General features: G+C 70.0%; 54 protein-coding genes (2 of these 54 running past the window's edge). 35 read left to right on the top strand and 19 right to left on the bottom strand.

Annotation, left to right across the window (positions count from 1 at the left end):
* The 8 genes from CFB49_RS31755 to CFB49_RS31790 all read left to right on the top strand — a co-directional run.
* Window positions 1-384 carry the 3' portion of a hypothetical protein gene (locus CFB49_RS31755; RefSeq protein WP_034196537.1) on the top strand. Its footprint begins 144 nt before the window's first position, so the window shows 384 of its 528 coding nt (coding positions 145-528); its start codon lies beyond the left edge, outside the window; it ends in the stop codon at window positions 382-384.
* A 224-nt stretch (window positions 385-608) separates the two neighbouring features.
* On the top strand, window positions 609-1,358 hold the full coding sequence (locus CFB49_RS31760; RefSeq protein WP_089438142.1) for an SDR family oxidoreductase: 750 nt from the start codon (window positions 609-611) through the stop codon (window positions 1,356-1,358).
* Window positions 1,349-1,960 (top strand): D-glycero-alpha-D-manno-heptose-1,7-bisphosphate 7-phosphatase, encoded by a 612-nt coding sequence (locus CFB49_RS31765; RefSeq protein WP_089493351.1) that lies wholly within the window; start codon window positions 1,349-1,351, stop codon window positions 1,958-1,960. The genes CFB49_RS31760 and CFB49_RS31765 overlap by 10 nt, the downstream gene beginning before the upstream one ends.
* Window positions 1,957-3,159 (top strand): glycosyltransferase family 9 protein, encoded by a 1,203-nt coding sequence (locus tag CFB49_RS31770; protein WP_089493722.1) that lies wholly within the window; start codon window positions 1,957-1,959, stop codon window positions 3,157-3,159. Before CFB49_RS31765 ends, CFB49_RS31770 begins: the two co-directional genes overlap by 4 nt.
* Window positions 3,160-3,162: 3 nt before the next feature.
* On the top strand, window positions 3,163-4,908 hold the full coding sequence (locus CFB49_RS31775; RefSeq protein ID WP_089437709.1) for a carbamoyltransferase family protein: 1,746 nt from the start codon (window positions 3,163-3,165) through the stop codon (window positions 4,906-4,908).
* Entirely contained in the window at window positions 4,905-5,906 is a 1,002-nt protein-coding gene (locus tag CFB49_RS31780) for a glycosyltransferase family 2 protein (RefSeq protein ID WP_089493352.1), read from the top strand. Before CFB49_RS31775 ends, CFB49_RS31780 begins: the two co-directional genes overlap by 4 nt.
* A complete protein-coding gene (locus CFB49_RS31785) occupies window positions 5,903-6,991 on the top strand; it encodes a glycosyltransferase family 9 protein (RefSeq protein WP_089493353.1) in 1,089 nt (362 codons plus the stop codon). Before CFB49_RS31780 ends, CFB49_RS31785 begins: the two co-directional genes overlap by 4 nt.
* Window positions 6,981-7,931 (top strand): glycosyltransferase, encoded by a 951-nt coding sequence (locus tag CFB49_RS31790; protein WP_089437711.1) that lies wholly within the window; start codon window positions 6,981-6,983, stop codon window positions 7,929-7,931. The genes CFB49_RS31785 and CFB49_RS31790 overlap by 11 nt, the downstream gene beginning before the upstream one ends.
* Before the next feature lie 32 nt (window positions 7,932-7,963).
* On the opposite strand, the gene CFB49_RS31795 is transcribed toward CFB49_RS31790, so the two are convergent.
* Window positions 7,964-9,013: a sigma-54 interaction domain-containing protein gene (locus CFB49_RS31795; RefSeq protein ID WP_089493354.1), complete on the bottom strand. Its 1,050-nt coding sequence runs from the start codon at window positions 9,011-9,013 to the stop codon at window positions 7,964-7,966.
* A 346-nt stretch (window positions 9,014-9,359) separates the two neighbouring features.
* Here CFB49_RS31795 and CFB49_RS31800 point away from each other — a divergent pair, with 346 nt between their 5' ends.
* Entirely contained in the window at window positions 9,360-10,727 is a 1,368-nt protein-coding gene (locus tag CFB49_RS31800; protein WP_069619106.1) for a sigma-54-dependent transcriptional regulator, read from the top strand.
* A gap of 17 nt (window positions 10,728-10,744) precedes the next feature.
* Here the strand turns inward: CFB49_RS31800 and CFB49_RS31805 are convergent, their stop codons facing one another.
* Together CFB49_RS31805 and CFB49_RS31810 are read right to left on the bottom strand one after the other, a co-directional pair.
* Window positions 10,745-11,668 carry a glycosyltransferase family 2 protein gene (locus CFB49_RS31805; RefSeq protein ID WP_089493355.1) on the bottom strand — a complete coding sequence of 308 codons (924 nt, stop codon included), beginning with the start codon at window positions 11,666-11,668 and terminating at the stop codon, window positions 10,745-10,747.
* Window positions 11,647-12,342, bottom strand: a complete 696-nt coding sequence (locus CFB49_RS31810) for a PIG-L deacetylase family protein (protein ID WP_089493723.1) — start codon at window positions 12,340-12,342, stop codon at window positions 11,647-11,649. The genes CFB49_RS31805 and CFB49_RS31810 overlap by 22 nt, the downstream gene beginning before the upstream one ends.
* 119 nt (window positions 12,343-12,461) lie before the next feature.
* Between CFB49_RS31810 and CFB49_RS31815 the strand changes: the two genes are divergently transcribed.
* Entirely contained in the window at window positions 12,462-14,768 is a 2,307-nt protein-coding gene (locus tag CFB49_RS31815) for a hybrid sensor histidine kinase/response regulator (protein WP_089493356.1), read from the top strand.
* A gap of 42 nt (window positions 14,769-14,810) precedes the next feature.
* Here CFB49_RS31815 and CFB49_RS31820 read toward each other — a convergent pair whose 3' ends face one another.
* Window positions 14,811-15,857, bottom strand: coding sequence for a UDP-glucuronic acid decarboxylase family protein (locus tag CFB49_RS31820; RefSeq protein WP_089493357.1), 1,047 nt, complete (start codon window positions 15,855-15,857; stop codon window positions 14,811-14,813).
* Window positions 15,857-17,176 (bottom strand): glycosyltransferase family 4 protein, encoded by a 1,320-nt coding sequence (locus CFB49_RS31825; protein ID WP_089493724.1) that lies wholly within the window; start codon window positions 17,174-17,176, stop codon window positions 15,857-15,859. Before CFB49_RS31825 ends, CFB49_RS31820 begins: the two co-directional genes overlap by 1 nt.
* Window positions 17,177-17,420: 244 nt before the next feature.
* Between CFB49_RS31825 and CFB49_RS31830 the strand changes: the two genes are divergently transcribed.
* From CFB49_RS31830 to CFB49_RS31860, 7 genes are all read left to right on the top strand, one after another.
* The gene (locus tag CFB49_RS31830) at window positions 17,421-17,822 is read left to right on the top strand and encodes a BON domain-containing protein (protein WP_069619209.1); all 402 of its coding nucleotides are present in this window, start codon (window positions 17,421-17,423) and stop codon (window positions 17,820-17,822) included.
* 30 nt (window positions 17,823-17,852) lie between these two features.
* Window positions 17,853-18,881, top strand: a complete 1,029-nt coding sequence (locus CFB49_RS31835) for an SDR family oxidoreductase (RefSeq protein WP_069619101.1) — start codon at window positions 17,853-17,855, stop codon at window positions 18,879-18,881.
* A 27-nt stretch (window positions 18,882-18,908) separates the two neighbouring features.
* Window positions 18,909-19,208, top strand: a complete 300-nt coding sequence (locus CFB49_RS31840; protein WP_069619100.1) for a DUF2795 domain-containing protein — start codon at window positions 18,909-18,911, stop codon at window positions 19,206-19,208.
* A gap of 61 nt (window positions 19,209-19,269) precedes the next feature.
* Window positions 19,270-19,836, top strand: a complete 567-nt coding sequence (locus CFB49_RS31845; protein WP_069619099.1) for a hypothetical protein — start codon at window positions 19,270-19,272, stop codon at window positions 19,834-19,836.
* Window positions 19,837-19,963: 127 nt separating this feature from the next.
* Window positions 19,964-20,821: an SDR family oxidoreductase gene (locus CFB49_RS31850; protein WP_089493358.1), complete on the top strand. Its 858-nt coding sequence runs from the start codon at window positions 19,964-19,966 to the stop codon at window positions 20,819-20,821.
* A 34-nt stretch (window positions 20,822-20,855) separates the two neighbouring features.
* Entirely contained in the window at window positions 20,856-21,470 is a 615-nt protein-coding gene (locus CFB49_RS31855) for a DUF4142 domain-containing protein (RefSeq protein ID WP_089493359.1), read from the top strand.
* Between the two features lie 59 nt (window positions 21,471-21,529).
* Window positions 21,530-22,141 (top strand): hypothetical protein, encoded by a 612-nt coding sequence (locus CFB49_RS31860; RefSeq protein ID WP_069619096.1) that lies wholly within the window; start codon window positions 21,530-21,532, stop codon window positions 22,139-22,141.
* 94 nt (window positions 22,142-22,235) lie between these two features.
* On the opposite strand, the gene CFB49_RS31865 is transcribed toward CFB49_RS31860, so the two are convergent.
* Window positions 22,236-23,540: an NRAMP family divalent metal transporter gene (locus CFB49_RS31865; RefSeq protein WP_089493360.1), complete on the bottom strand. Its 1,305-nt coding sequence runs from the start codon at window positions 23,538-23,540 to the stop codon at window positions 22,236-22,238.
* Window positions 23,537-24,205 carry a UdgX family uracil-DNA binding protein gene (locus tag CFB49_RS31870; RefSeq protein ID WP_089493725.1) on the bottom strand — a complete coding sequence of 223 codons (669 nt, stop codon included), beginning with the start codon at window positions 24,203-24,205 and terminating at the stop codon, window positions 23,537-23,539. Before CFB49_RS31870 ends, CFB49_RS31865 begins: the two co-directional genes overlap by 4 nt.
* Window positions 24,206-24,438: 233 nt before the next feature.
* Between CFB49_RS31870 and CFB49_RS31875 the strand changes: the two genes are divergently transcribed.
* Window positions 24,439-24,918 carry a response regulator gene (locus tag CFB49_RS31875; protein WP_089437720.1) on the top strand — a complete coding sequence of 160 codons (480 nt, stop codon included), beginning with the start codon at window positions 24,439-24,441 and terminating at the stop codon, window positions 24,916-24,918.
* Window positions 24,919-25,048: 130 nt separating this feature from the next.
* On the opposite strand, the gene CFB49_RS31880 is transcribed toward CFB49_RS31875, so the two are convergent.
* The 3 genes from CFB49_RS31880 to CFB49_RS31890 all read right to left on the bottom strand — a co-directional run bounded on the left by CFB49_RS31880 (window position 25,049) and on the right by CFB49_RS31890 (window position 26,397).
* Window positions 25,049-25,531: a PRC-barrel domain-containing protein gene (locus tag CFB49_RS31880; protein ID WP_050013988.1), complete on the bottom strand. Its 483-nt coding sequence runs from the start codon at window positions 25,529-25,531 to the stop codon at window positions 25,049-25,051.
* Between the two features lie 91 nt (window positions 25,532-25,622).
* Window positions 25,623-26,054, bottom strand: coding sequence for a CBS domain-containing protein (locus CFB49_RS31885; RefSeq protein ID WP_027786011.1), 432 nt, complete (start codon window positions 26,052-26,054; stop codon window positions 25,623-25,625).
* A gap of 88 nt (window positions 26,055-26,142) precedes the next feature.
* Complete coding sequence (locus CFB49_RS31890; protein ID WP_069619093.1) at window positions 26,143-26,397, bottom strand: hypothetical protein; 255 nt, start codon at window positions 26,395-26,397, stop codon at window positions 26,143-26,145.
* A gap of 183 nt (window positions 26,398-26,580) precedes the next feature.
* Here CFB49_RS31890 and CFB49_RS31895 point away from each other — a divergent pair, with 183 nt between their 5' ends.
* The 12 genes from CFB49_RS31895 (at window position 26,581) to ligD (ending at window position 37,266) form a co-directional block, all read left to right on the top strand.
* Window positions 26,581-26,883: a hypothetical protein gene (locus tag CFB49_RS31895; RefSeq protein WP_089493361.1), complete on the top strand. Its 303-nt coding sequence runs from the start codon at window positions 26,581-26,583 to the stop codon at window positions 26,881-26,883.
* A gap of 203 nt (window positions 26,884-27,086) precedes the next feature.
* Window positions 27,087-27,329 carry a hypothetical protein gene (locus CFB49_RS31900; RefSeq protein WP_069619206.1) on the top strand — a complete coding sequence of 81 codons (243 nt, stop codon included), beginning with the start codon at window positions 27,087-27,089 and terminating at the stop codon, window positions 27,327-27,329.
* The gene (locus CFB49_RS31905; protein WP_069619091.1) at window positions 27,326-27,637 is read left to right on the top strand and encodes a hypothetical protein; all 312 of its coding nucleotides are present in this window, start codon (window positions 27,326-27,328) and stop codon (window positions 27,635-27,637) included. The genes CFB49_RS31900 and CFB49_RS31905 overlap by 4 nt, the downstream gene beginning before the upstream one ends.
* A gap of 50 nt (window positions 27,638-27,687) precedes the next feature.
* Window positions 27,688-28,002 carry a hypothetical protein gene (locus tag CFB49_RS31910; protein WP_069619090.1) on the top strand — a complete coding sequence of 105 codons (315 nt, stop codon included), beginning with the start codon at window positions 27,688-27,690 and terminating at the stop codon, window positions 28,000-28,002.
* Window positions 28,003-28,068: 66 nt separating this feature from the next.
* On the top strand, window positions 28,069-28,578 hold the full coding sequence (locus CFB49_RS31915; protein ID WP_069619089.1) for a ferritin-like domain-containing protein: 510 nt from the start codon (window positions 28,069-28,071) through the stop codon (window positions 28,576-28,578).
* Between the two features lie 229 nt (window positions 28,579-28,807).
* Complete coding sequence (locus CFB49_RS31920) at window positions 28,808-30,241, top strand: RNA polymerase factor sigma-54 (protein WP_069619088.1); 1,434 nt, start codon at window positions 28,808-28,810, stop codon at window positions 30,239-30,241.
* A gap of 71 nt (window positions 30,242-30,312) precedes the next feature.
* Window positions 30,313-30,501 carry a DUF3008 family protein gene (locus CFB49_RS31925; RefSeq protein WP_006498333.1) on the top strand — a complete coding sequence of 63 codons (189 nt, stop codon included), beginning with the start codon at window positions 30,313-30,315 and terminating at the stop codon, window positions 30,499-30,501.
* Window positions 30,502-30,547: 46 nt separating this feature from the next.
* Window positions 30,548-30,709: a DUF1328 family protein gene (locus CFB49_RS31930; RefSeq protein ID WP_006498332.1), complete on the top strand. Its 162-nt coding sequence runs from the start codon at window positions 30,548-30,550 to the stop codon at window positions 30,707-30,709.
* The gene (locus CFB49_RS31935; RefSeq protein ID WP_089493362.1) at window positions 30,706-31,092 is read left to right on the top strand and encodes a DUF3022 domain-containing protein; all 387 of its coding nucleotides are present in this window, start codon (window positions 30,706-30,708) and stop codon (window positions 31,090-31,092) included. The genes CFB49_RS31930 and CFB49_RS31935 overlap by 4 nt, the downstream gene beginning before the upstream one ends.
* A 126-nt stretch (window positions 31,093-31,218) precedes the next feature.
* Window positions 31,219-33,324 (top strand): catalase HPII, encoded by a 2,106-nt coding sequence (katE, locus tag CFB49_RS31940; RefSeq protein ID WP_089493363.1) that lies wholly within the window; start codon window positions 31,219-31,221, stop codon window positions 33,322-33,324.
* Between the two features lie 102 nt (window positions 33,325-33,426).
* Complete coding sequence (ku, locus tag CFB49_RS31945; protein ID WP_069619085.1) at window positions 33,427-34,443, top strand: non-homologous end joining protein Ku; 1,017 nt, start codon at window positions 33,427-33,429, stop codon at window positions 34,441-34,443.
* Window positions 34,444-34,488: 45 nt separating this feature from the next.
* Window positions 34,489-37,266 carry a DNA ligase D gene (gene ligD / locus CFB49_RS31950; protein ID WP_089493364.1) on the top strand — a complete coding sequence of 926 codons (2,778 nt, stop codon included), beginning with the start codon at window positions 34,489-34,491 and terminating at the stop codon, window positions 37,264-37,266.
* A gap of 4 nt (window positions 37,267-37,270) precedes the next feature.
* On the opposite strand, the gene CFB49_RS31955 is transcribed toward ligD, so the two are convergent.
* Together CFB49_RS31955 and CFB49_RS31960 are read right to left on the bottom strand one after the other, a co-directional pair.
* Window positions 37,271-38,593 (bottom strand): cation:proton antiporter domain-containing protein, encoded by a 1,323-nt coding sequence (locus CFB49_RS31955; protein WP_089493365.1) that lies wholly within the window; start codon window positions 38,591-38,593, stop codon window positions 37,271-37,273.
* A 43-nt stretch (window positions 38,594-38,636) separates the two neighbouring features.
* Complete coding sequence (locus CFB49_RS31960) at window positions 38,637-38,993, bottom strand: DUF3175 domain-containing protein (protein WP_069619082.1); 357 nt, start codon at window positions 38,991-38,993, stop codon at window positions 38,637-38,639.
* 157 nt (window positions 38,994-39,150) lie between these two features.
* On the opposite strand from CFB49_RS31960, the gene CFB49_RS31965 reads away from it, so the two are divergent.
* The 5 genes from CFB49_RS31965 to CFB49_RS31985 all read left to right on the top strand — a co-directional run bounded on the left by CFB49_RS31965 (window position 39,151) and on the right by CFB49_RS31985 (window position 41,759).
* On the top strand, window positions 39,151-39,609 hold the full coding sequence (locus tag CFB49_RS31965) for a hypothetical protein (RefSeq protein ID WP_089493366.1): 459 nt from the start codon (window positions 39,151-39,153) through the stop codon (window positions 39,607-39,609).
* A gap of 84 nt (window positions 39,610-39,693) precedes the next feature.
* On the top strand, window positions 39,694-40,062 hold the full coding sequence (locus CFB49_RS31970; RefSeq protein WP_089493367.1) for a DUF3022 domain-containing protein: 369 nt from the start codon (window positions 39,694-39,696) through the stop codon (window positions 40,060-40,062).
* 271 nt (window positions 40,063-40,333) lie between these two features.
* On the top strand, window positions 40,334-40,882 hold the full coding sequence (locus tag CFB49_RS31975) for a type 1 glutamine amidotransferase domain-containing protein (protein WP_069617006.1): 549 nt from the start codon (window positions 40,334-40,336) through the stop codon (window positions 40,880-40,882).
* A gap of 4 nt (window positions 40,883-40,886) precedes the next feature.
* Window positions 40,887-41,216 carry a DUF1488 domain-containing protein gene (locus tag CFB49_RS31980; protein ID WP_069617005.1) on the top strand — a complete coding sequence of 110 codons (330 nt, stop codon included), beginning with the start codon at window positions 40,887-40,889 and terminating at the stop codon, window positions 41,214-41,216.
* Window positions 41,217-41,531: 315 nt separating this feature from the next.
* Entirely contained in the window at window positions 41,532-41,759 is a 228-nt protein-coding gene (locus tag CFB49_RS31985) for a hypothetical protein (protein ID WP_089493368.1), read from the top strand.
* 22 nt (window positions 41,760-41,781) lie between these two features.
* Here the strand turns inward: CFB49_RS31985 and CFB49_RS31990 are convergent, their stop codons facing one another.
* From CFB49_RS31990 to glgB, 7 genes are all read right to left on the bottom strand, one after another.
* A complete protein-coding gene (locus CFB49_RS31990; RefSeq protein WP_089493369.1) occupies window positions 41,782-43,032 on the bottom strand; it encodes a phosphatidylserine decarboxylase family protein in 1,251 nt (416 codons plus the stop codon).
* 390 nt (window positions 43,033-43,422) lie between these two features.
* A complete protein-coding gene (locus tag CFB49_RS32000; protein ID WP_089493370.1) occupies window positions 43,423-45,036 on the bottom strand; it encodes a Fic family protein in 1,614 nt (537 codons plus the stop codon).
* A gap of 235 nt (window positions 45,037-45,271) precedes the next feature.
* Window positions 45,272-48,064: a malto-oligosyltrehalose synthase gene (treY, locus tag CFB49_RS32005; protein WP_089493371.1), complete on the bottom strand. Its 2,793-nt coding sequence runs from the start codon at window positions 48,062-48,064 to the stop codon at window positions 45,272-45,274.
* A complete protein-coding gene (gene malQ / locus CFB49_RS32010) occupies window positions 48,061-50,280 on the bottom strand; it encodes a 4-alpha-glucanotransferase (protein ID WP_089493372.1) in 2,220 nt (739 codons plus the stop codon). Before malQ ends, treY begins: the two co-directional genes overlap by 4 nt.
* Window positions 50,277-52,148, bottom strand: a complete 1,872-nt coding sequence (treZ, locus tag CFB49_RS32015; protein ID WP_089493373.1) for a malto-oligosyltrehalose trehalohydrolase — start codon at window positions 52,146-52,148, stop codon at window positions 50,277-50,279. Before treZ ends, malQ begins: the two co-directional genes overlap by 4 nt.
* A 9-nt stretch (window positions 52,149-52,157) precedes the next feature.
* On the bottom strand, window positions 52,158-54,272 hold the full coding sequence (glgX, locus tag CFB49_RS32020; protein WP_069616997.1) for a glycogen debranching protein GlgX: 2,115 nt from the start codon (window positions 54,270-54,272) through the stop codon (window positions 52,158-52,160).
* 32 nt (window positions 54,273-54,304) lie between these two features.
* On the bottom strand, window positions 54,305-56,055 hold the 3' portion of the coding sequence (gene glgB / locus CFB49_RS32025; protein WP_089493374.1) for a 1,4-alpha-glucan branching protein GlgB. Its footprint extends 460 nt past the window's final position; only the last 1,751 of its 2,211 coding nucleotides appear in the window; its start codon lies off the right edge, out of view — the gene reads right to left on this strand; it ends in the stop codon at window positions 54,305-54,307.

Genomic DNA, 56,055 nt, shown 5'->3' on the forward strand with positions numbered 1-56,055 from the left:
GGCGACAGCGGTTGCCTGCACATCGTGATCATGGACCCGGCGCTCGGGCCGCACGACGCGGCGTTCGAGGACGCGATCCTGTATGAGTTTTCGCTGCCGGACCCGAAGGACTGGGACGCCGACTATCGCGCATACGCGCGGGCCAAGGCGCGGCTGTCGTGGGAAACGGGCCGCGACGGCCACGTCGTGCAGGCGCTGGAGCCGTACCGGCTGCGTGCGGGCGACACGAACCTGTGGGGCGGCGTCGCGCTCGGCGGCATCGTGGTCGGCGTGTCGGGCGCGCAGCCGTGGTTCGACGAGGCGTTCGCGGGCTGCATCGCGCACTGCCTGCGCGCGCTCGCGAAGCACCGCGCGCAGGCCACGCCCGACGGGCTCGCGATCTGAGGGGACCGCGTAGGTGGGACCGCCTAGGTGGGGCCGCCTGGGCGCGGCTGCCCGGGCCGGTTTTTACAGCAGGTTATAAAAAAGCCAGCAAGCGCGCGCCACGGTCCGATGCGGCGCGGGCGCGCGCAGGCCGGCACGGTTTTCGCTGTACTCCTGCACGGACGGTTGTCGCGACAAGTGTCGCCGTCAGCCGGATTGCTTTCCGACATCGACAGGAGGTGCAGGTGAACGCGACTCACGATCCAGCCAAACCGCCGCTCGCCGGCCGGACCGCACTCGTGACCGGGGGCGGCCGCGGTCTCGGCGAAGCCATTTGCGAAGAGCTTGCGCGGCACGGCGCGCATGTCGTCGTCGCCGATCTCGACGGCGACCGCGCGGCAGCCGTCGCGCAGCGACTCGAACGGCACGGCGGGCAGGCGATGGGACGGCCGCTCGACGTGCGCGACGAAGCATCGGTGCTGCAGGTCGTGCACGATGCGCGCGAGTCGCTCGGCGACCTCGACGTGATCGTCAACAACGCGGCGATCGACGTGACCGCGCCGATCGACGACGTGAGCGTCGACGCGTGGCAGCAGGTGCTGATGACGAACCTGTTCGGCCCGTACCTGATGTGTCACGCGGCCGTGCCGATGATGAAGGCGCGCGGCAACGGCCATATCGTGAACATCGCGTCGACCGCGTCCAAGCGTGCGTGGCCGAACGCGTCCGCGTATCACGCGACGAAGTGGGGGCTGCTCGGCCTGTCGCACGCGCTGCATGCGGAGCTGCGGCCGAGCGGCGTGCGCGTGTCGGCGATCGTCGCGGGCGGGATGCGCACGCCGTTCCTGCTCGACCGTTTTCCCGACATCGACGAGGACACGCTGCAGCCGCCGGAGCACGTCGCGGCCGCCGTGCGGTTCGTGCTGACGCAGCCGCCGGGCACCGTGGTGCCGGAGCTGATGGTGCTGCCGATGAAGGAGACGTCATGGCCCTGAAGCGCGAACGGCGGCTGCCCGGCGCGGTGCTGCTCGACAAGGACGGCACGCTGCTCGACGACGTGCCGTACAACGTCGATCCCGCGCGCATGCGCCTCGCGCCGGGCGCCGCGCGCGCGCTGCGCACGCTCGGCGCGACCGGCATGCCGCTGGCGGTCGTGTCGAACCAGCCGGGCGTCGCGCTCGGCCGCTTTACCGAACACGAGCTTGGCGCGGTCCGCCAGCGTCTCGCCGAACTGTTCGAAGCAAACGGCGCGACGCTGGCGGATTTTTTTTACTGCCCGCATCACCCGCAGGGCAGCGTGCCGCGCTACACCTGCGACTGCATCTGCCGCAAGCCGCGCCCCGGCATGCTGCGCCGCGCGCTGGCCGCGCTCGGCGCCGTGCCCGAATGGAGCTGGATGATCGGCGACATCCTCGACGACGTCGAGGCCGGCCGCACCGCGCGCTGCGGCACGATCCTGGTCGACTGCGGCAACGAGACCGAGTGGCGGCTCAACGCCGCGCGCACGCCGCATCACGTGGTCGATCGCGTCGACCTGGCGGCCGACATCGTCGTACGCGAGGCCGCGCGCCGGCACGGCTCGTGGGGGCGGCAATGAGTACGGCCTGGAGCCGTGCCCGGCGCATTCTGTGCGTGCGGCTCGACAGCATCGGCGACGTGCTGATGACCACGCCCGCGCTGCGCGCGCTGAAGGAGAGCGGCGCCGATCGCCAGCTGACGCTGCTGACGTCGCGCACGGGCGCCGCGCTCGCGAAGCATTTGCCGATGGTCGACGACGTGTGGAGCTACGACGCGCCATGGGTCAAGCATCCCGACGTGCGCGGCGATCCGGTGGCCGATCTCGACATGATCGACCGGCTGCTGGCGGGCCGTTTCGACGCGGCCGTGATCTTCACCGTCTACAGCCAGAATCCGCTGCCCGCGGCGATGATGTGCTGGCTCGCCGGCATCCCGCTGCGGCTCGCGCATTGCCGCGAGAATCCGTATGAACTGCTGACCGACCGCGTGCCGGAAACCGAGCCGGAATCGCACGTGCGCCACGAGGTCGCGCGCCAGCTCGCGCTGGTGCGTGCCGTCGGCGCGAAGACGGCGGACTGGCGGATGGCGTTCGAGCCGGGCGACGCGGCGCGCCGTGCGGTGCACGCGCGGCTGCAGGCCGCGTTGCAACGTATCGGCGGCGCGCGCCGGCCGGCGGCGGCGCGCCCGCGTTGGCTCGTCGTCCACCCGGGCGCGACCGCCGCGTCGCGGCGCTGGCCGGCCGAGCGTTTCGGCGAAGCGGCCGCCGCGGTCGCACCGCTGTTCGACGGCATCGCGGTGACGGGCAGCGCGGACGAACGCGCGCTGGTCGACGCGGTGTGCGAACGGGCGGGGCCGCGCGCGGTGCCGCTCGCGGGCGTGTTGCCGCTCGGCGAACTCGGCGCGTTGATCGAGACGGCCGACCTGCTGCTGTCGAACAACAGCGGCCCCGTGCATCTCGCGGCCGCGCTCGGCACGCCGGTGGTCGACCTGTATGCATTGACCAATCCGCAGCACACGCCGTGGCGTGTGCCGCACCGTGTGCTGAACGTCGACGTGCCGTGCCGCAACTGCTACCGCAGCGTGTGCAACCAGCCCGGTCATCCGTGCCTGCGCGGCGTGAGCGTCGACGACGTCGCCGCCGCCGTGCACGCGTTGCTGCGCGGCAGCGCGCGCCATGCGCAACGCACGGCCGCGCGGGCCGCCGCGCACGACGGCGAGCCGGTCGCGGCGAACGCATCGAACGTGATTCCGTTCGCGCACGTCATCACGAGGAACTGACGCATGCCTGATCCGATCCATACGCTCGGCATCAACGCCGCCTTCCACGACAGCGCCGCGTGCATCGTGCGCGACGGCGTCGTGATCGCGGCGGCCGAGGACGAACGCTTCACGCACGTGAAGCACGCGAAGCGCCCGGTGCCGTTCTCGACCTGGGAGCTGCCTTTCCACGCGATCGACTACTGCCTCGCGGAAGCCGGCATCACGCTCGCGGACGTGGACCACGTCGCGTATTCGTACGACCCGTGGTTCGAACTCGACCGCGAAGGCACGGCGCCGGCGCTGACCTTGCCGCTGTCGCCGTCCGCGCATGCGCCGCGCGAGGACGGCGCGTCGCCGTGGCATCCGCTGTTTCTGTCGTCGATCGTCAACGCGCCGCGTCAGCTCGCCGGCGGCGTGCCGCATCATCTGCAGCGGCGCTTTCGCGGCGTCACGCACGACGGGCCGTTCCGCTGGCATTTCATCGAGCACCATCTCGCGCACGAGGCGAGCGCGTTTCTCGCGGCGCCGTTCGAACGCTGCGCGGTGATGACGATGGACGGGCGCGGCGAACGTGCGACGACGAGCTACGGCGTATTCGACGGCCGATCGTACCGGCGGCTCGGGCAGGTCAATCTGCCGCATTCGCTCGGGCTGCTGTACGAGCGCGTGACGCGCTATCTCGGCTTCCTGCACTCGTCCGACGAATACAAGGTGATGGCGCTCGCGTCGTACGGCAAGCCGGTGTTCGCCGACGAGATGCGCAAGCTCGTGCGGTATCGCGGCGAAGGGCGCTACGACGTGGTCGACGAAGATCTGGCCGCGCGCTTCGGCCCGCCGCGCGAACGCGGCGGCCCGATCGAGCCGCATCACTGCGACATCGCGCATGCACTGCAACTGGTGCTCGAGGAGACGACGCTGCAGGCGGTCGACTGGCTCGCCGCCGAGACCGGCGAGCGGCAGCTCGCGATGGCGGGCGGCGTCGCGCTGAATTGCGTGATGAACGCGAAGATCCGCGATCGCGGCCCGTTCGACGACGTGTGGGTGCAGCCGGCCGCCGGCGACGCGGGCACCGCGCTCGGCGCCGCGCTATGGACCGATTTCCGGATGCGCGGCGCGCGCGGCGGCTGGCGGATGGATCATGCGTATCTTGGGCCGGCCTACGACGACGACGCGATCGAGGCGTTCCTGAAGGAAGCGCAGCTGCCGTACCGGCGGCTCGCCGACGTCGCCGCGCAGACGGCCGCGCTGCTTGCCGCGAACCGCGTGATCGGCTGGTTCCAGGGGCGCATGGAGTTCGGCCCGCGCGCGCTCGGCGCGCGGTCGATCCTCGCGTCGCCGATCGATCCGGACATGCAGCGCAAGCTGAACCGGATCAAGGATCGCGAGGACTTCCGGCCGGTCGCGCCGGTCGTGCTCGAGGACCGCGCGCATCACTGGTTCAGCGGCGGCCGGCGCACGCCGCTGCGCGCGCCGTTCATGCTGTTCGTGTACGACGTCGTGCCCGAGCGCGCCGACAGGATTCCGGCCGTGCGCCACATCGACGGCACCGCGCGCGTGCAGACCGTCGACGCGACGCAGCATCCGCTGCTGCATGCGCTGTTGACCGAGTTCGATGCGCTCACCGGCGTGCCGGTGCTCGTCAACACGTCGTTCAACACGCGCGGCGAACCGATCGTGTGTTCGCCGCGCGACGCGATCGAATGCTTCTGGACGTCGCCGCTCGACGCGCTCGTGATCGGCCCGTTCCTGCTGGAGAAGCCGAGATGAACATGCGCGACACGCAGCTGCCGCCGATGGTGTCGGTCGTCGTGCCGACCTACCGGCGGCCCGACCTGCTCGCACGCTGCCTCGACGCGCTGTGCGTGCAGGTGTTCGACCCGACCACCTACGAGATCGTCGTCGTGGACGACGACCCGGCCGGCAGTGCGCGCGCCGTCGTCGATGCGTGCCGCGCGCGCGTGACCGACGTGCCGGTGATCCGCTACATGACCGCGCCGGACACGCAGGGGCCGGCCGGCGCGCGCAACGTCGGCTGGCGCAGCGCGGGCGGCGCGCTGATCGCGTTCACCGACGACGACACGATTCCCGATCCGGACTGGCTGCGCAACGGGGCGGCCGCGCTGCAGGCCGCGCCGTCGGCGGCGGCCGCCGCCGGCCGGATCGACGTACCGTTGCGGCCGCGCCCGACCGACTACGAACGCGATGCGGCGGGGCTCGCGCATGCGGAATTCGCGACCGCGAACTGCTTCGTGCGGCGCGCGGCGCTCGAACGCATCGGCGGCTTCGACGAGCGCTTCACGCGCGCGTGGCGCGAGGACGCCGACCTGATGTTCGCGCTGCGCGAGCATGCGGGGCCGATCGTCGAGGCCGACGCCGCGCGCATCGTGCATCCGGTGCGTCCCGCGCGCTGGGGATCGAGCATCGGCGCGCAGTCGAAGGTGTATTTCGATGCGCTGCTGTACAAGAAGCACCGCGCGACCTACCGGCGTCATATCCGGCCGACGCCGCCGTGGCATTACTACGCGGCCGTGCTTGCCGCGCTCGGCGCGATCGGCTGTTTCGCCGCCGGCTGGCCGGCGCCGGCCATCGTGTGCGCGGCGGTGTGGGCCGCGATTACCGCGGGGTTCTGCGCGAAACGGCTGCGCGGCACGCAGCTCACGGCGTCGCATGTGGCCGAGATGATCGTCACGTCCATCGCGATTCCGCCCGTGTCGCTGTATTGGCGCATGCGTGGCGCGCTTCACTTCCGGGTGATGTTCCTATGAAGCTCGATCCCAGCGTCGATTCCGACGACCTGCGCGGCCCGAAGCGGATCGCGGTGTTCCGTGCGCTGCAGCTCGGCGACATGCTGTGCGCGGTGCCCGCGCTGCGTGCGCTGCGGCGCGGCGAACCGGACGCGCGCATCACGCTGATCGGCCTGCCGTGGGCGCGCGAGTTCGCATCGCGCTTTTCCGATTACATCGACAGCTTCATCGCATTCCCCGGCGCGCCGGGCCTCGGCGAGCAGCCCGAACCCGACGCGGCCACGCGCGAAGCGTTCATCGCCGAATGCCGCGCGCGCGACTTCGATCTCGCGATCCAGCTGCACGGCAGCGGCGTGCACACGAACGCGATCGTCGCGTCGCTCGGCGCGACGCGCACGGCCGGCTTCGTGCCGGCCGACGGCGGCACGACCGCGCTCGACTGCGCGCTCGTCTGGCGCGACGACGAACCGGAGGTGGCGCGCTATCTGGCGCTCACGCGCAAGCTCGGCTACGCGGACTGGGGCGACTACCTCGAATTCCCGCTCGGCGGCCTCGACTACGCGCTGTGGCACGTGCTCCGCGACGAACACGCGCTCGATCCCGGCCGCTACGTGATCGTCCATCCCGGCGCGCGGATGGCGTCGCGGCGCTGGCCGGTCGAACGCTTCGCGCTCGCCGCGCGGCAGCTCGCGGACGACGGCTGGCAGATCGTGCTGACCGGCACGCGCGCGGAACTGGGGCTGGCGAGCGCGTTCGCCGAGCACCTCGGGCGGCCGTGCGTGAACCTGTGCGGCCGCACGCCGCTCGGCGCGCTGGCCGCGCTGATTGCCCGCGCGCGGCTGCTGTTATGCAACGACACGGGCGTATCGCATGTCGCGGCGGCGCTCGGCACGCCGAGTATCGTCGTCGCGTGCGGCAGCGATACGGCCCGCTGGGCGCCGCTCGACGCCGAACGTCATCGTGTGCTCGCGAACTACCCGGCGTGCCGGCCGTGCATGTTCGATACCTGCCCGTACGGGCACGAGTGCGCGACCGCGATCGGCGTCGGCGACGTGATGGACCGGGCGGGCGAACTGCTCGCGGAGGAGAGACGTCATGTCACGTAAGCGGTTGCGCGTGCTGACCTGGCACGTGCATGGCAATTATCTGTATTACCTGTCGCAGGCGCCGCACGATTTCTACATCGTGACGAAGCCGCAGCATCCGCCCGGCTATGCGGGCCGCGTCGGGCACCTGCCGTGGGGCGACAACGTGCACGAGGTGCCGGCCGAGTGCGTGCGCGACACCGCATTCGACTGCGTGCTGTATCAGCACGTGAAGCATTACCAGCACGACCGCCTGCGGCTGCTGAGCGAAGCGCAGCGCACGCTGCCGACGCTGTTCGTCGAGCACGATCCGCCGCGCGAGCATCCGACCGATACGCTGCATCCGGTGCAGGACCCGAACGTGTTGCTGGTGCACGTGACGCCGTTCAACGCGCTGATGTGGGACAACGGCGTGACGCCGACGCGCGTGATCGAGCACGGCGTGCTGGTGCCGAAGGACGTCGAGTATCACGGCACGCTGCCGAAGGGCGTGGCCGTCGTGAACAACCTCGCGCGCCGCGGCCGGCGCCTTGGCGCGGACTTGTTCGAGGTCGTGCGGCACAGCGTGCCGATCGACCTGGTCGGGATGGGCTCGACCGAACTCGGCGGGATCGGCGAAGTGCCGAACCCGGCGCTGCCGCAGTTCCTGTCGCACTACCGGTTCTTCTTCAATCCGATTCGCTACACGAGCCTCGGGCTCGCGGTGATCGAGGCGATGATGATCGGGCTGCCGATCGTCGCGCTCGCGACGACCGAGATGGCGCAACTCGTGAAGACAGGCAGCAACGGCGTGGCCGATACGCGGCCGGCCGTGCTGATCGACGCGATGCGGATGCTGATTCGCGATCAGGAACTGGCGCGCGAGTGGGGCGCGGCGGCCAAACGCGACGCGTGCGAGCGATTCGGCATCGAGCGCTTCGCGCGCGACTGGGACGCCGCGCTGCGGGACGTGACGGCGTGACGGCTTGACGGCGGCGGCGTGGCCCGCCGCGCTCATGGGGGCGGCGCGGGCGGCGAACTCGGCGCGCTGTTGCCGTTCGACGCATTCGTCGCCGTCGCCGTCGCCGCCGGCGCGTTGCCGCTGGCCGCATTGCGCTCGCTTTCGGGTAGCAGCGCGAGGCGGTTGTACAGCGTTTTCAGGCTGATGCCGAGCGCTTTCGCGGTGCGCGGCTTGTCGCCGTTGAAGTGCCGCAGCGACGCGACGATGAAGCGCTGCTGCGTATGCGCGAGCGTCGTGCCGATATGCAGCGTCATCGCGTTGTGGCGCACTTCCTCGCGCGGCGGCGGGCGGCGCGGCAATTGCAGTTCGATCTGCTCGTCGGCGAGGATGAACGCGCGCTCCAGCGCATTGCGCAGCTCGCGCACGTTGCCGGGCCACGTGTACGCGCGCAGCGCCTTCATCGCCTGCGTCGACAGGCGCTTCCTCGTGCGGTGCCGCGCGTTCAGCCGTTCGACGATTTGCAGCGCGATGTCGCCGACGTCGTCCTCGCGCTGCCGGAGCGCGGGCACGTGCAGCGCGATCGGCGCGATCCGGTAGAACAGGTCTTCGCGCAGCGTGCCGTTGCGCAAGGCCTCGACGGGATCGTGATGCGTGGCCGCGACGATTCGCACGTCGAGCGGAATCGCGTCGTGGCCGCCCACGCGCACGATCGTGTTGGTTTCGAGCGTGCGCAGCAGCTTGACCTGCAATTCGAGCGGCATTTCGGCGATCTCGTCGAGAAACAGCGTGCCGCCGCGCGCGGCTTCGAACATGCCCACATGTTGTGCAACGGCGCCCGTGAAGCTGCCTTTTTCGTGACCGAACAAGTGCGACTCCGCGATGTCTTTCGGAATCGCACCGCAATTGACGGGCACGAACGGCCCGCGCCGGCGCGGGCTCATGTCGTGAATGAGGCGGGCGACGATATCCTTGCCCGCCCCGCTTTCGCCGACCACCAGCACACTCACGCGGGTGGCGGCGACGCGCGACACTTTCAGCAGCAGATCCTGAATTGTTCGCGAACGGCCGAACAGTCGCGTGCCGTCATCGTCGGATTTCGACATGGAGTAGTAACCGGGTTGGGAAGTTTTGACCGAATATGTCGTGACCAGGTAAAAAACGACGTGGCATACGTCGTCTTTCACGTACTCAGAATACCTTTTATACCGATTCATCGACATTGAATCTGGCAATGCGGTTTACGGCGACAGATAGATTTATTCGATGAGCGACGAATGCGCGACACCGTTCTTCTATACTGCTAAGCACTCGTTTTCATTGCAGGACAGCTTGTCTGCCCGCTCGTGTGCAGCGTTGAAAATGCCGTCGCGAGCTCTGTGACGCGCATGGCGCCGCACGTGTCGCGGTGCCGGCCGACACTCGCGCCGGCCCGCATTACCAGGAGCCTCGATGCCTTACGTCCTGATCGTCGAAGACGACGCCGATACGCGAACGATGCTGGCCACGCTCGCACGCACGCAGCAACTCACGTGCGATACGGCCGCGACGCTTGAAGAAGCGCGCACGCTCGTCTCGACGCACACCCCCGATCTCGTGCTGTGCGACCTCGTGCTGCCCGATGGCAACGGGATGGATCTGTTCGACGCGTTGCCCAAGCGCGGGCATTGCGAAATGGTGTTGACCACCGGCCACGCGAGCCTCGAAACCGCGATCGATGCATTGCGGCGCGGCGCGTCCGATTACCTGGTGAAGCCGCTCAACATGCAGCGGCTGAACAGCATCTTCGCGCGCGTGCCGCGTACGACAGCCCTGCACGAGGAAATCGCGGAGTTGCGCTCGGAACTGCAGCGCCTCGGCCGCTTCGGCCGCATGCTCGGCAGCTCGCCCGCGATGCAGGCCGTCTACGACGCGATCGGCCGCGTCGCGCGCACCGAAGCGTCGGTGCTGCTCACCGGCGAATCGGGCACCGGCAAGGAGCTTGCCGCGCAAACCGTGCACGATCTGAGCCTGCGCCGCCGCGGCCCGTTCCTCGCGGTGAACTGCGGCGCGATCGCCGCGAACCTCGTCGAGAGCGAAATGTTCGGCCACGACCGCGGCAGCTTCACCGGCGCGGAACGTCAGCACAAGGGCTTCTTCGAACGCGCGGACGGCGGCACGCTGTTTCTCGACGAAATCACCGAGATGCCGCTCGAATCGCAGGTCAAGCTGCTGCGCGTGCTGGAAACGGGGCGTGTCACGCGGCTCGGCTCGACGCGCGAGATCGACGTCGACGTGCGCATCGTCGCCGCGACGAACCGCGACCCCGAAGCCGCGATGGCCGACGGCAAGCTGCGGCCGGACCTGTTCCACCGGATCAACGTGTTCCCGATCCCGCTGCCGTCGCTGCGCGAACGCGGCGACGACATCCCGATGCTCGCCGATGCGTTCCTGCAGCGCTACAACGAGGAGAGCGGCCGCAATCTGCGCTTCTCGCCGGCCGCGCGCGAAGCGCTGAAAACTTACGAATGGCCCGGCAACGTGCGCGAGCTGCGCAACTTCGTGCAGCGCGCGAGCATCTTCACCGATGCCGACGTGATCGACACGCTGCCGCCGCCGATCATGGACGAACTGTCCAGCATGGTCGACTCGCATGAAGATCGCGTGACGGTGCCGTTCGGCACGCCGCTCGAGGAAGTCGACCGCAAGCTGATTCTCGGCACGATCGCCCAATGCGGCGGCGTGAAGGCCCAGGCGGCCGAGGTGCTCGACGTCAGCCTGAAGACGATCTACAACCGCCTCGCGCAACTCGAAGACGAAGCGGAGAAGCCCGATTCCTGATGCCGCTACGACCGCGTTCATGTTTCGGTTCCGGCCTCGCGGCGCGGCTCGCGCTCGAGGCGGCGGCGCATGCGTTCGACGTGCGGCGGGATCGCGCGTCGTTCGCGCAGGATCCACGGCAGCCCGGCGAACGTGCGCACGAGCGCGCGTTCGCGGCGCAGCAGCGGCAGCATGCGCACCGTATGCAGCCACGCGGCGGCGGCCGGCCATCTGAGCCACGCGGTCCACACGGCGTTGCGAGCGGCGGTGCGCTCGCGCGCCGGCCGATCGCGCTGCGTCGACGGGTAGTGATGGACGGTGAGGCGCGGCGCATACACGAGCCAGTGCCCCGCGCGAGTCAGATCGAGCGCGAGCAGCGCTTCCTCGCCGCCGAGAAAGTAGCGCGGATGGTAGCCGCCCGCATGCACGAACGCGTCGCGCCGGAACGCGGTCGCGCCGGCCAGCAGCCCGAGGATCGGGCGGCCGGGCAGCGCGACCGGCGCGTCGAGCGGGCTGTCGGCCATCAGCCGGCAGGTCGGGTCCTCGCGCTCGTCGGGGCCGACCAGCACGCGCGCGGTGACGGCCGCGACGTGCGGATACGCGTCGAGCAGGTTCGCGGCTTCGGCGATCGAACCGGGCGCCCACCACGTGTCGTCGTCGCAGAACGCGACGTAGCGCGTGCGGGCGACGTCGACACCGAGATTGCGGCCGGCCGCGCCGAGGTTGCCCGGCGCGTGCACAAGCGCGACATGCGGAAAGCGCGCGAGGATCAGCGCGGCCGTCTCGGCGTCGGCGCCGTTGTCGACGACGACGATCGCCGGCCGGTCGGGCAGCGCGCACAGGTGTTCGAGCGTGCGCGCGAGTTCGGCGGCGCGCCGGCAGGTCAGCACGACGGCCGTTACGCGCGGCTCGGCCGGCGGCTGCGCGGTGCGCGCGGGCGTTACACGGACGTGACGTCGCATTCGAGTCGCCAGATCGTTTCGGGTTCGCGGAGAGCGGCGCGCATATGAGGCTCGAGCAGCGTCACCTGGCTTGCATACGCATCGACGGCGGCGGCTTTTGCGGCGACGCCGTCCGACCCGCTGCCGGCCGGCGCGGTGACCGGATGCGCGAGCCAGCCGCGTTCGCGCCAGCCCGACACGCGCCCGGCCATCAGCCCGTCGATGCGGCGATAGGGGATGTCCTCGTAGAAGCGCCAGACGTGCGACGCATCGTCGTCACGCAGCAGCGACAGCATGGCTTCCTGCACCTGCAGATGATCGCGGTGGAACAGGCCGGCCGGCGCGAGCACGCCGAAGCCCGGGTGCGCGTCGATCACGTCGGCTACGCGCGCCGCGATCGCGGCCGACGTAGTCGGTATGCCGTACTGATCGTCGAGGAAGTCGAGCCACACGGGGCGGGCGTCGAGCAGCGCGAGCGCGCGGCGGTCTTCGTCGCGGCGCGCGCGCATCGCTTCGTCGGCGTGGCGAAACCCCGCGCGGCGATCCCACGGCGGCGCGGGCATGCCGCGCGGCGGAATCCCCGCGAACACGGTGACGACGATCGAGCCGGGCGCCTGCGCGAGCAGTTGCCCGCAACTGAAGACGGCATCGTCGAGATGCGGCGAGACGACGAGCCAGCGTGTCGGGTCGGGCATGACGTGAAGATCTCCATCGTGAGCGGCCGGGCCGCCGGTGCCGATCGGCCAGCATGTGCCGTGCCCGCCGGCGGCGCCCCGGCCGGCCGCCGTCGACTGTCCCCGCAGGAGCGTGTTCAATGATCGAAATTGCACGGCCGCAGGCCGGAAATTACGCAACGGCCGTGATGCTGGTCGCGATCGCGACCGTGCTGCAGACGCTCGCGATCCGGTTCGGCGGCGTGAATCTGCCGTTCGTGCTGTATTACCCGCTGCTCGCCGGCGCCGCGTGGGCGACGTCGTTCGTGTTCGGCATCGTGTCGACGGTGGTCAGCGGGCTGCTCGTCTGGACGCTGTTCCTGTCCGACCCGGCCGCCTATCCGGCGCCGCTGCCCGACCGGCTCGTGCAGCTCGGCACGTTCATGCTGATCGGTGCGCTGGTTTGCGCGGTTGCATCGATGCTGCATCACACGCGGCTCACGAACGATCGCGCCCGCCGGCGCGAGGCGGCCGCGCGCCGACAGCTCGAGGCCGTGCTGGGCGCGCTGCCGCATGGCGTGATCGCGACCGATACGCAAGGACGGCTCACGTATCTCAACGCAGCCGGGGCCGAACTGGTCGGCTGCCGGCCGGACGAGGCGCTGGGGCGGCCGGCGCGCGACGTGCTGCGGATCGTCGATCACGAAGGCCGCCGCGTGCCGACCACGCCGCTCGATCACGCGCTCGGCGGCGCCGAGGCGACGTCCGACCGGCACTGGCTGAAGGCCGGCAGCGGCGATCCGGTGCCGATCGTCGCGGTCGCGTCGCCCATCGGCGATGCGGACGGCAACGTCGACGGCGCGGTGCTGCTGCTGCGCGATGCCGGCGCGGACCGTGCACGCGTCGACGCGTCGCGGCTGCAGCATGCGGTCGTCGAGGCCTCGCCGGACGCGATCGTCGGGATCGACGCCGACGGCCGCATCGCGAGCTGGAATCCGGCTGCGCGGCGGATCTTCGGCTACGACGAGGCCGACGCGCGCGGCCGGCGGTTCGATACGCTGATCGCGCGGCGCTGGCTGCGGCTCAACCCGCTCGCCGAATCGTTCGACGCGATGCACGAGCCGGTCGGGCCACTCGAACTGCTGTGCGTGCGGCGCGACGGCCGGCGCTTTCGTGCGATGGTTTCGGCGTGCCCGGTGCAGGGCGACGCGCGTGCGTGCGTCGCGCTGTCGCTGACGCTGCACGAAACCGGCGCGCAGCGCCGCCGCGACCTGCGGGCGCAGCGTTCGTTGCAGGGTGCGCGCGACGAGCGCGACCAGGCCGACACGTCGAACCGGCTGAAGGACGAGTTGCTGGCCACGGTGTCGCACGAACTGCGCACGCCGCTGAACGTGATCTACGGATGGATCGAGGTGCTGCGCAATACGGGCGACCAGGCGCTGCAGCATCAGGCGATCGACGCGATCGACCGCAGCGCGCGCTCGCTCACGCGGATGGTCGGCGACATCCTCGACGCGTCGTCGCTCGCGACCGGCAAGCTGCGACTCGATGCGACGCCAGTCGACGTCGTGCGGCTGTTCTCCGACCAGGTCGGCACGTTCCAGACCGCCGCGTCGTCGGCCGGCATCCTGCTCGAATTCGACTGCGACGCGTCCGCATGCATCGTGTCCGGCGACGCCGAGCGATTGCGCCAGATGCTGTCCAATCTCATCTCGAATGCATTGAAATTCACGCCGACCGGCGGCAGCGTGACGGTCGGGCTCGCACGCGACGACAAGCATGCGGTGTTGACCGTCGTCGATACCGGGCAGGGCATCGCGACGGAATTCGCGCCGTACGTGTTCGACATGTTCCGCCGCGCGGACGATTCGCCCGCGTCGCCGCGGCGCGGGCTCGGTCTCGGCCTGTCGATCGTGCGGCACATCGCGGAACTGCACGGCGGCCGCGTGAGCGTCACGAGCGCGGGCCGCGATCGCGGCACGACGTTTACGGTGACGCTGCCGGTCGGATGGCAGCCGGGCGGCGCGATGGCGTGGGGCATCGTGCAGGGGAGCGGCCGCCGCGACGCGCTCGTGCTCGACACGCACCGCATCCTGATCGTCGACGACGATGCGACCACGCGGGCGAGCCTCACGGCCGCGCTGACCACGTTCGGCGCAACCGTCGCGATCGCATCGTCGGGCCGCGAGGCGCTCGCGATGGCGGCCGACATGCGCCCGACGGTCGTCCTGTCCGATCTCGCGATGCCGGACGGCGACGGCTTCTGGCTGCTGGACGCATTGCGGCGCGGCACGATGAACGGCGACGGCCGCCCGCTCGACGTGCGCGTGCTGGCCGTCACCGCGCACGCGGGGCTCGCCGACGAACGCCGTGCGCTGGAGGCCGGTTTCGACGGCTACCTGTGCAAGCCCGTCGACGTGCGCGAACTCGCGTACAAGATCGCGCACGTGACGAAGCGGGACGACTGACGCGCGGCGCGTAGCGGCGGCGTCAGGTCGCGTCGGATCGCATCAAGTGGTCGGCGCCGGCCGGTTCTGCGTGTGGACCTGCGCGAGCAGATGCGACGCGATGCGCGTGCTGCGCACGAGGTCGCCGGGCGCGTGGTGCGTGACCTGGCGTTGAATGAAGTAGCGCGCGGTGTGCGCGAGCCCGTTCGCGAACGTCGTCGTCGCGCGCCAGCCGAGCCGCTTCTGCGCGGCGGCCAGATTCGGCCGCCGCTGGCGCGGATCGTCGGACGGCAGCGGCCGGAACTCGATCGGTACGTTGGCACCGACGATCCGCACGACTTCGCGTGCGACGTCGATCATCGCGATCTCGACGTCGCTGCCGAGATTGACCGGCTCGCTCGCGTCGCCCGGTTCGTCCATCAGCCGGATCAATGCGTCGATCATGTCATCCACGTAGCAGAACGAGCGCGTCTGCTTGCCGTCGCCGTACACGGTCAGCGGCTGTTCCGCGAGCGCCTGCGTGACGAAGTTCGACACCACGCGCCCGTCGGCCGGGTGCATGCGCGGGCCATAGGTATTGAAGATCCGCGCGATCCGCACGTCGACGCCGTACTGGCGGTGATAGTCCGCGAACAGCGTTTCCGCGCAGCGCTTGCCTTCGTCGTAGCACGCGCGGATGCCGGTCGGATTGACGCGGCCGCAATAGTGCTCGTCCTGCGGGTGGACGTCGGGGTCGCCGTACACCTCGCTCGTCGACGCTTGCAGAATCCGCGCCTTCACGCGTTTCGCGAGGCCGAGCAGGTTGATCGCGCCGTGCACGCTGGTCTTCGTCGTTTGCACGGGGTCGCGCTGGTAGTGGACGGGCGACGCCGGACACGCGAGGTTGTAGATCTCGTCGACTTCGACGTAGAGCGGAAACGTCACGTCGTGCCGCATCAGCTCGAAGTTCGGCGCATCGAGCAGGTGCGCGATGTTGTCCTTCGCGCCCGTGTAGAAATTGTCGACGCACAGCACGTCGTGTCCGTCCGTCACCAGGCGTTCGCACAGATGCGAGCCCAGAAAGCCGGCGCCGCCGGTGACGAGCACGCGTTTTCGATCGTAGCCCTTCATTACGTATTCTCCTTGCGGTGTGCGAGCACGCCTCGCGTGGTGGCGACCGGCGTGCGCCGGCCGGTGCCGGCCGACGTACCGGCGCGCTGCGGGTGGGCGACGTCGCGGTAGATGTCGACGAGCCGGTCGGCGACGCCTTGCCACGTGTAGAAGCGATGCGCGCGCAGGTAGCCGGCGCGGCCGAGCGCCGCGCACAGCTCCGGTTGCGCCCGCAGTTGCACGAGGCGCGCGGCCAGCGCGGCGGGGTCGCGCGGCGGCACGAGATAGCCGGTGGTGCCGTCGTCGACTGTCGTGCGGATGCCGCCGACGTCGCTGCCGATCACCGGCGCCGCGCACGCCATCGCCTCGACCGGCGTGATGCCGAATGGCTCGTACCACGGCGTCGTCACGAACACGTCGGCCGCGCTGTAGTACAGGTGCAGCGCGTCGCGATCGCGCCGGCCGACGAAGGTCACGCGATTCGCGATGCCGAGTTCGTGCGCGAAGGCGGCGAGCCGCGCGAGTTCCGGATCGCGCGCGGGGTCGGGCGTCGGCTGGCTGCCGCCGACGACGTACAGGTGCGTCGGCCGTTGCGGGTCGCGCGGCATGCGCGCGAGCGCATCGATCACGGTGTCGATGCCCTTGCGCGGCACGAGGCGGCCCAGCTGCAGTATGACGAATGCGTCCAGCGGCCAGCCCAGCCGCGCGCGCGCATCGACGCGCGGCACCGGCCGGAATTCCCGTGCATCGAAGCCGCAGGGCACGATCTCGATCCGCGCGGTATCGGCGCGATAGTGCGTCGTCAGGTCGAGCGCATCCTGCGGGCATTCGGCGATCAGGCGGTCCGAGCGGCGCGCGAGCGTGTCCTCGATCGCGAAGCGCGCGTCGGGGAAGCCGTCGGCCGTGCCCTGGTGCAGCCGCCGCACGCGCCCGAGCGCATGGAACGTCGTGACGAGCGGAATGCCGAGCGCCTTTTTCACGCGCAACGCGGCTTCGCCGGACATGAAGAAGTTCGCGTGCATCACGTCGACCGGGTCGGGCTCGCGCCGCATGCGCGCGATCATGTATTGCGCGAACGCGCCCATGTACGGCAGCAGCCGCTCCTTGGGCACGTCGGTCGGCGGCCCGGCCGGCACGTGGATCACCCGCATGCGCGCCCCGATCGGCACCACTTCCGGCAAATGGGGATTGTCGCAGCGCGTGTAGACGTCGACGTCGAGGCCGCGCTCCGCGAGCTGCTTTGCGACGTTCGCGACATAGATGTTCTGACCGCCGGCATCGACGCCGCCGATCACGCCCAGCGGCGATGCATGTTCACTGATCAACGCGATTCTCTGCATGGTATTGCTCCCGATATCGGGGCCGCGCACACGGGCCGCCGTCACCGGTCGCTCGGCAATCGGCATGCCCGCCGCATTGCGGGGAAAACCGCTTCCCCCTGTGCCGAAAAAATTACAACGCGTTGGATGAAAGGGCGTCTGATCGCGATGGCGCGCGTGCATGCGGCGCACGCGCCGCGGCACGCGATTTGCGCGACTTCTGCTCACCCGCCGGTTCGCCCGGCCCGATGAAAAGGAGGTCACGATGAAGGTATTCCAGCTGCAAGCCCACCCCCCGCGCATCCGCCGTCAACGCGCGCTGCGCACCGGCATGGCGGTCGCGATCGCCGCAGCCACCGCGTGCATGGTCGTCGCGCCGAACGCGGTCGCCGCCGGCGACGACGGCGCCGCATCGTCGTCCACGTCGTCGCATTCGAGCACCGGCACGAAGATCCGCGACGCGACGATCACCACCAAGGCGAAGGCCGAGCTGGTCGGCACGAGCGGCCTGTCGGCCGGCGACATCCACGTGAAGACGCGGCACGGCACCGTGACGCTCACCGGCAGCGTGCCCGACGAGCAGCAGCGCACCCAGGCCGTCAGCGTCGTGAAGCAGGTCGACGGCGTGCAGGACGTGCGCGACCAGTTGACCATCCGGCCCAAATAACCGCGACGCGACCGTAACAGGAGTCCAGCGATGAACTGCATGCTCAAACCGGTCGGCGAACAGACGATCGTGATCACCGGCGCGACGAGCGGCATCGGTCTCGTCACCGCGCGCAAGGCGGCACGGCGCGGCGCGAAGCTCGTGCTGTTCGCGCGCAACGAGGACGCGCTGAACACGCTGTGCGAGGAAATCCGCCAGCACGGCGGCCTCGCGGTGCCGGTCGCCGGCGACGTCGGCAACATCGAGGATCTGCAGCGCGCGGCCGCGGCCGCGGCCGACACGTACGGCGGCTTCGATACCTGGGTGAACAACGCGGGCGTGTCGATCTTCGGCACGGCGGCCACGGTGCCGCTCGAGGATCAGCGCCGGCTGTTCGACACCAACTACTGGGGCGTCGTGCACGGCTCGCTCGTCGCGTCCGATCATTTTCGGCGCAAGAGCGATTTCCACGGCGGCGCGATCATCAACATGGGCAGCGAGGCGTCCGACGCGCCGGTGCCCCTGCAAAGCGCGTACGTCGCGTCGAAGCACGCGGTGAAGGGTTTCACCGATTCGCTACGGCTCGAGATGGAAGCCGATCACCTGCCGGTGTCCGTCACGCTGATCAAGCCGGCCGCGATCGACACGATGTTCGTGATGCACGCGAAGAACTACATGAACGTCGAGCCGAAGCTGCCGCCGCCGATCTACGACCCCGATCTGGTGGCCGACGCGATTCTGTTCGCGGCCGCGCATCCGCGCCGCACGCTGTTCGTCGGCGGCGCCGCGAAGTTCACGTCGGCCAGCGCGTATCACGCGCCGCGGCTGTTCGATCGCGTCGCGGCCACGCTGTTCTCGCGCGGCCAGCGCACGGTGCGACCCGCACGGCCGCGCGACGACAACGCGCTGTACGACTCGCGCCACGCGCTGCACGAGCGCGAAGGCATGGAAGGGCCGGTACTGCGCAGCTGTGCGTACAACTCGGTGGTGCAGCGCCCGAAGGTCGCCGGCGCGGTCGCGCTCGGCGCGGCGGCGCTGGTGTTTGCCGCGTTCGCGCGGGCGCGACGGTCGTCCGCGTGATTTCGTTCATTTTCCAAGGAGGCTTTCATGACATCCCGACAACATACGGGCCACGAATACAGCCACTCGCGCGCGCACGAAGGCGAGCGCACGCAGCAGGACCACGACAAGGGCGGCCATCAGTCCGGCCACGGCAAGCCGCCGAGCCCCGTCGACGTGCAGAAGGCGCTGAAGGGGATGGACTATCCGGCGAGCAAGTCGGACGTCGTGCAGTGCGCGGAACGCTCGCATGCGGACCGCGAGGTGCTCGACATGCTGCGCAGGATTCCCGAGCGCGAATACGACACGCCGGCATCGGTATCGAAGGAACTCGGGCGGCTGATGTAAGCGTCGCCCCGTCGCGCCGCGTGCGTGCGCGCGCGGCGCACCCATCACGAGGAGCACGACCATGGCGATGATCGTCGCAGGCCGTTTCACGACGTTCGATGAAGCGGAAGGTGGGGCGCGTCACCTCTACGAGCGCGCGTTCGGGCCCGACGACGTGTCGATCTTCTTCCTGAACCCCGGCGGCCAGCACGCGCGCTTCCCGATCGGTGGCGACGTGTACGCCGACACGGCGGCGAAGCCGGGCGGGCGCGGCGCGATGGTCGGCGCGATGCGCGGGCTGCTGATCGGCGTCGTGATCGGATTGATCGTGTATGCGCTCGGCCTGCGCTACTGGTTCGTGCCGGCCGCCGCCGCGCTGGCCGGCGCGTATCTCGGCGCGTTCGGCGGCGCGCTCGGCCGGATGCGCGGCGAGCAGGCCGAAGGCAAGGGCACGCTCGCGCAGAGCGAAACGGGCGTGATCCTCGCCGCGCGCGTGACGCCCGACACCGCGACGGCCGCGGAAGAGGTCCTGCGCGCGACCGGCGCGAAGTCGATCGAGCGCGTCGAAGGCGACTGGCAGGACGGCGAATGGCGCGATTTCGATCCGGTGCGCCGACCCGACGAAGCCGCGTCCCGCAGCCCGCGCTGAATACGCCCTTTTTCCAAACGCTTGCAACGCCGACCGCCACCATCCGGCCGCCGCGTGCGCGCCGGCGTGCGCCGCACGCGGCACGCCGCTTGCGCAGCATCGGCGGCACCCGTTCAAGGAGGAACCCATGACCACCGCACAGACTCCACCGCCGCAGAAACAGGCGCAGCAGCCGGGCACCGAACGCGACATGCATCCGAAGCCGCGCGACGAAGCGGCCGACTACGTCGGCAGCGGCAAGCTCGCGGGCAAGGTCGCGCTGGTGACGGGCGGCGACAGCGGGATCGGCCGCGCCGTGGCGATCGGCTTCGCGAAGGAGGGCGCGGACGTCGCGATCGTCTACCTGAAGGAATCCGACGACGCCGCGCATACGAAGCGGTTGATCGAGCAGGCGGGCCGCCGCTGCGAAGCGATCGCCTGCGACGTCGGCGATCGCCGGCAGGCGCGCGACGCGGTGGCGCGTACGGTCGAGCGGCTCGGCCGGCTCGACGTGCTCGTCAACAATGCGGGCGAGCAGCATCCGCAGCCGGGCATCGAGGAGGTGTCCGAGGAGCAGCTCGAACGCACGTTCCGCACGAACGTGTACGGGATGTTCTTCTGCACGCAGGCCGCGCTGGCGCACATGAAGCAGGGCGGGCGCATCGTCAACACGGCGTCGGTCACCGCGTATCACGGCAACCCGAAACTGCCCGACTACTCGGCGACCAAGGGCGCGATCGTCGCCTTCACGCGCTCGCTGTCGATCGAACTGGCCGAACGCGACATCCGCGTGAACGCGGTCGCGCCGGGGCCGATCTGGACGCCGCTGATTCCGTCGACGTTCACGCCCGAGCAGGTCGCGAAATTCGGCTCGAACGTGCCGCTCAAGCGGCCGGGCCAGCCGGACGAACTGATCGACTGCTACGTGCTGCTCGCGTCGGACGGTGCGAGCTACATGACCGGGCAGACATTGCATCCGAACGGCGGCTCGATCGTCGGCGGCTGATGGCCGTTTCCATGCAAGCACAAGGAGAAAGCAGATGAGACAACCCCACTGGACGATCGCGGCGCTCGCCGCCGGCGTGTTCGCCGTGTCGGGGCTCGCCCGCGCGCAGATGCCGAGCGAGCCTCCCGCGTCGAATTCGCACGTGCCGGGCGGCGTGATCAACCCGTCGTCGGGCGCGGCCGGCGCAGGCGACCCCGGCATCGCGAAAGCGCCGAAGGGCGCCGACGCGGAGTTCGTCGACAAGGCCGCGATGGCCGGCAAGGCGGAAGTGCAGGCGAGCCAGCTCGCGCTGAAGCAGGCGCAGTCGCCGGACGTGCGGGCGTTCGCGAAGCGGATGGTCGCGGACCATGGCAAGGCGAACGCGAAGCTCAGTGAAATCGCGGCGCGCAAGGGCATGAAGCCGCAGGTCGAACAGCTGTCGGATCCCGACGTGCAGGCACTGCGCGGCAAGAGCGGGCGCGACTTCGACACCGCGTATCTGGCGGCGGCCGGCCCCGATGCGCACAAGAAGGCGGTTGCGTTGTTCGAAGACGAAGCGCGCGACGGCAAGGATGCGCAACTGCGCGCATTCGCCAAATCCACGCTGCCGACGCTCAAGCATCACCTGAGCATGGCGGAGACGGTCGCACGCAAGGTGGGCGCGCAATAACGCGCGCCCGGTTCCACCCCTGGGCCGCACGGGCGGCCCGCTTTTTCGGAGAAGCAGTCATGGCCCAACGGCAATCGAAGCACGAAGGTATCCTCGAACTGCTCTGCCAGGCATACGAAACCGAGCTTGGCGGCGCGAAGATCTACGAGGCCGCGCTCCAGTGCGCGACCGACGAGGACCTGCACAAGGAATGGGAGAAGTACCACCGCGAGACGATGCATCACCAGGAGGTGCTGCGCAAGGTATTCGACACGCTCGGCCTCGATCCCGATGCGCAATCGCCGGGGCGCGCCGCGGTGGCGGCGACCGGCGAGTCGCTGGTGCGGGTGATCGAACAGGCGAAGAAGCAGGCCGACCCGGCCGTCGCGCAGGTCGTCGCGGCCGAGTGCGTGGTGCTGGCCGAAACCAAGGATCACCTGAACTGGGAGCTGATCGGCTACGCGGCCGACCAACTGCCCGACAGCGACGCGGCGAAGGCGCTGAAGGCCGCGCACGACGAGGTCGAGGCCGACGAGGATCATCACCTGTATCACACGCGTGGCTGGGCGCGTGAAATGTGGATCGAGTCGATGGGCTTCAAGGCGGTGCTGCCGCCGCCGGAAGAAGTGAAGAAGGTGGAGTCCGCCGCCGATGCGGCGCGTGCCGAGCGCTCGCGCGGCAAGATGATGTAACGCCGGGCAGGCGGGCGGCGGCACGTGCGGCGCCGCCCCCTTGCCGGTTCATCAGGTTGCGTACGCAACCGTCTACCGATCCCGCCTGAATGCCTCACGTCAGCACGTCGACGATCATCGTCGCCACCGACACCGCCATCAGCGCCACCGCCAGCCAGCCCAACAGTTTCGATACCGGGCCGCTGCCCGGCTGGCCGGCCGCATCGCGCTTCCGCGACAGCAGCATCACGAACACGAGCATCGGCACCGCCGCGACGCCGTTGAGCACGGCGCTCCAGTACAGCGCGCGGATCGGGTCGATCGGACTGAAGCAGATCGCGATGCCGACGATCACGCACAGCGCGAGCACCGTGTAGAACGCGGGCGCGCGCCGCACCGGCTCGTTCAGCCCTTCGCGGAACCGCCACGCTTCCGCGCAACCGTAGGCCGCGCTACCCGCGAACGCCGGAATCGCGAGCAGCCCGCAGCCGACGATGCCGAACGCGAACACCAGGAACGCGGCTTCGCCGGCGATCGGTCGCAGGGCCTCGGCGGCCTGCGCGGTGCTGGCGAGGTCGTGCCGTCCGCGCGCGAAGAACACGGCCGCGCCGACCACCATGATGCAGAACGACACCGCGTTGGTCACGATCATCCCGGTCCACGTGTCGAACGTAATGCGCTGTTCGGTCTCGCGGCGCGCGGCCGGCGCGCATGACGTGTCGCCGTTGCGGCGCTCCGCCTGGGTCTCCTCGACCTCGAGCGCGGCCTGCCACACGAACAGGTAGGGGCTGAGCGTCGTGCCGAGCACCGCGACCGCGGTCGTCGCATAGTCGTGCGTGAACGAAATCCGCGGCAGCGCGATCGCATGCAGCAGATTGCCCCAGTTGACGTGCACGAAGCCGAGTTCGATCACATACGCGAGCAGGCCGAGCGTCATCCATTTGAGCCAGCGCGCGTAGCGCTCGTAGGACATCAGTACCTGCAGCCCGAGCGACGCCAGGCCGTATACCGGCGCATACCAGTAGCTGCGGCCGCCGACGACGAGCGCCGTCGCATCGCCCATCGCCGCGAGATCGGCGCCGACGTTCACGACGTTGACGATCACGACCATCGCGATCAGCGTCTTCGCGATGCGATCGGAGAAGTGTTCGCGGATGCCGGCCACCAGCCCTTCGCGATTGCGTCGCCCGATGAACGCCGCCGCGAGCTGCACGGCGACCATCATCGGCAGCGTGACGACGATCATCCACAGCATGTTGAAGCCGAACTGGCTGCCGGCCTGCGCGTAGACGGCGACGTTGCTCGGATCGGCGTCGGACGCGCCCGCGAGCAGACCCGGGCCGAGCCGCCGATACCACGGTTTCGCGGCGCGCGGCGGCGCGTCGGCCGCCGGCCGCGCGTCTTCGTCCAGCCCGCTCATCCGGCGTCCCCGTGCGACGGGCGCCCGCCGCCGTGGCGCCGCTCGCGGGCGAGGCGCGACGCGGTGCGCAGTGCGTCGACCAGCGTGCGGTATGCGTGTTCGCGGGAGTCGGCGCCGCGGGTGCGCAGCACGTACGACGGGTGATAGGTCGCGACGACGAGCCGGCCGTCGTCGGTGCGCACCGGGGCGCGCGTGCGCTCCAGCGTCGCGTCGTTGTCCTGCAGCACCGCGCGGAGCGCCGTCGCGCCGAGCGCAACCACCACGCGCGGCTGGACGGCTTCGAGCTCGCGCTCGAGCCAGTAATGGCACGCGGCCACTTCGCGCTGCGCGGGGGTCTTGTGCAGCCGCCGCTTGCCGCGCGGTTCCCATTTGAAGTGCTTGACCGCATTCGTCAGGTAGACGTGCGAGCGTTCGATCCCGGCCTCGTCGAGCGCGCGGTCGAGCATGCGGCCGGCCGCGCCGACGAACGGCTGGCCCGCGCGGTCCTCCTGGTCGCCCGGCTGCTCGCCGACCAGCATGATCGGCGCGTCGACGGGCCCGGCGCCCGGCACCGGCTGCGTCGCGTGCTCCCACAGCGCGCAGCGGCGGCACGCGTCGAGCGTGGCCGGCGCATCGTCATCGGTCGGCGTCGTCGGTGCCTGGCGGTCGGGCGTTTTGCGCGTCATGCGGCCGCTCCGGCGCAGGCCGAACGGGCGGCGCGCCGCGCTCGCGCGGAACATGCCGGCGTGCGTGCTGTCGCACGCGGTGAGGGAAGCAAACCGGAAGATCGAAGCCGCATCGTGCGCATGAAAGACTCCTGTGTCGACGATGCGAAAGAGACAGCAACCGGTATGCCGCATGCAGTCGGAATGGGCGCGCGCCTTGCGTGGCAAACCCGTCCAACGACAGGAGAAGCACGATGCAACCCGAACCCGGCGACGATCCGGCCGCCGACGACGTGCTGTTGTGGCGCGCGCCCGACAGCGTGCCGCGCCGCCCGCGTCGCGTGCTGGTCGTCGACGACTATCGCGATGCGGCGGACGCGCTGCGCCTGCTGCTGGAGGCGCGCGGCTTCGAGTGCCGGGTCGCCGACGATCCGTTCGCCGTGTGCGACGTCGCGCGCGACTGGCAGCCGTTCGCGGTCGTGCTCGACATCGCGATGCCGGGCCTCGACGGGCTGCAGCTCGCGGCGCGGCTGCGCGGCGATCCGCAAACGTCGGACATGCTGCTGGTCGCGTGCAGCGGGCTCGTGTCGCGGCGCGATTGGGAACGGGCGAAGGAAGCCGGCTTCGACGCGCACTGCGCGAAGCCGCTGACGCCGCACCGGCTGCTCGGCTACCTCGAATCGGCGAGCGGCGGCGCGGTGAGCCCCGACGAGGACGTTACACGATCCTTGTAAAAAGGCCGGCGGCGCGCCGGACGCGGCATCCGCCGCGGCGCGAGGACAAAAAAATGCCCCGCGGGCGCGGGGCGTATCGAACGGATGTGGAACGCAGGCGCCGGCGGACCGGCGCCGCGTCAGGGTGCGCTCAGTGACGCCCGCGCGTGCGGGGATCGTCGAGGTCCTCGGTCGGATCGGTCAGCCCGAGTTCGTCGCCGGCGCTCCAGTACGGCGTGCTGCCGTAGAACTCGTGCAGCGGCTCGGCCCATTGCGGATCGGCCATTGCCGGCCAGTGGTCCTTGTCGAACCCCGGCGCATTGCGGATCCGCTCGGACGAGACCGACAGCAGGAAGCACTTGCGTTCGGTGTCGAGCGTCAGCGCGCTCCACGGAATGGCGTGCAGCTTGTCGCCGATGCCGAGGATGCCGCCGCTCGACAGCACCGCATACGCGATGCGGCCCGAGCGCACGTCGAGCATGATGTCCTTGATCTTGCCGACATCGTCGCCGTCGGTCGTATAGACCTTGTCGCCTTCCAGCGTATCGGCCGCCATCACGTCGGGGCCGGGGCCGGCCGCCGTCGCGGCGCCCTTGCCGATGATGCGGGTCTGACCTTGATCGGAAGTCTGCATGGTTTCCTCCTGGCTGCGTGGGGCGCGACCGTGCCCGGGGGCGGGCCCTGCGGGTCGCGCGGGTTGTCGAGGCGGAGCGGGAATCGCCCCGTCACGTCTGCTTCGGTTGCGACACGCCTTCCAGCGTGTTCGCGACGTCGTCGCGCTCGGGACTGGCCGTGCGCGTCGCGATGTCGGCAAGCGACAGCATGCCTACCAGTCGCTTGTCGTGATCGACGACGGGCAGCCGGCGCAGTTGCGCGTCGGCCATGTAGTGCTGGATCTCGTCCAGCGAATCGTCGTCGAAGCACCATTCGATCGGACCGGATGCAACCTCGTGGACTCGCGTCTCCGGCGGCTTGCCGGCCGAGATCGCGCGCACCGCGAGGTCGCGGTCCGTCACCATCCCGATCAGCCGGTTGTTGTCGCACACGGGCAGCGCGCCGATGTCGTAGCGCTCCATCAGTTGGGCGGCGTGACGGATCGAGTCGGTCGGTGCGATCCGCACGACGTCCTGCGACATGATTTCGTTGACGCGATGCATGAAATTCTCCTTGCGGGTGGGTGAAGCAATGTGCCGATGCGGCCCCTGCGATCCAGCAAACCGCATGCCGTGCACGCGGTTCGTCTCGTCACTTGTCGTCACGTTTGCGCTTGTCCTCCCACGGCCCGCCGTCGTGCGTGCCGGGCGGCGTGTCGGGCTCGATGCGCGTGACGCCGCCGGTCGCGGGCGGATCGCTCGCCGGAAACGTGTCCTCCAGCTGCTTGTCGATATGGCGCTCCGAATGGCGCGTGCGCGTGTGGTCCTGGTCCTTCAGCGGGGGTTGCGGGTCGGGCTGCCGCTCGCGCGCCGGTGCGTCGTGGCCGTGCCGGGTCGAATCCTTCATGGCGGTGCTCCGTATGGGTGACGAGGAGCCGCCGGTGTCGCAACCCGCGTGCCCGCTCCGCACGCCCGGCACGCGACTTGCCACTGCGACCGCGACGACCACGAAGACGACCACGAAGACGACCACGACGACACAGCGCAGCAGGGGCGCCTGCCGCGCGCCCATCGAGCAGGAGGCACGACGATGATTCCGAAACGACGACCAGGGGTGCGCTACGAAATCAATGTATGCGGCGGCGGATTCGATTCGGTGAAAAGCCATTTCGATATGTGGAAGCATGAACCGCTGATCTACCGGCCCGAGCGCCGGATGTTCGAAGGCAAGGCCGACGTGCGGCGGCTCGGCGACGAGACGTTCGGCGCGACCGAACCCGCGCGCTTCGCGCTGCAGTGCGCATGCGAGCCGTCGGATCCGTATGCGCTCGCGGCGCGCGTGCGCGACGACGGCCGCGAGCTGTGGCTCGTGATGGCCGCGTACGACGCGTAGCGGCGTGCTTGCAAGATTTGCAGCGAGCGGTGTAGCGAATGCATGGCGTTTCGCGCGCGACGGAGCGGCTGCGTATCGAACCCCGCAGATCCGAGCCCGATCCGTCCGCGCGGACGATATGAACGGACGGCATGCGGCTTGCGAATCGTCGCTACGCGGCGCGTTGCGCCGATCCCGATCCGAACCCGCAACGAGGAATGCCGATGACACACGAACCCGCGCAGTGGCTGCAACGGCCCGAACCGCCATTGCCCGACATCGAGCCGGACCCCGGGCCGCCCGATCCCGACGACGTGCCGCCGGACATGCCCGAACCGTACCGGGAGCCGGAGGGCGATCCGCCCGGGCATGCGCCGCCGGAACGCGATCCGCCGTCGCCGGAGCCGCCGGTGCGCGCGCGGCCGGCGGGTGCGATGCCGCCGATACGAAGGGAGGGCCTGCAATGAGCATCCGCGTGAAACCCGGCATGCTGCGGGACATCGCCGAAACGCTGGGCCGCCATTTCGAGGCGCGCGCGATGCCGTTTCATGTCGAGGAGCACCCGGCCGGCGCATTGCATATCGGCTTTCGCGTCGATGGCCATCCGGCGTCGCTGACCGTGACGTTCGACGCCGACGCGTTCGCCGCGCTCGAACAGGCCGACATCGATCGGCAACGGGGCACGCTCACGCGCGTCGCGGCCGAGTTCGACACGATGATGGCGCGCCGCGCACCGACCGCGTACGCAGGCGATTTCCACTTCAACCGGCTCTGAGCGGTGCCGCCACGGCGTAGCCCGGAGCCGTCGATGCCAGGGAGGATTCGATGAACACGATCCAGACGTTACGCGCGGGCGCCTGTGCGTTCGCCGCGGCGTGCGCGCTGGGCGCATGCACGCAACCGGCCAGCGGCCCGTACGGTACGCGCGCGGCGCCGCCCGCGCCGCCCGACGGCCGCGGCGCGCAGTCGACCACGACGATGCCGGACGCGAACACGCGTTACGACACGCGTCCGTCGCCGGGCAACACGATGCCGCCGGGCACGACCGTCGGCGAACCGGTCGACGTGCCGCCGCCGGGCCCGAACGGCACGCAGGGCGACCAGCCGCTGCCGGGCACGCCGCCGCCGATGCAGTACTGACGGGACGCCTCGCGGGGACGCGCCGCGTCACGGCATGCCGCACCGCGATGCGGCCGGAGGAACGCGATGGCGAATCAGCATGAGCACCTGGAGGACTGGCTGCGCGATGCGTACGCGATGGAGCGCCAGGCCGAGACGATGATCGACGCGCAGATGAGGCGGGTTGGCCACTATCCGCAATTGCAGGACCGGCTGCGGCTTCATCTCGACGAGACGCTCGGCCAGCAGGCGCTCGTCGAAGCGTGCCTGATGCGGCTCGGCACGTCGCCGTCGGCGACCAAGGATCTCGCCGCGCGCGTCGCCGCGTACGGACAGATCGCGAGCGGCATGCTCGCGGATGACGAGGTCGTGAAGACGGCGCTCGCCGCTTACGCGTTCGCGCAACTCGAGATCGCCGCGTACACGGCGCTCGTCGCGGCCGCGCAAGCAGCGGGCGAAGACGAAATCCGCGCGTGTTGCGAGCGGATCCTGCAGCAGGAACGCGACATGGCCGCGTGGCTGCTCCGCCATCTGCCCGAGTTGACGACCGCTTTTCTCGATCGTTCGGCGGTCGACCGCATCGACGCAAAACGCTAGCCGTGCGGCCGTCGGGCAGCTGTCGGCAGGCGTCGTTTCCCGCGAGCGAAATACGTGCCCCCTAACTTGCCCCCGGCTTGTAAAAAAGCGGCTCTCGCATGCGGCGAAACGGGGCGCGAACCCGCGAGAACCGCGTCGTAGCGCGCTTTACGCGACTGGCATGGAAGCTGCATGACGTCCGGTAGAAGACCTACCGCGAACCCGCGAACCCAACGTCAGGAGGCTTTCGATGCCCGTCTCGCTTGCGCTGCAGATGCGACAGCATCTGGCACTTACGCCGAGGCTCCAGCAGTCGCTCCGGCTGCTTCAGTTGTCCTCGCTCGAGTTTCAACAGGAATTGCGCCAGGCGCTCGACATGAACCCGTTTCTGGAAGACGGCCAGGGCGACGACGAAACCGCTGCGCCGACCGCCGAGCAGCCGCCCGAGGCGGCCGCGCCCGACGCGGCGCCCGAGCGCGACGACATCCGTCCGCCGGACGGCGAGGTGCCGTTTACGGCCGCGCCCGCGCCGCGCGGCACGAGCCGTCAGGGCGACGACGCCGACGGCTTGTCGCCGGGCGAATGGATGGCCGCGGAGCCGTCGCTGCATCAGCAGCTGCACGATGCGCTGCGGCTCTATCCGCTCAACAAGCGCGACCGCGAAGCCGCGCGCCTCGTGATCGATGCGCTGGACGACGACGGCTATCTGCGTCAGGAACTGCCCGAACTGCTGGTTGCCGCCGATCCGGCCTTGCTGCTGTCGGAGCAGGATCTGGCGGTCGCGCTGCGGCTCGTGCAGATGCTCGACCGGCCGGGCATCGCCGCCCGCTCGTTGTCCGAGTGCCTGGTGCTGCAGCTCGACGCGATTCCGGCCGGCACGCCGGCGCTCGCGGAAGCGAAGGCGATCGCACGCGAGCATCTCGAGCGGCTCGCGCGCCGCGAGACGGCAGAGATCCAGCGGCGCCTCGGCTGCAACCCGCAGACGCTGCAGGCGGCTTGCGCGCTGGTGCGCGGGCTCGATCCGCGCCCCGGCAATCACTACGGCAGCACGCGCGGCGACTACGTGGTGCCCGACGTGATCGTGCGCCAGGTGCGCGACGAGTGGATCGTGACGATCAATCCGGCCGTGCTGCCGCGCGCCCGCTTGCACGAGCGCTATGCGACGCTGTTCGCGCAGTCGAGCGGCGAACGCGATTCGCCGCTCGGCCAGCAACTGCAGGAAGCGCGCTGGCTGATCCGCAACGTGCAGAAGCGCTTCGACACGATTCAGCGCGTGGGCGAATGCATCGTCGCGCGCCAGCGCGATTTCTTCCGCTACGGCGAGATCGCGATGAAGCCGCTCGTGCTGCGCGACATCGCGGAAGAGCTCGACCTGCACGAATCGACCGTGTCGCGCGCCACCGGCAACAAGTACATGGCCACGCCGCACGGCACCTTCGAGTTCAAGCATTTCTTCCCGCGCAAGCTCGAGGCGGCGGGCAAGGGCGTGTGTTCGGCGTCGGCCGCGAAGGTGCTGATTCGCGACATGATCGCGGCCGAGCGGCATACCGACCCGCTGTCCGACGTCGCGCTCGCGGAGAACCTCGCGGGCCGCGGCATTCTTCTTGCGCGTCGAACGGTGACCAAGTATCGCCAGGCGATGAAGATTCCGCCGGCCGACCTGCGGCGTCGCGACGCCGCGTGACGGCCTCATTGTTCCAACCCGCGCGTGCCGCGCGTTGCGTCGGCTCGCGCGCCAACGAGAGGAGCGCAACCATGCCAGCCAAATCCCAGGCTCAGCAGCGCGCCGCCGGGGCCGCGCTGTCGGCCAAGCGCGGCGACACGAAAATGAAGGACCTGAAGCCGCCGTCGAAATCGATGGCCAAGTCGATGAGCGAGAAAGAGCTCGAGAAAATGGCTTCGACGCCCACGCACGGCAAACCGAAACACAAGCACGATGCGTGATCGGCGCCGACGTTTAGTGACGACCGCTGTCATCCAGGAGGGTTCCATGCTTCGATACGCCATCATCTTCTTCGTCATCGCGATCATTGCCGCCGTGTTCGGCTTCGGCGGCATCGCGGCCGGTGCGGCCGAGATCGCGAAGATCCTGTTCTACATCTTCGTCGTGATCTTCCTGGTCACGCTGCTGCTCGGGGTCGTGCGCCGATGACGGTCACGCCCGACCGGTCGCAGCGCGTCGCGGAACTCGAGCACGCGTTCGCGATCGGTTTTCCGTCGCAGTCGACCGTCGTCGTGCACGCGGACGACGCGTCCGGGCGGCTGACGATCCACGTTTCGTGGGTGCGCGTGCCGTCCGAGGAGGACGCGCGCGAATGGCGCTGCACGGTCGACATGCGGTTCGACGCGGACGTGATCGAACGCTACGCGACGCTCGACGGGGCCGACCGGCTGCGCGTGCGCACGCAGCTGTGCGACCGCGCGCGGCGCGCGGTGGACGAGCACAAGCCGCGCGTCGAGGACACCGCGATCGAATGCAACGTCGCGCTCGACGTGACGGCCGCGGAATTCGACGCTGCGCTGCGCGCGCCCTGACGCCGCCGCCGGCCCGGGGCCGTTCGCGGCGCGCCGGGCCGGCTTTCCGTGCCGTCCGCACGCGCGCGCCGCGGCGCGTCGCCGTGCGGCAGCGGCTTCTACCGAATCCCATGAGGACTCCAGACGATGACGAATCCCCCATCCGCCGGCAAGACGCCCCCGACTCAACCGCACGACAGCGCGAAGTCGCGCCAGCTCGACGAGCACCGTGCGCGGCCCGACGGCGAGGCGCTGCGTACCAACCAGGGCGTGCGGATCGCCGACAACCAGAACACGCTGCGCGGCGGTGCGCGCGGCCCGTCGCTGCTCGAAGACTTCATCATGCGCGAGAAGATCACGCATTTCGATCACGAGCGCATTCCGGAGCGGGTGGTGCATGCGCGCGGCTCGGCCGCGCATGGCGTGTTCCGCGTGTACGAACCGATGGCCGACTACACGAAGGCCGCGTTCCTGCAGGACCCGGCCGCCGAAACGCCGGTATACGTCCGCTTCTCGACCGTGCAGGGGCCGCGCGGGTCGTCCGACACCGTGCGCGACGTGCGCGGCTTCGCGGTGAAGTTCTATACCCAGGAAGGCAACTACGACCTCGTCGGCAACAACATGCCGGTGTTCTTCATCCAGGACGCGATCAAGTTTCCCGACTTCGTGCATGCGGTGAAGCCCGAGGCGCCGAACGAGATGCCGACCGGCGCGTCCGCGCACGACACGTTCTGGGATTTCGTGTCGCTGGTGCCGGAAACCACGCACATGGTGCTGTGGCTGATGTCGGACCGCGCGCTGCCGGCAAGCTATCGCGCGATGGACGGCTTCGGCGTGCATACGTTCCGCTTCGTGAACGCCGCCGGCGTCGAGCGTTTCGTCAAATTCCACTGGCGGCCCGTGAGCGGTGCGTATTCGCTGCTGTGGGACGAGGCGCAGCGGATCGCCGGCCACGATCCCGATTTCAACCGGCGCGATCTGTGGACGGCGATCGAGCGCGGCGACTATCCGGAGTTCGAACTCGGCGTGCAGATGATCGACCCGGCCGACGCGGACAAATTCGACTTCGACCTGCTGGATCCGACCAAGCTCGTACCGGAAGAACAGGTGCCGGTGCGGCCGATCGGCCGGATGACGCTGAACCGCAACCCCGACAACTTCTTCGCGGAGACCGAGCAGGTCGCGTTTCACCCCGGCCACGTGGTGCCGGGCATCGATTTCACGAACGACCCGCTGCTGCAGGGGCGGCTTTTCTCGTACACCGACACGCAGCTGAGCCGGCTCGGCGGCCCGAATTTCCACGAGCTCCCGATCAACCGGCCGGTGTGCCCGTTCGCGAACAACCAGCGCGACGCGATGCACCGGCAGACGATCAACGTCGGGCAGGCGTCGTACGAGCCGAATTCGACGAGCGGCGGCTGGCCGCGCGAGACGCCGCCCGCGCCGTCCGGCGGCGGGTTCGAGACCGTGCCCGAGCCGCTCGAAGGCCACAAGGTGCGCATTCGCAGCGAATCGTTCGCCGACCATTTCTCGCAGGCCGCGCTGTTCTACCAGAGCATGACCGACATCGAGCAGCGGCATATCCGCGACGCGTACTGCTTCGAGCTCGGCAAGGTGACGCAGCCGCACATTCGCGAGCGCGTGGTCAACGAGATCATCGCGCGCTTCGACGCGGGGCTCGCCGCGCAAGTCGCCGAACGGCTCGGGCTGCCCGCGCCCCAGGCGGCCGCGACGCCGGTCGTCGCGCAGCGTTCGCCCGCGCTGAGCCTGATCGGCCGCGCGAAGCCCGGCATCCGCTCGCGCAAGATCGCGCTGATCGCGACGCCTGGCGTGAACCCGGTGCTGGTCGAGCAGGTGCGCGACGCGCTGCAGGCCGCGCACGCGGTGCCGACGATCGTCGCGCCGACGCTCGCGCCGATCGGCGGCATCGTGCCGGAGGCGACACTCGTCGGCATGCCGTCGGTGATGTTCGACGCGGTGTTCGTGTGCGGCGGCGACGGCGATGGCCGCGATCTCGCGCATAGCGCCGACGCCCGCCATTTCGTGCGCGAGGCGTTCAAGCACCTGAAGCCGATCGCGGCCGTCGGCTCCGGTCGGCAGCTGCTCAGCGCCGCGCACCTGCCCGATCCGGCCGAAGGCGTGTGCGTCGGGCAGGCCGTCGATCTCGACGCGGTGCTGAATTCGCTGTCGGATCACCTCGGCCAGCATCGCGTGTGGGCGCGCGAACAGCAGGCGGCGGAGTTGCCTGCTTAAGGCCGAAAGCGGCCCAAAACGGCCGACAGCCGCCGACGGCGGCTTGCGCCGTACCGCGCGCCTGCCTTCGGGCGGGCGCGCATTCGGCAAGGAGGAACACGCATGGCACCGCGGATGATATGGAAAGGCGCGATCAGCTTCGGGCTCGTGCACGTGCCCGTGCAGCTGTTTCCGGCGACGCGCACCGTGAAGCCGTCGTTCCGGATGCTCGACAAGCGCTCGATGGACCCGATCGGCTATCGGCAGATCAACAAGCGCACCGGCAAGGAAGTCACGCGCGAGGACATCGTGCGCGGCTACGAGTACGAAAAGGAGCGCTACGTCGTGCTCACCGACGACGAAATCCGCGCGGCGAACCCGGAATCGACGCAGACCGTCGACATCCTGACCTTCGTCGACGAGGACGCCGTGTCGTTTCTCTATCTCGACACGCCGTACTACCTGGTGCCGGACCGCAAGGGCGAGAAGGTCTATGCGCTGCTGCGCGACGCGCTGAAGGACAGCGGCAAGATCGGCATCGCGCTCGTGGTGATGCGCGACCGCCAGCATCTGGGCGCGCTGATTCCGGTGGGGCCGATACTCGCGCTCGATACGCTGCGCTGGCAGGAAGAACTGCGGCCGCTCGACGAACTGTCGGTGCCGGCCGCCGACGCGAAGGGCGCGGGCGTCACCGCGCGCGAACTCGGGATGGCGAAGAAGCTGATCGACGACATGTCCGGCACCTGGACGCCCGACGAATATCACGACACGTTTCGCGACGACATCCTCGAACTGGTCGAGCGCAAGGTGCGCGCGGGCAAGATCGAGGAGATCGAGGATCGGCCCGCGCAGACCGGCCGCGCGGCGAGCAACGTCGTCGATCTCACCGAGCTGCTGAAGCGCAGCCTGAAGGGCGGCGCCGGTGCGCGGGCGGCGGATCTGCGGGGAGCGCGCGACGAAGGCGAGGGCGAGGCGTCGTCGTCCCCATCTCGCAGCGGCGCGCGTCGCAAGCCGCCATCGACATCCGCATCGAAAGGTACGACGGCGAAAACCGCGGCGAAGAAGACCGCCGCGAAACGCGGCGCGGCGAGCGACCATGCGACGAAAAAGACCGCCGCGCGCCGCAAGCACGCGGCGTGATGCGGATCACGCCGACTCCGGTTCCGATTCAGACGAGGTGACGCGATGGCCGGCAAGCTCGATCCGTATCGCCGCAAGCGCCATTTCGGCGCGACGCCCGAGCCCGAAGGGGCGCACGAGAAGCGGCGCACGAAGGCCGATGCGAAAGCAGGCGCGAGGCCCGCCGCGCGCGAACGCCATCCGCTGCGCTTCGTGATCCAGGAGCACCATGCGCGCCGGCTGCACTACGACTTCCGGCTCGAACTCGACGGCACGCTGAAGTCGTGGGCCGTGCCGAAGGGGCCGAGCTTCGATCCGCGGGTGAAGCGGCTCGCGGTGCACGTCGAGGACCATCCGCTCGAATACGCGTCGTTCGAAGGCGAGATTCCGGCCGGGCATTACGGTGCGGGGTCGGTCGTCGTCTGGGACGAGGGGACCTGGACGCCCGACGGCGGTGTTGCGCAGGCACGCGAAGGCTATCGGGCCGGCAAGCTGACGTTCCGGCTCGACGGCGAGAAGCTGCACGGCGGCTGGGCGCTCGTGCGCAGCGGGCGGCAGGAAGGGCGCCAGGAGCAGTGGCTCCTGATCAAGGAGCGCGACGACGACGCCCGCAGCGCCGATGAATTCGACGTCGTCGGCGAGCGGCCGGGGAGCGTGCACGACGGCGCATCCGACGGCGCCGCGCGCAGGTATGCGGCGCGGCGCGGCCGATCGACCGGTGACGCCGGCGATGGACACGACGCGCGACACGAAAGTGACGCAAGCCGCGACAGCCCGCGCCCTGCCGATCCGTCGCAGGTCGAAGGCGCGGTGCGTGCGCCGCTGCCCGAGCGCGTCGCGCCGCAACTCGCGACGCTGGTCGATGCGCCGCCGACCCAGGGCGGCTGGTGCTACGAACTGAAGTTCGACGGCTATCGGATTCTCGCGCGCATTGCACGGAAGGGCGCACGCCGGCGCGTCACGCTGATGACGCGCGAAGGCCGCGACTGGACCGCGAAGCTGCGCGCGCAGCGCGACGCGCTCGCGGCGCTCGACGTCGACGACGCATGGCTCGACGGCGAGGCCGTCGTGCTCGGCGAAAACGGGCTGCCCGATTTCCAGGCGTTGCAGAACGCGTTCGGCACGGACCGCTCCGACACGGTCACCTTCTTCGTATTCGATCTGCCTTATCTCGACGGATACGACCTGCGCGACGCGCCGCTCACCGCCCGTCGCGCACTGCTCGAACCGCTGCTCGCGAACAGCGATCCGGCGCGCGTGCGCTTTTCGCCCGATCTCGGCGAGGACGTCGCGTCGCTGATCGCGAGCGCGTGCGACACCGGCCTCGAAGGGCTGATCGGCAAGCGTGCGGAGTCGCGCTATCGCGCAGGCCGTTCGCCTGCGTGGATCAAGCTCAAATGCCGGCGCCGGCAGGAGTTCGTGATCGGCGGCTTTACGGAGCCGTCGGGCAGCCGGCACGGCTTCGGCGCGCTGCTGCTCGGCGTGCACGAGCCGGCGCCGGCCGGCAAACGGCGGCGCGGGCCGGCGCCGCTACGCTACGTCGGCCGCGTCGGCACCGGCTTCGACGCGCGGATGCTCGACCGTCTCGCCGCGATCCTGCGCAAGCACGAACGCGACACGATGCCGTTCGATGCGCCGCCGCGCGAGCGCACGCGCACGCGCGTGCACTGGGTCGAGCCGACGCTCGTCGCCGAATGCGAATTCGCGGAATGGACCGGCGACGGGATCGTGCGGCAGGCCGCATTCATCGCGCTGCGCGACGACAAGCCGGCGGAGCAGATCGTCCGCGAGAGGCCGAAACACACGGAAACGGAGGTGACGATGGATCAACGCGAAACCACCCACGACGACAAACCCAAGCGCGCATCGTCGGCCGCCCACGCAACCGCCGATCGCACGCACCGGTCACGTGCTCGCACGGTCGCCCGCGCGGAAGGCGACGCGTCCGGCCCCGACACGCTGGGCCGCGTGCGCATCACGCATCCCGAGCGCGTGGTCGACCCGCAAAGCGGCACGCGCAAGATCGACCTCGCGCGTTACTGGCAGTGGGTCGCGCCGTGGCTGCTGGCCGATCTGAAAGGCCGGCCCGTGTCGCTCGTGCGCGCGCCGGGCGACATCGCCGGCGAGCTGTTCTTCCAGAAGCACGCGGAGCGCCGCGAGATTCCGTTCGTCACGCAGCACGAAGGGCTCGATCCGGGCCACGGGCCGCTGCTGTCGATCGACAGCGTCGATGCGCTGCTGGGCGCCGCGCAGATGGGCACGGTCGAACTGCACACGTGGAACGCGCACGCGTCGAACATCGAGCGGCCGGACCGCATCGTGTTCGACCTCGATCCCGACCCGGCGCTGCCGTGGCGCACGATGATCGACGCCGCGCAACTCGTGCGCGGGCTGCTCGACGAGCTCGGGCTCGTGTCGTTCTGCAAGACGAGCGGCGGCAAGGGGCTGCACGTCGTCGTGCCACTCACGCGGCATGCGGGCTGGGACGACGTGAAGGACTTTTCGCGTGCGGTCGCGCAGCACGTCGCCGGCACGCTGCCCGACCGTTTCACCGCGACGATGGGGCCGCGCCACCGGCGCGGCAAGATCTTCGTCGACTATCTGCGCAACGGGCGCGGCGCGAGCACGATCGCCGCGTATTCGGTGCGGGCGCGGCCCGGCATGGGCGTGTCGGTGCCGCTCGACTGGGACGAAGTACCCGACACGACGGGCGGCGCGCAATGGACGATCGATACGCTGCACGCGCGGCTGGACACGCTGAAGCGCGACCCGTGGGAAGGCTATGCGAGCACGCGCCAGCGCATCACCGCGGCGATGCGGGCGCGGCTCGGTGCCGATGCGTGAAACGTCAGCGCCGATGCTGCTGCAGCCGGTAATACCAGTTCATCAGCGGCGTCGCGGAGATCCCGTGCGCGACGACCGACGCGGATACCACGGCCAGCACCGGCGCCGCGAGCGGGCGCACCACGTCGGATGGCCCGTGCTCGAGCGCGAACAGCAGGTAGTAGAACGAGCCGATCCCGCGGATGCCGAACCACGCCATCAGCCGCCGCTGCGCATGCGTCGCGCGCGAGCCGGTGAGCGTGAGCAGCACCGCCAGCGGACGCACGGCGACGAATAGCGCGGCGGCCAGCGCGATGGCGCCCCATGTGATCAGCGGGCCGGGCAGCGTCGACAGTACGCTGCCGATCATCGTCATCACGATCGCTTCGGCGATCCGTTCGAGCTCGATCGTGAAGCCCAGCACCGATTCGGCCATGAACGCATGTGCCTTGTCCGGATGCTTCTCGGTGGCGACCACGTCTTCCGAATCGATCTGGCCGATCACTTCGCGCGGCGGCCGGTCGCCGCTCGCGCGATGCTCGACGCGCCGCATCGCGACGCCGGCCGCGAACGTCGCGATGAAGCCGAACGTGTGCGCGAGCTGCGCGGCGCCGAACGACAGCACGATCAGCGCGAGCGCGAAGAAGCCTTCGAGGCCGAGCGCCTGCGCGTGCCGCGTGCGCAGCCAGCCGATCATCTTCGTCGTGACCCAGCCGAGCCCGCCGCCAATCGCGGCCGCGCCCGCGATGCCCCACAGCGCGACGAGCGCGAACGTGCCGGACAGCGGCGGGATGCCGTGCGTCGCGCCCGGGGTGCCGCACAGCGCGAGCCCCGCGAGCGCGAACGGCAGCGCGATGCCGTCGTTCATCCCGCCTTCGCCGGACAACGCGAAGCGCACCAGGTCGCGATCGCCGGGATCGTGCACCTGCACGTCGTGCGCGAGCACCGGGTCGGTCGGCGCGAGGATCGCCGCGAGCAGCAGCGCGGGGCCCCAGCCGAGGTCCAGCGCGAGCACCGCGCATGCGGCGAGCAGCGGCACGGTGACGATCATCGCGAGCAGCCCGAGACGGCACGGCACGAGCCACAGTTTGTCGGACAGCGGCACGCGCAGCCGCAGCCCGATCGCGAACAGCGACACGAGCAGTGCGACTTCGACGATCTCGCGCAGCAGTGGCCCGTCGCGTTCGAGGTCGAGATGCAGCAGGCCGGCGCCGGCCGGGCCCAGCGCGACGCCGAGCACCAGGTAAATCATGGCCGAGCTACAGGGAAGGTGGCGCAGCGCGGATGTCACGACGCCCATACTGAGCAGCACCGCGCCGATGATCAGGTACCAGAGGGTTTCGTGCATGCGTGGGAATCGCGGCGGACGGGGATGAGCGGCGCGCCAGCCGTCAGGGCTTGCGCCCGAAGGCTTCGCGCAGCTTCCGCTTCGCGCGTTCGAGCGTCGTACGGCGCGTCTTCGGCAGGTTGCGGCCCGCGCGGTTCACGTAGAAGTTCAGCATTGACATCGCCGACTGGAACGGCGACGCCTTGCGGCGGCGGCTGTGTTCGGCCGAGTGCTTCAGCGACGCGGCGATCGCGGCCGGATCGTCGGATTTGAAGATGTCGGGCTCGATGTCGAGCGCATCGCTTTTTTGCGTGACTTCGCCGGACCAGCGTTTGCGGTGGGCCGGGTCGGCGCTGCGCGCGCGGCCCGGGCGGCGCGTGTGGCGCTTGCCGTGCGCGTGGGAAGCGGAAGCGGAAGGCATAAGGCAGGGCTCCGTATGGGGTGACAGAAGGGTCGTGCGCAGAGAGGCGCCGCAAATCGCGTGCCGCGTCGCGACCGTGGCCGGGGACGGCATGGGTCTTGCTGAAGGATCGGAGCAGGAATTTCCATCACGCGATCACCCATAGGGAGAAAACGCCATGAAGTCAGCATTCGAATCGAAGTTTGTCGCGCGGCGCGTGCTGGCCTGCGCGGCCGTCGCGATCGTCGCGGCCGCGCCGGCCGCGTGGGCGCAGAACTCGCAGCGCTCGGACGAGGGCACCGGTGCGCCGAATCCGTCGATGGACATGTCGACGCCGGGCACGAATGGCAATACGGCCGCGCCGCCTCCGCCGGCGGGCACGCAACGGCATGGCGCGAAGCACGGGATGCGTTCGCACAGCGGGGCGGCAGGCCACGTGAAGCCGGGCGGCGGCCCGAACGGCGCCGGCCAGGGCGGTAGCGGCGCCGCGGGCGGCGGGGTCGGCGGCGGCTCGGGCGGGGCCGGCGGGTCGGGTGGAACGAGCGGGTCGGGCGCCGGCAACGGCGGTTCGGCGGGCTCGACGGGCACGGGCGGCGGCGGGGCCGGCGGCACGGGCGGCGGTTCCAGCGGTTATTGACGGTGTCGTGCCGGCGCGGCCGGCACGGCGCGATGGCGGCGCGGTTTCCCGGACGGGCGCGCCGCCACCACGCAGGAGGACATCATGCAATCGAATTCCCGGATTTTCCTGGAGCAGGACGAGATCGACGGCGATGCAAGCGACATGGACGATCTCGACACGACGGTCCACGTGGACGTCGAAACGGGCAGGGTCATGTTCCACGCGGCGTGGGCGAACGCCGTCGAGGCGCCGCCCGAGGCGGCCCGGCACTCGGTCGTGCTCGCGCTCGAATGCTCGACGATGGAACGCTACGCGGATCTCGACGAAGGCGCGCGGATGCGCGTGCACGCGATGCTGCACGACGCCGTGCAGCAGACGCTCGAGCAATTGCCCGATACCGGCGACGAACACCTGACGCTGACGGTCGAGCTGACCGACGCGATGCTCGACGCCGCGCGTCATCTGCAGTAATCGCGCCGGATCGGCGTACGGGGGCGCCACGGCGTCGCATTACATCCCGTTGAAATCTTTGCAGCCGGGCGTGCGGCGACGTACAGCGACCGATCCCGCCATTCGCGGGTGGCCGCCACCGATCGCGGGTCGTTCCCCCGTTGTCCCGCGCGACGCGTGGAACGGCGAGGCCGACGGGCGAAGGCTCCCGCGGCGGAACGGCGATTGCTGCGTGACGGGCAACGGCACGACGTGTGCCACTTCCATCCCATCCTCATCCACGGAGGCATTCATGAGCGGCAGGCTGGATCATTGCAAGGTAGCGATTCTCGCGGTCGACGGCTTCGAGGAAGCCGAGCTCGTCGAACCGCAGCGCGCGCTCGCGGCAGAAGGCGCGCAGGTGGACGTGATTTCGCAGCAGCGCGGCGAGATCCAGGGTTTCCGGCACGTCGACAAGGGCGAGCGCGTGAAGGTCGACCGCACGTTCGACGATGCGCGCGAAGGCGATTACGACGCGGTCGTGCTGCCGGGCGGCGTCATCAACGGCGATGCGATCCGGATGGTGCCGGCCGCGCGCGAATTCGTGACGGCGGCCGTCGGCGCCGGCAAGCCGATCGCGGCGATCTGCCACGGCGGCTGGCTGCTGGTGTCGGCCGGGCTCGTCGAGGGCAAGACGATGACGAGCTGGCCGAGCCTGCAGGACGACATCCGTCACGCGGGCGGCAAGTGGGTCGACGAGGAAGTCGTGCGCGACGGCAACCTGATCACGAGCCGCAAGCCGGCCGATCTGCCCGCGTTCAACGGCGCGCTGGTCGAGCGTCTCGCGGCGCGGAGGGTATGAGCCGATGCCGGCAGATTCCCCACGCTCCGTGACGCTGACCGACGAACCGCCGACGTTCGACGGCGCGGCGCTGCAGTTGCGCTTCGTCGTCGACGTGGACGGGGCGCCGCAGGCCTGCGCGATTACGGTGGAGGCGCTGGAAGATCATTTTGGCGCGCACTCCGCGCTGGAGGCCGACCTGCGCGACGCGTTCGAGCGCGGCCGTGCGCGTATCGAAGCCGCGTGCGCGGACGTGCTGGCGAGCGGCAACCACGACGTGGTGCTGCACAGCGGGTATTTCCGTGCGCCGGGCGGGCGTGCGCGAGCGGGGTTGTTTCGCTCGCGGGAGCCCTGAGCGGGGTCGCATTCCGCCACGCGCGCGGCCCGCAACCGGCCTGCGTCAGGCGGGTTTCATCGGAGGTATCCGGCGCCCGCCGTTGCCGCCCGGTTGCTTGCCGTTACCCATTACATGCCGTTGAAAACTTTGCAGCGGCTCGAACGCGCCGTGCGGTGCCAGATCGCGCGGCGCGGGCGTCGCACGACCACCGGTTGAATGCCCACTGTTGGCACGGTCCCTGCATGCCCGTAACGTCGCCGGCGCACGCTTCGCGCCGGCTGCCGATGCGACGCCGGTGTCGCGTCGCGCGTCGCCGCCAACGGGGAAACGAGCATGCTGACCGCCCATGAATTTGCCGCGCTGTTCCTGGCGCATCACGCACCGGAACAGATCCAGATCGACCGCGACGACGTTGTCTCGCTTGTCGAGCAACAGTTGATCGTGCTGCAGCACGACGACGCATCGGGCGCACACCGCCCGGCACTGACCGCCGACGGACTGTCGGTCCTGTGCTGCGTGCAGCGGCACGACGGGGCCCGGTTCGACACCACGGAAGCGTGACGCACCGGGCCGCACGCGACGCTCACCGTGCGATCGCGACGGGCGCATTGACCTGCACGACGGGCGGCTGGCCTTCGAACGGCGGCGCGTACAGGAAGCGATCGATCACGCCGGCCTCGAACAGCAGACAGTAGGTCGAGCCGCCGAACTGGAAATAGCCGATCTCGTCGCCCTTGTCGACGCGCTGCCCCGGCATGACGTCGATCACGCACGACGACACGTCGCCCATCCCGACGAACACGGCGGCCACCGTGCCGATGCCGGGATCGTCGCTCGAGATCGCGACCACCGCGCGCGCGGCGACCGCCGTCATGTAGCCCTGCGAGTCGTTGAGCCCGGCCGGGTCCGGGCCTTCCGCTTCGGCGACCGAATAATAGGCGCCGTCTACGCGATACGCGTGGGTGACCACCCCACGCACCGGCGCATGCCAGCGATGGTAGTTGTACGCGCTGAGGTAGGCCTGGTAGACGTCACCGCCGACGAATCGCTCGGCGAGCGACAGCCACGCGGGCGTGAAGAGGTCGCGCAGCGAGTACGGCTGCGCCTTGATCCAGAAGTTGTCGCGCAGCTTCACGTTCGTTTCGGTGTGATACGGCGAGGCCTCGCACGCGCTGACGATCACGTGCGGATCGTCGGGCGCCGCGACGGGACGCGCGCCGTCGCGAAAGCGCCGCGTGAAGAAGTCGTTCCACGAATCGAAGCCCCAGTGCGGCTGGTCTTCGCGATACTGGAACTGCGACAGCCCGAGGCGCTTGCGCGCTTCGTCGCAGAACCAGCCGTCGGGCGGCGACGTGTCGAGATGCGCACGCGAATGCGGGCCGCCGAGGAAGTCGCACCATGCGTTCAATACGCGCTTCAACTGCGTATTGACGGCCGCGTCGCGAAACACCGCGTGGCCCGACGGCATGCACATCGGCCAGTCGAAGAACGCGTTCAGCGGGCACACGATCAGGCTTTCCTCGCTGAACGGCGGCGTGTACGTCATCAGATGGTCGAGCACGGTCATCAGCTCGCCGATCGAAGCGTAGCCGAGCCGGTATCCCGATTCGAGCGCTTCGTCGATCGCGCGCGTCAGGCTCATGCGCAGCACCGCGTTGTCGTCGAACAGCCGCGCGAGTTCCTGCACGGCCGGCGTGCGCAGGCGCTCGCCGGCATGCGCGCGTGCCTCGTTCGCGATTTTTTCGCGGAACGCGGCCATGTGCGCTTCCTCGCTGGCCATCCATCCGCCGAGGCGGCGGCGTGTGGCGGGCGGCGCGTTGCGATTCGTCGGCATCGTCTCCTCCGAAATGGTTAGGGGGCGAAGCGATGGAGCAAGACGCTTGCCCGGCGCGCGGCACCGAAATTGCTGCGCGTGGGCGACCGTTTTTTTCAATGACTAAGGAGAGAAATATGGCTACGGCTTCGAATGCACGACAGACGAACGATGCGGAATCGACGGACGGGCGTCGCCGCAGCGGGCAGCGAACCGTGACGCCGACGCGTGTGCGAGCACGACCGCATGCGGCGGCGCCGCGCGACGGCGCGCGGCGCGGCGAGCGCGGTGATCGCAGCGCAAGCGGAAACGGGCCGGTGACACCGAGCCGTGAAGAAGACGCGGGGAAACCGCTGTGGGAGGACGATCGCGGCGAGATGCCGCCGGAAGAGTGGTCGTGAGGTCGGGTATTTACTGGCCCGCCGGCCGTTCGGGCCGGTAACGGTCGGCAATCGCGACATCGACCGATTCACCGTCGCGAAATGCCGCAGAAACCGCATCAACGATAGCGGGCCAAATACCGGGTCGTTGCAGGACAGGCATTTCCTTTGCGAGGACGTTGCTGAGTTGTCCGTTGTTTTGCTCGAGCGATCGTAGTACCCGGTCGGCTTGATGATCCGGCATTTCGACGATTTCCTTGAGCGCCTGCCGAGCCAGCGTGTGGCTTCGCAAATAGCGCGACTCCTCGCGCATGTGTTCGGTTAGCGTGCGCCGGATGATGTTGGCCAGATATTGCACATGCGGACTCAGATCCGGATACCGCCATAGAGGTCTTGCCCGTTCGGCGCCGTCAAACGCGAAATTGGATACGACACCGTCCGGATAAGACGTCTGGGCCGCTGTGAACGATATGTTGTCGCGCACTTGTTCCATCAGGGGTACGGACACCTGATCCAGTACGCTGTCGTATCCACGACGTTCGCCGGCGTCGTCCATGATCACCGCGGAAACGGGAAGGATCACCGGCGCGGGAATGGCGCCGTCCCGGCGCAGGACATCGTTGATCAGGAAGCGATGGACGCGGCCGTTTCCGTCCGCTAATGGATGAACATAGACGAAACCGAAGGCTGCGACCGTGCTGCGCAGCACCGGGGATTGCCCGGTAGTGCGCTCCAGGAATGCGCGAAGTCCGTCGAGCATTGCGGGAACATCGTCTTGTCCAGGCGCCACGTAGTGGACGACTTCGCTAAAGCGTATGGTCTCTCCGACGAATACGGGCGATTGCCGGAAGCCGAAATGCGTGAGCGTGGTTCGCTCGCCGAGGATTTCCCGCTGCAGTTCGGCAGCGGCGGCATCTGTCAACGGTTGTTCGCCCTGAGCGGTACGTCGGGCCATGACGTCGGCGAAGCGCTGGATACGAGTGGTGTGGTCAGCCTCTCCCTCGATGGCAAAACTGGCCTTGCTTTCCCGCAATGTCATCCAGGTTGCCGCACGCATCAGCAAATCCTCGCCGAACTCCTTTGCCAGATCGGCGAAGAGACGCGGCACGTCAAGCGCGGCGGCCTCCATGAAAGCTGCAGTCTTGACGAGCGTCGGGCAGAAGTAGCGCGTACCCGGCAGGTTGTCGTTCACCCGCCACCGGGCATTTCTCAGAACGTGGTTGCGGGACGAGGTGACGATCTTGGTGTCGTCGAGGACGTCGACGTAGTTGCCGCCCAGTCGCTCGGGAACACTCAGGTGGTCATCGATGAGCCATTCGTAAAGAAAAGCGGCGCGACGGGCATACTGACCGGTCGGCTCGGCGTCGATCCACGCCTGGATGGCACTGGGGCCCGATTTCTTGAACAAGCGCGTGAGAAGCTCCAGTTGCGGGATCTCGTGACGCAGATGAAACTGGAGATGGGCGGCGAAGTCATCCGACGGACGCATGAGTTCCGGGTAGGTTTCGAGTCGATAGCCGTCGACGATTTCGGTGGCTCGTCGGCTCCCGATGCGACTGAGTACGGGAGGCCGAGCCATGGGCGCAACGTCGCAGTTCGCGATTAACCACGCGCCGCCAATCGGATCGTCGGGCAATTCGGGCATGGGGAGGCTCCTCTCAGTCGGCTCAGGCTCTGCTCAAAATCGATTAGAAACGTCGGTTTTGTGCGCAAATCGATTACGGATGTACAAAAACGATTATACGCGGCCTGTTTTGCATAAATTCGATTATCCCCGAGCCACAGACGGGCGGTGTGGACACGACATCCGTCCGAAATTGTTTCGACCCCTTTAAGTGGGCTATGAGTCTCCATTCCTTAGGTGGCGACGACCGAGGGGGCTACCGGGCGCGAGCGTGTCCGGGACGATCCTGATTCGACCGTCCAGCAACCAGCACCGCCACGGGCAACTCGGCCAGGCAGCGATCAACCGCCAGCACCCCTTCCGGCGCATCGATCGCGTCGCGCGCATTCAACCCGTCGATCCACGGTCCTTCGACGCCGCGCGGCAGCACGACCGCCGTGTCGCCCCACTGCGCAGGCTCCACGCGCGGCAACGCGGGCGCTTCGCCGAGCAACCGGCACGCGAGCCGAGTTGCGATCACCACCACGGTAGCCGCGTCATCGCAGCGCGCGAACGCCACCGCGTGCCGCGCGAGCTTCCCACGCACCCGCAGCGGCACGTACGCACCGTGCGCAAACGTCGCCGGCCATCGCGCACGCAGCGCCAGCATCCGCTCGATCAGCGCGCGCTTCACCCGCGCATCGGGCCACACCGGCAGATACGACGCCACCGGGCCGTCGACCGATACGGTCGCCAGCGTCGCGAACGGCACGTCGCGACGGTTGTCCGGGTCGACGAGCGAGTGATCCCATGACTCGGTACCTTGATAGAGATCGGGCACGCCGGGCGACGCGATCCGCAGCGCCGTTTGGGTCAGGCTGTTGACGACGCCGGCCGGCGCGATCCGTGCGACGAACGCATGCAGCCGATGCGCAAAATCGCCCGCGCCGCGCGGCGTCAGGATCGCGCGGACGAATGCTTCGCAGCCTTGCTCGTAGTCCGGCTCGGGCGCGAGCCAGTCGGTGTACTGCTTCGCCTCGCGCAGCGCCTTCGTCTGCCATTGCACGACGCGCGTCGCGAGCGCGTCGAGGCCGGCCGCATCGTCGGGGGCGAGCGCCGGCGGCCAGCAGCCGACGAGCGTCTGGACCAGCATCGCCTCGGCGGCCGGGCCCGGCGTCCACGCGAGGTCGCGGTGCGCTCCGCCGCGATGCGGCAGGTTCAGCGCCGACCAGTCGAGCGACACCGCGCGCCACGCATCGGGCACTTCGCTGAGCACCGCGAGCCGCGCCCGCGCGTCCTCGCCGCGCTTGTGGTCGTGCGTGGCCGTCGCGAGGAGCCCATGCGGCACGGTGCGCGCACGGCGCCGGTTGCGTGCATGGAACGCGCCGCGCGACAGGCTGAAGTCGCCGGCGTCGGCGCCGACCTCGTTGCGCGACAGCAGCCGGCCGTAGCGATAGTTGGCCGTATCCTCGACGCCCTTCGCGGCCAGCGGCGCGGTGAGCTGCGCGAACGCGACACGCGCCGCGACCAGTGCATCGGCGTCCACGCGCGGCACGCGCACCACCGGCAAGCCGAGCCACGCGGCGACGTGCTCGAGCGCGAACCGGTCGGCCGGATCGACCGCCGCGTAAGCACCGTCGTACGCGTGCGCGAGCACGCGGAGGTCGGTGTCGGCCGGTTCGGCGCCCCGCGCCGGATACATCCGGTACACGGGCAGCCGGATTGCGAGTTCGCCGAGCACGCGCCGGATCGCGATCAGGCTGACGTCGCGCGTCGCGGGCGACGTCCGTGCGATTCCGTGCAGCAACCGCGCGACCCGTGCATGCTCGACGGCGAGCTGGCGCATCAGCACGCGCCGCTTGCCGTCGAGCGCTTCCTGCGCGAACGTGCGCGCGGAACCCGATACGGCCGCCCAGTGCGCGGCGAGCGGCTCGGCGCCGGCCGGGTCGTGCAGCAGCGCGCCGACGTCGTTCATGAAGTCGTAGCCGGTGGTGCCGTCGACGGCCCAGTCGCTGCGCAGCGCTTCGCCGGGCGCGAGGATCTTCTCGACGACGATGTATGGCCGCGCGTCGCGCTGCGCGGCGAGCCGCGCGTGCAACCGGCGACAATACGCGCGCGGATCGGCGAGGCCATCGACGTGATCGACGCGCACGCCGTCGACGAGCCCGGCCGCATGGAGGTGCAGCGGCAGCGCATGCACGGCGTCGAACACCGCCTCGTCTTCGACGCGCACGGCCGCGAGCGTCGCGATGTCGAAGAAGCGCCGCCAGTTCAGCTCGTCGGCGGCCGTGCGCCACCAGGCGAGCCGGTAGTGCTGGCGTTCGAGCAAGTGATGCAGGCACGCGCGCGAGCGTGCGCGGCGCGGATCGGCGCCGCGCAATACCGCGTCGAGCGCATGCGGGCCGTGCGCGGCCGCATGGTCGCGCAGCGCCGCATGGGCGGCGGCCAGCCGCGCGCTGTCGCGGACCGGCGCGACGTCGAAGCGCTCCGCGAGCGCGTTCAGGTCCGCGCGATTCGCGATGCGAAGAATGTCCGCATAGGTGGCGGCGGCAACCGGCAGCCGCCGCCCCGGGCACGCGATGTAGAAGCGGCCCGCGGCCGCATCGGCGCGCAGCGTGATGTCGCCGGCCGCGAGCGCCTCGCCGTACGGCGCGCCGAGGCACGGGAGCAGCACCTTGCCGTCGAGCGCCGCGTCGGGCGGATGCCAGTCGATGTCGAAATAGCGCGCGTAGGGGCTCGCCGGCCCCCATTCGAGCACGTCGTTCCACCAGCCGTTCGACGAGCCGCCGACGCCCATGTGGTTCGGCACGATGTCGATGACGATGCCGAGGCCGCGGGCGCGCAGCGCGTCGACGAGCCGCATGAAACCGGCTTCGCCGCCGAGTTCCGCGCTGAGCGCGCCATGGTCGACACTGTCGTAGCCGTGCAGCGAGCCGGGCTCGGCCGTCGACACCGGCGACAGGTACAGGTGGCTGACGCCGAGCCGCGCGAAGTAGTCGGCGTGCGCAGCCGCGTCGTCGAACGTGAAGCCCGCATGCAGCTGAAGTCGCAGCGTCGCGCGTGGGGTCATGGGCCGTGCCTCCCCGCGCGGCGCGCCTGCACGACGGCGGCGATGCGCGCGCGCACGTCGGCGTCGAACAACGCGTCGATCGTGCGCGGCAACCGCTGCCGCCAGTTCGGATGGCCGCATGGCGGCCCCGGCAGGTTCGGCTGCGCGTCGAGCGCGAGCAGATCCTCGAGCGGCAGCAGCGCGAGCGGCGACGGGCTGCTCGCGACGTAGGCCAGGATCCCGTTCACCGGCGGCATGTCGGCCGGCGGCACCGCGGCGCCGGCCGGCGCGCAGCCAGCGTGCTGCAGCGCGTGCCACAGCGCGGCGCGCTCGGTCGCGCGTTCCGCATGAGCGGCCAGCAGTTCAGGCGGGGGAGGCGTCGCGTGATTCGAATCGGTGCGCGGCACGGTGTCGTGTCCGAACGCCATGCTTTGCACGATCTCGTCCGAATCGTGCGCGCTCGCATCGTCCGGCGCCGGGGCGGCGACATCGCGCGGTTGCGCTTCGTCGCGCCGCTTCGCGGCGTCGGCCTCGGCCGCGACGCGCCGCCACCCGAGATCGACGCCGCGCCACCAGCCGGCCACGGTCGGCAAATCGTGCGTCGACGTCATCGCGATCGCGTCCCGATCCCACGCGGACGGCGGCCGGAACGCGCCATTCGCGTCGCGCTCGAACCACAGCACGCGCATGCCCGCGACACCTTGCGCGCCGAGCCGTTCGCGCAACCCGGCCGGCACGGTGCCGAGATCCTCGCCGATCGCGATCGCGCGATGGCGGGCGGCCTCGAGCGCGACGAGCCGCACCAGATCGTCGAGCGGATAGCGCAGGTACGCGCCGCTGCGCGGCGAGCCGCCGTCCGGCACGATCCACATCCGCGCGAAGCCGAGCACGTGATCGATGCGGATGCCGCCCGCATGCGCGAACGCCGCGCGCAGCAGCTCGATGAACGGCATGAAGCCGTCCGCGCGCAGCGCGTCGGGCGTCCACGTCGTCACGCCCCATGCCTGGCCGGCCGCATTGAACAGGTCGGGCGGCGCGCCGAGCGATACGCCGCGCAGCAGCGTCGTGCCGTGCGCCCACGCGTCGCTGCCGGCCTGATCGGAGCCGACCGCGAGATCGGCGATCAGCCCGGTCGCCATGCCCGCGCCGCGCGCCGCGTGCTGCGCGTCGCCGAGCGCGCACGACGCGCACCATTGCAGGAACGTGTGAAACGCGATCGTGTCGGCATGCGCGTGCGCGAACGCGTCGACTTCCGCCGATCCCGGCATGCGCCATTGCGCGGGCCACTGCCGCCAGTCCGCGCCGATCCCGTGCTCGATGCAGAACGCCTGCAGCGCGTCGAAGCGCGCATGCGCGTCGAGCGCCGCGCCGCCCGCCGCACGAAAACGCTGGTACGTATCGCGCGACGGGTCGTCGCTGGCGCGCCATGCGTCGAAGCACGCACGCAGACGGCGCAGCTTCGCGGGCAGCACGCCAGGCCAGTCGATCAGCGCGGCATCGGCCGCGCCGGCGGACGCGCGATGCGCGGCTTCGGCGCCCGGCACCGCGTCGCTGTCGAGATACGCGACGTTGTGCCAGCGTCGCGACGACGGCGAATACGGGCTGTCGTGCGCGGGAAGCGCCGGATAGCCGGCGTGCGTCGGGCTGATCGCCACCGCCTGCGCGCCGTGGCGCGCCGCCTGCGCGGCGAGCCGCGCGAGCGCCGTGTAGTCGCCCGCGCCGTCGTCGCCGGTGCGGCGCAGGCTGTAGAGCTGCGCCGCGATGCCCCAGCGGCGGCCCGCGTCATGGGCGTGCGCGAACGCGTCGAACGGTAGCGCCCGCGGCGGCGCGATCGCGAGCCCGATACGCTGCTCGCCGATGTCGAGCGCGTGATAGCCGGGCATCGCGAGCGGCGGCAGCGTGCCGTGTTCGCCCGTGCCGCCCACGCGACCGTCCACGTGCCCGCCGGTTTCGAGCGAGATCCGGAAGCGCGCGCCCGGCGCCGCGACGGTCGCGGGCAGCGTCAGCGGCCGGCCGGCGTCGCCGGTCACGACGCGCGGCGGGGACGCCTTCGCATCGGCGAGGGCCGCCGCGCTGTCGACCCGCTGGATCGCGGTGCCGCATGGCCAGCCGAGCGCATCGACGAGCGCGACGAGCGCGTCGTCGGCCACGCGTCGCGCGACGCCGCCCGCGTCGGTCCAGTCGGGTTCCAGGCCGGCCGCGCGGGCGAGCGCCGCGATCGGGACGTCGGTCGTCATGACGGGCTCCGTCCGTTCGCGCGGTGCTGCCGCGCATCGTGGTTGACCGCACCGTCGCGCCACGCGACGCACGCGCGCGGCGGCACGTGCCCGCCGGGCAGCCGGTCGCGCGCACGCGGCGGCGTCTCGAACACGATCTTGCCGACCGGCAGCGCGGGCAGCGTCGCGTCGTGCGAGCCGAGATTCAGCGCGATCGTCAGCGTGCTGCCGTCGCCGAGGCGCCAGCGCGCGACCAGCGCGGGCGGGTCGCCGTCGCCCGCGAGCAGGTCGACGCCGAGCGAGCGCGCATCGGCCAGGTGCGGCGTCACGAGCGCCGCGCGCACGGCCAGCGCGCTGCGGTAGAAGCGCCGCCACGCGGCCGCGTCGGGCCACGACTCGTCGGGTGGATGGTGCGACGACGAGCGCACGAACGTCGCGATGTCGTTCGGATCGGGAATCGCGTCGCGATGCGCGGCGTCGGCGAACGCGGGAAACGCGGCGAATTCGCGACGCCGGCCTTCGCGCACCGCGTCGGCCAGCGCGCCGCGATAGTCGGTGAAGAACTGGAACGGCTGCGTGCTGCCGTCTTCCTCGCCCATGAACAGCAGCGGGATCGACGGCGCGAGCAGCATCAGCGCGGTGGCCGCGCGCACCGCGTCGTCGTTCGCGAGCGCGCGCAGCCGTTCGCCGAACGCGCGGTTGCCGATCTGGTCGTGGTTCTGCAGGAACACGACGAACGCGGTCGGCGGCAGGTGCGCGCTCGGCTCGCCGCGCGCGGCGCCGTCGTGCAGCGGCGACGGTTCGCCCTGGTACGCGAAGCCTTCGCCGAGCGTGCGCGCGAAATGACGCAGCGGGGCATCCGCGTACGCGCGGTAGTAGCCGTCCCGCTCGCCGGTCAGCAGCACGTGCGCGCTGTTGTGGAAGTCGTCGTTCCATTGCGCGTCGAAGCCGCCGGGGCCGAGCAGGCTCGCGGTATTGCGCTCGTTCTCCAGCACGAGATGCACGTGGCGTGCGTCGCCCGCGTGCGCGCGCACACGGCGCGCGAGTTCGCGCAGCCACGCGTCGTCGTCGATCGCATGCGCGGCGTCGATGCGCAGCCCGTCGAAACGGTATTCGTCGAGCCAGTACAGCGCGTTGTCGATGAAGAACGTGCTCGTCTGCGGGCGGGAGAAGTCGATCGCCGGCCCCCACGCGGTCTGCCGGTCCGAGCGGAAGAAGTCCGGCGCGTAGCGCGGCAGCAGGTTGCCTTCGGGGCCGAAGTGGTTGTACACGACGTCGAGGAACACCTGCAGCCCGAGCCCGTGCGCGGTGTCGACCAGCGATTTCAGTTCCTCGGGCCGCCCGTACGACGCGTCGGGCGCGAACGGCAGCACGCCGTCGTAGCCCCAGTTGCGCGCGCCGGGGAATGCATTGACGGGCATCAGCTCGACCGCGGTCACGCCGAGTTCGGCGATCGCCGGCAGCCGCCGCTCGACGGCCGCGTAGCCGCCGCATGCGCCGACGTGCAGCTCGTACAGCACCGTCTCGTGCCACGGACGGCCGCGCCACGCGTCGTTGCGCCAGCGGTACGCGGCCGGATCGACGACCTGGCTCGGGCCCAGCACGTCATACGGCTGGAAGCGCGACGCGGGATCGGCCACCGCGAGCGCGTCGTCGAGCAGGTAGCGGTACAGCGTGCCAGGGCCGCACGGCGCGACCGTCTCGAACCAGCCGTCGCCGGCCGGCGTCATCGGGATTGCACGGCCGCCTGCGTCCTGCAGTTCGACGGCGGCCGTGCGGCTCGCGGGCGCCCACAGCCGGAAGCGCGTGCGGTCCGCATCGATGCAGGTCGCGCCGAACGACGACGCGTACGCGCGCGTGCCGGGCGGATGGGCGGAACGGGACGTCATGGCGGCTCCTCACGAAGACAGGTCGGGTGGCACGGCCGCGACCGCGATCACGGCCGCATGCGCGGCAACGTCGAGCCCGGCTTGCGGCCACGAGCGCGGGCCGGCGTCGGGCGTCGCGGTGTCGAGCAGGATCCGGTAATCGAGTACGGGCGCGGGCGGCATGAACGTGATGGTCTCGGCCGACGCGTTCAGCATCACGAGCAATGCCTCGGTGCGTCCGGTGCGGCCGGTGCCGACGCGCCGCATCGTCAGCGCGCGGCGTTCGCCGTCTTCCCACGCGGGGACGGTCAGCGCGTCGCCGCGTTCGTCGAACCAGCCGATCTCGCGCATGCCCGGCGCGCCGTCGCGGTCGCCCGACGGATAGCGCGGCGCCGACATCACCGGATACATGCGCCGCAGCGCGGCGAGCCGCGACACGAAGCGGGTCATCTGCACGCCTTCGTCGCTGTGCGCCAGGTCCCAGTCGAGCCACGACAGTTCGTTATCCTGGCAATACGCGTTGTTGTTGCCCTGCTGCGTGCGGCCGAATTCGTCGCCGGCCACGAGCATCGGCGTGCCGAGCGCGGTAAACAGCGTCGCGAGCATCGAGCGCGCGACGCGCCGGCGCACGTCGCGGATCGCCGCGTCGTCGGTCGGCCCTTCGGCGCCCCAGTTCGCGCTGCAGTTGTCGTCGCGGCCGTCGCGGTTGTCTTCGCCGTTCGCGTCGTTGTGCTTGCCCGCATACGACACGAGGTCGGCCAGCGTGAAGCCGTCGTGCGCGGTGACGAAATTGACCGATGCCCACGTGCGGCGCCGCCCGTGATTGAACAGGTCGGCCGAGCCCGACAGGCGCGCGGCCAGTTCCGGGCGCTGCCCCGCGTCGCCGCGCCAGAAGCGCCGCACGGTGTCGCGAAACCGGTCGTTCCATTCGGCGAAGCCGGGCGGATGGCGGCCGAGCTGATAGCCGCCGGGGCCGAGATCCCACGGCTCGGTGATCAGCTTGCGCTGCGCGAGCACCGGGTCCTGCCGCAACGCGTCGAAGAACCCCGCGCCGGGCTCGAAGCCGTGATCCTCGCGGCCGAGCGTCACGCCGAGATCGAAGCGGAAGCCGTCGATGTTGAACGCGCTCGCCCAGTAGCGCAGCGAATCCATCACCATCTGCACGACGCGTGGATGCGACATGTTCAGCGTGTTGCCGCAGCCGGTTTCGTCGACGTGGTAACGCGGATCGTCGGGCCGCAGCCGGTAATAGCTCGCGTTGTCGAGGCCGCGCCACGACAGCGTGGGCCCGAGCTGGTTGCCTTCGCACGTGTGGTTGTAGACGACGTCGAGCACGACCTCGATGCCGGCCGCATGCAGCTGGCGCACCGCGATGCGCATTTCGTCGAGCCGCCGCGTCGTCAGATACGACGGCTCCGGCGCGAAGAACGCGGCCGTGTCGTAGCCCCAGTAGTTGCGCAGCCCGCGCTTCACGAGTTCGCGCTGCTGCAGGAACGCGTGGATCGGCAGCAGCTCGACCGTCGTCACGCCGATCGACAGCAGGTGATCGACGAACGCCGGATGCGCGAGCGACGCGAACGTGCCGCGCTCCGGCGGGCGCAGCCCGGCGCGGCGCATCGACGCGCCGCGCACGTGGGTCTCGTAGATCACGGTGCTGCGCCACGGCACGTTCGGGCGGCGGTCGTTGCTCCAGTCGAACGCCTCGTCGACGACCACGGCTTTCGGCATCGCCGGCGCCGAATCGCGGCGGTCCATCGACAGGTCGGACCGGTTCGAATGCACGCGATAGCCGAACAGCGCGTCCGACCAGCGGAACTGGCCGACCAGCTTGCGTGCGTACGGGTCGAGCAGCAGCTTGGTCGGATTGAAGCGATGGCCGTGCTGCGGCTGGTACGGGCCGTCCGCGCGGAACCCGTACACGGTGCCCGGATGCGCGTTCGGCAGGTAGCCGTGCCATACCTCGTCGGTGCATTCGGGCAGGTCGAGGCGCGCGAGTTCCTTGCGGCCGGTCGGATCGAACACGCACAGCTGAATCCGGTGCGCGTGCGCGGAAAACACCGCGAAGTTGGTCCCGAGGCCGTCCCAGGTCGCGCCGAGCGGATAGCTGCGGCCGGGTTCGAGACGGTCGGGCAGGGCGGTCGGCATGGGGCGTATCTCCGTGTCGAGGGCGGGAGCAATCAGGCAGGTGTCAACCACAGCGTCGCGAGCGGCGGCAGGCGCAAGGTCGCCGACCACGCCTCGCCGTGCGCGGGCACGGCTTCGGCCCACACGGCGCCGTCGTTGCCGGCGTTGGTGCCGCCGTACGACGCGGCATCGGTGTTCATCAGTTCGCGCCAATGACCCGGCGCGGGCAGCCCGAGCCGATACCCGGCGCGAGGCACGGGCGTGAAGTTGCAGACAGCGACGACCAGATGCCCCGCATCGTCGCGGCGCGCGAATGCGAACACGCTGTTGTCGCGGTCGTCGCCGATCAGCCAGGAGAAGCCGGCCGCGTGGCAGTCGAGCGCATGCAGCGCCGGTTCGGCCGCATACGTGCGGTTCAGGTCGCGCACGAGCCGCTGCACGCCGCGATGCGCGGGCGCGTCGAGCAAGTCCCAGTGCGGCGTCGCATCGTGCGCGAACTCCGCCCATTGCGCGAATTCGCTGCCCATGAACAGCAGCTTCTTGCCGGGATGCGCCCACATGAAGCCGAAATACGCGCGCAGCGTCGCGAGCCGCTGCCACGCGTCGCCGGGCATCTTCGCGACGAGCGAGCCCTTGCCGTGCACGACCTCGTCGTGCGACAGCGGCAGCACGAAGCGTTCGGAGAACGCGTACACGAGCCCGAACGTCATCCGGTCATGGTGATAGCGGCGGTGGATCGGGTCTTCGTGCAGGTACGCGAGCGTGTCGTGCATCCAGCCCATGTTCCACTTGAAGTCGAAGCCGAGCCCGCCGTCGGCGGTCGGCGCGGTGACGCCCGGCCACGCGGTCGATTCTTCCGCGACGGTGACGACGCCGGCCGGCGCGGCATCACCGTGCAGCGTGTCGTTCAGCCGGCGCAGGAACGCGACCGATTCGAGGTTTTCGCGGCCGCCGTATATGTTCGGCACCCATTCGCCTTCCTTGCGCGAATAGTCGCGGTACAGCATCGACGCGACCGCGTCGACGCGGATGCCGTCGACGTGATAGCGGCGCGCCCACGCGAGCGCCGACGCCACCAGGAATGCGCTGACCTCGGTGCGCCCGACGTTGAACACGCAGGTGTTCCAGTCGGGATGCATGCCCTCGCGCGGATCGGCATGCTCGTACAGCGCGCTGCCGTCGAATTGCGCGAGCCCGTGCGCATCGTTCGGAAAATGCGCGGGCACCCAGTCGACGAGCACGCCGATGCCGGCCGCGTGCGCGCGATCGACGAAGCGCGCGAAACCGTCGACCGGCCCGAAGCGCGCGGACGGCGCGAACTGCGCGAGCGGCTGGTAGCCCCACGAGCCGCCGAACGGGTATTCGGCGATCGGCATGAATTCGACATGCGTGAAGCCCATTCCCTTCACGTACGGAATCAGCCGCTCGGCGAGCTCGTCCCACGTCGCGCTGCGGTCCATCTGTTCGGGGATGCGCTGCCACGATTCCGGATGGACCTCGTAGATCGACCACGGCACGCGGTAGCGGTCGTCGTGGCGCGGCCGCGCATGCATCCAGCCGTCGTCGTGCCATGCGAACGCGTGGAGCGCCGCGACGTCGGCGACCACCGACGCCGTGCGCGGCGGCGCCTCGGTCGCCCGCGCGCACGGATCGGCCTTGTGCGGCAGCACGCGCCCGTCGGCCGCGCGCAGCTCGTACTTGTAGCGTTCGCCCGGGCCGATGCCCGGCACGAACAGTTCCCACACGCCCGACGGCCGCCGCAGCCGCATCGGATGGCGGCGCCCGTCCCATCCGTTGAAATCGC

It is taken from the genome of Burkholderia sp. AU17457 (assembly GCF_002223255.1).
Taxonomy (GTDB): Bacteria; Pseudomonadota; Gammaproteobacteria; order Burkholderiales; family Burkholderiaceae; genus Burkholderia; species Burkholderia sola.

Bases quoted from the DNA above. Each gene is read 5' to 3' on its own strand.
- CFB49_RS31765 (WP_089493351.1), top strand. From the start codon at position 1,349: ATGGCCCTGAAGCGCGAACGGCGGCTGCCCGGCGCGGTGCTGCTCGAC.
- CFB49_RS31770 (WP_089493722.1), top strand. From the start codon at position 1,957: ATGAGTACGGCCTGGAGCCGTGCCCGGCGCATTCTGTGCGTGCGGCTC.
- CFB49_RS31775 (WP_089437709.1), top strand. From the start codon at position 3,163: ATGCCTGATCCGATCCATACGCTCGGCATCAACGCCGCCTTCCACGAC.
- CFB49_RS31780 (WP_089493352.1), top strand. From the start codon at position 4,905: ATGAACATGCGCGACACGCAGCTGCCGCCGATGGTGTCGGTCGTCGTG.
- CFB49_RS31785 (WP_089493353.1), top strand. From the start codon at position 5,903: ATGAAGCTCGATCCCAGCGTCGATTCCGACGACCTGCGCGGCCCGAAG.
- CFB49_RS31790 (WP_089437711.1), top strand. From the start codon at position 6,981: ATGTCACGTAAGCGGTTGCGCGTGCTGACCTGGCACGTGCATGGCAAT.
- CFB49_RS31795 (WP_089493354.1), bottom strand. From the start codon at position 9,013: ATGTCGAAATCCGACGATGACGGCACGCGACTGTTCGGCCGTTCGCGA.
- CFB49_RS31800 (WP_069619106.1), top strand. From the start codon at position 9,360: ATGCCTTACGTCCTGATCGTCGAAGACGACGCCGATACGCGAACGATG.
- CFB49_RS31805 (WP_089493355.1), bottom strand. From the start codon at position 11,668: ATGCGACGTCACGTCCGTGTAACGCCCGCGCGCACCGCGCAGCCGCCG.
- CFB49_RS31810 (WP_089493723.1), bottom strand. From the start codon at position 12,342: ATGCCCGACCCGACACGCTGGCTCGTCGTCTCGCCGCATCTCGACGAT.
- CFB49_RS31815 (WP_089493356.1), top strand. From the start codon at position 12,462: ATGATCGAAATTGCACGGCCGCAGGCCGGAAATTACGCAACGGCCGTG.
- CFB49_RS31820 (WP_089493357.1), bottom strand. From the start codon at position 15,857: ATGAAGGGCTACGATCGAAAACGCGTGCTCGTCACCGGCGGCGCCGGC.
- CFB49_RS31825 (WP_089493724.1), bottom strand. From the start codon at position 17,176: ATGCAGAGAATCGCGTTGATCAGTGAACATGCATCGCCGCTGGGCGTG.
- CFB49_RS31830 (WP_069619209.1), top strand. From the start codon at position 17,421: ATGAAGGTATTCCAGCTGCAAGCCCACCCCCCGCGCATCCGCCGTCAA.
- CFB49_RS31835 (WP_069619101.1), top strand. From the start codon at position 17,853: ATGAACTGCATGCTCAAACCGGTCGGCGAACAGACGATCGTGATCACC.
- CFB49_RS31840 (WP_069619100.1), top strand. From the start codon at position 18,909: ATGACATCCCGACAACATACGGGCCACGAATACAGCCACTCGCGCGCG.
- CFB49_RS31845 (WP_069619099.1), top strand. From the start codon at position 19,270: ATGGCGATGATCGTCGCAGGCCGTTTCACGACGTTCGATGAAGCGGAA.
- CFB49_RS31850 (WP_089493358.1), top strand. From the start codon at position 19,964: ATGACCACCGCACAGACTCCACCGCCGCAGAAACAGGCGCAGCAGCCG.
- CFB49_RS31855 (WP_089493359.1), top strand. From the start codon at position 20,856: ATGAGACAACCCCACTGGACGATCGCGGCGCTCGCCGCCGGCGTGTTC.
- CFB49_RS31860 (WP_069619096.1), top strand. From the start codon at position 21,530: ATGGCCCAACGGCAATCGAAGCACGAAGGTATCCTCGAACTGCTCTGC.
- CFB49_RS31865 (WP_089493360.1), bottom strand. From the start codon at position 23,540: ATGAGCGGGCTGGACGAAGACGCGCGGCCGGCGGCCGACGCGCCGCCG.
- CFB49_RS31870 (WP_089493725.1), bottom strand. From the start codon at position 24,205: ATGACGCGCAAAACGCCCGACCGCCAGGCACCGACGACGCCGACCGAT.
- CFB49_RS31875 (WP_089437720.1), top strand. From the start codon at position 24,439: ATGCAACCCGAACCCGGCGACGATCCGGCCGCCGACGACGTGCTGTTG.
- CFB49_RS31880 (WP_050013988.1), bottom strand. From the start codon at position 25,531: ATGCAGACTTCCGATCAAGGTCAGACCCGCATCATCGGCAAGGGCGCC.
- CFB49_RS31885 (WP_027786011.1), bottom strand. From the start codon at position 26,054: ATGCATCGCGTCAACGAAATCATGTCGCAGGACGTCGTGCGGATCGCA.
- CFB49_RS31890 (WP_069619093.1), bottom strand. From the start codon at position 26,397: ATGAAGGATTCGACCCGGCACGGCCACGACGCACCGGCGCGCGAGCGG.
- CFB49_RS31895 (WP_089493361.1), top strand. From the start codon at position 26,581: ATGATTCCGAAACGACGACCAGGGGTGCGCTACGAAATCAATGTATGC.
- CFB49_RS31900 (WP_069619206.1), top strand. From the start codon at position 27,087: ATGACACACGAACCCGCGCAGTGGCTGCAACGGCCCGAACCGCCATTG.
- CFB49_RS31905 (WP_069619091.1), top strand. From the start codon at position 27,326: ATGAGCATCCGCGTGAAACCCGGCATGCTGCGGGACATCGCCGAAACG.
- CFB49_RS31910 (WP_069619090.1), top strand. From the start codon at position 27,688: ATGAACACGATCCAGACGTTACGCGCGGGCGCCTGTGCGTTCGCCGCG.
- CFB49_RS31915 (WP_069619089.1), top strand. From the start codon at position 28,069: ATGGCGAATCAGCATGAGCACCTGGAGGACTGGCTGCGCGATGCGTAC.
- CFB49_RS31920 (WP_069619088.1), top strand. From the start codon at position 28,808: ATGCCCGTCTCGCTTGCGCTGCAGATGCGACAGCATCTGGCACTTACG.
- CFB49_RS31925 (WP_006498333.1), top strand. From the start codon at position 30,313: ATGCCAGCCAAATCCCAGGCTCAGCAGCGCGCCGCCGGGGCCGCGCTG.
- CFB49_RS31930 (WP_006498332.1), top strand. From the start codon at position 30,548: ATGCTTCGATACGCCATCATCTTCTTCGTCATCGCGATCATTGCCGCC.
- CFB49_RS31935 (WP_089493362.1), top strand. From the start codon at position 30,706: ATGACGGTCACGCCCGACCGGTCGCAGCGCGTCGCGGAACTCGAGCAC.
- katE (WP_089493363.1), top strand. From the start codon at position 31,219: ATGACGAATCCCCCATCCGCCGGCAAGACGCCCCCGACTCAACCGCAC.
- ku (WP_069619085.1), top strand. From the start codon at position 33,427: ATGGCACCGCGGATGATATGGAAAGGCGCGATCAGCTTCGGGCTCGTG.
- ligD (WP_089493364.1), top strand. From the start codon at position 34,489: ATGGCCGGCAAGCTCGATCCGTATCGCCGCAAGCGCCATTTCGGCGCG.
- CFB49_RS31955 (WP_089493365.1), bottom strand. From the start codon at position 38,593: ATGCACGAAACCCTCTGGTACCTGATCATCGGCGCGGTGCTGCTCAGT.
- CFB49_RS31960 (WP_069619082.1), bottom strand. From the start codon at position 38,993: ATGCCTTCCGCTTCCGCTTCCCACGCGCACGGCAAGCGCCACACGCGC.
- CFB49_RS31965 (WP_089493366.1), top strand. From the start codon at position 39,151: ATGAAGTCAGCATTCGAATCGAAGTTTGTCGCGCGGCGCGTGCTGGCC.
- CFB49_RS31970 (WP_089493367.1), top strand. From the start codon at position 39,694: ATGCAATCGAATTCCCGGATTTTCCTGGAGCAGGACGAGATCGACGGC.
- CFB49_RS31975 (WP_069617006.1), top strand. From the start codon at position 40,334: ATGAGCGGCAGGCTGGATCATTGCAAGGTAGCGATTCTCGCGGTCGAC.
- CFB49_RS31980 (WP_069617005.1), top strand. From the start codon at position 40,887: ATGCCGGCAGATTCCCCACGCTCCGTGACGCTGACCGACGAACCGCCG.
- CFB49_RS31985 (WP_089493368.1), top strand. From the start codon at position 41,532: ATGCTGACCGCCCATGAATTTGCCGCGCTGTTCCTGGCGCATCACGCA.
- CFB49_RS31990 (WP_089493369.1), bottom strand. From the start codon at position 43,032: ATGCCGACGAATCGCAACGCGCCGCCCGCCACACGCCGCCGCCTCGGC.
- CFB49_RS32000 (WP_089493370.1), bottom strand. From the start codon at position 45,036: ATGCCCGAATTGCCCGACGATCCGATTGGCGGCGCGTGGTTAATCGCG.
- treY (WP_089493371.1), bottom strand. From the start codon at position 48,064: ATGACCCCACGCGCGACGCTGCGACTTCAGCTGCATGCGGGCTTCACG.
- malQ (WP_089493372.1), bottom strand. From the start codon at position 50,280: ATGACGACCGACGTCCCGATCGCGGCGCTCGCCCGCGCGGCCGGCCTG.
- treZ (WP_089493373.1), bottom strand. From the start codon at position 52,148: ATGACGTCCCGTTCCGCCCATCCGCCCGGCACGCGCGCGTACGCGTCG.
- glgX (WP_069616997.1), bottom strand. From the start codon at position 54,272: ATGCCGACCGCCCTGCCCGACCGTCTCGAACCCGGCCGCAGCTATCCG.